Below are 54,689 nucleotides of genomic sequence, written 5' to 3' on the forward strand. Positions count from 1 at the left end.
TGGCCATCGCCCTCGCCAACCTCATGGGCTGGACCAACATCGCCGCCGCCAACGACCACTACCGGGCACACCCCACCCACGCACTTCAACTACTCGATCTCACTACCTGAGAACGCATTAGCCCTGATCGCGTACCCCTGACCACAGCCGCGTCACGGCCACCGCTGCTTGACAGGAAGAGCATAGGGCGAGTCGCATGAAGGGTAGTTCTTCATTAGCCTCGGGCTTTCATCAGACGCCGGGCGAGAGTGACCGTTTAGACAAGAAAAGTGCCCCCGAGCTGGGAGGATAGGGCTTGTCGAGAGTCCTGTCCGCACCAGTCCGAAAGCACTTTTCACGTGAAGACTACAGGTCGCCATGCCAAGCTCGCGGTGTCTTGTGACGGCGCGGGGATCGTCGGCCAGGCCGGCGGGGTGCTGCTGACCGAGACCCTCCGGGCCACCGGGCTCGACCGGGCGCTTTCCGCTGAGTTGGAGCGGTGGCGCAAGCCGCGGGCGATCCATGATCCGGGCAAGGTCGTCGCGGACCTGGCGGTGATGTTGGCGCTGGGCGGGGACTGCTTGTCCGACATCGCGGTCCTGCGGTCCGAGCCGGAGCTGTTCGGGCCGGTGCCGTCCGATCCGACGGTATCGCGGCTGTTCACCGCCCTCGCGGCTGCGGGCCCGCAAGCGTTGCGGGCTATCCGCAAGGCCCGCTCGTCCGCCCGCGCCCGGGCCTGAGAACTGGCCGGCGAGCACGCCCCCGGGACGGGCGGGGGCCTGATCCCGGTGGATCTGGACGCCACGATCGTGCTCGCGCACTCCGACAAGCAGCACGCGGCCCCGACGTGGAAGCGCACCTTCGGCCATCACCCGATGACCGCGTTCATCGACCACGGTCCGGGCGGGACCGGGGAGGCCGCCGCGCTGCTGCTGCGGCCGGGCAACGCCGGGTCCAACACCGCCGCCGACCACATCACCGCAGGCCGCCTGGCCCTCAACCAGATCCCGACCCGCCTGCACAAACAGGTCATCATCCGGACCGATGCCGGTGGCGGCACCCACGAGTTCCTGGACTGGGTCGCCGCCCGCCGGGTCAAGTACTCGATCGGGTTCAACCTCACCGACGACATCTGCGCCGCGATCCTCGCCCTGCCCGAACACGTGTGGCAGTGCGCCTACGACGCCGACCGGCAGGCACGGCCGGGTGCGTGGGTGGCCGAGCTGACCGGCATGCTCGACCTGACCGGCTGGCCCAAGGGCATGCGGGTCATCGTCCGCCGCGAACGCCCCCACCCCGGCGCGCAACTGCGGTTCACCGACATCGACGGGCACCGCTTCACCTGCTTTGTCACCGGTACCCACCGCGGGCAGCTCGCCGACTTGGAGCTTCGCCACCGCCGCCGCGCCCGCTGCGAGGACCGCATCCGCTGCGCCAAGGACACCGGCCTGCGCAACCTGCCCCTGCACGGCGCAGCGGCCAACCAGGTCTGGCTCGAACTCGTCGCGCTGGCCGCGGACCTGACCGCCTGGGCCCAGATGCTCGCCTTCGCTGATCATCCGGCCCGCTGCTGGGAACCCAAACGCCTGCGTCTGCGGGTCTTCTCGGCCGCCGCACGCCTGGCACGGGGCGGCAGACGGCTCCGGCTCCGGCTGGCCCGCCACTGGCCCTGGAGCGGTCTGATCGCCTCGGCGATCGGGCGCCTGCAGATGCTCCCGGCACCCTGACCAGCACCAACCGTCCCACCAATACCAGGAAGGAGAACATCCGGGCCCGTGGAACCCCGCCCACCCGACGCGACAGTCGGGCCCCACGGCTGACCCGCCACCGAAAGCCAAGAGTCGGTTGGGTCGCTCCGCGACCCAACCGACCTCACGAAAAATCGAGGTTAGCGACACGGGGGTCCATATGAGATCGAGGATGGGCGGGATGGATCAGTCGCAGGAACGGTCGTTGTCGGCCTACCAGCGAGGATGGCGGCACATGCTTGTCGACGTGGAGATCCCTGGTTGGGATGAGCAGTTCCTGAGCAGCTTTGATCCTGAGGTGATGGCCGATCTCTACGCAAAGGCTGGGCTGTCATCGGTCATGTTTTCGTGCAAGAACCTCAGCGGTCTGTGTTTCTGGCCGACCGAGGTGGGTCCAATGCATCCTCGGGTGGCAGGCCGCGACATCATCGGGGAGACGGCTGAGGCGTTGCGCGCCCGGGGGATCGCCAGTTGCGCCTACTACAGCGTGATCTTCGATAACTGGGCGTTCGAGCAGGACCCGGGGTGGCGCTTCGAGCCAGTCCAGGGCTGGCGGCGGCAGGGGTCGGCGTGGGATCGCCATGGCGTTTGCTGTCCGAACAGCCCGGGTTACCGTGAGTACGTCGGCGCGCAGATCGATGATCTGTATGGGCGCTACGAGTTCGAATGCGCGTTCTGCGACATGACGTTTTGGCCCGATGTGTGCGGGTGCCGTCACTGTCGTGCACGGTATCGCACGGAGGTCGGTGCCGAGTTCCCGGACACGATCGATTGGACGTCGGTTGAATGGTGCACGTTTCAGGCGGCGCGTGAGCGGTGGATCGATGAGTTCACGGGGTTTGTGAGCGAGAGGATGCGCCGTGCCCAGCCGGGTATCGCCGTGTATCACAACTTTTCGCTGGCGCCGGCGCACTGGAGGCTGGGGATCCCGTTCAGCATCACCGATCATTGCGACTTTCTGGGCGGGGACCACTACGGCGACGAGGTCGAGCAGTTGGTGGTGACCAAGCTCCGGAATACGTTGTCGTGGTCCCGGCCTGTCGATTACATGAGCTTCGTGACGGCTGACGCTGGTGAGCACGTGCGCCTTAAGACCGCCGAGTACATGCGCGCGCAGGTCTTGTCGGCGGCTGCCGAGTCTTCCGCTTTCATGTTCCTCGACGCGGTCGATCCCGTGGGAACGGTGAATGCCAGGAGCTACGACCTTGTTGGCACCGCGTTCGAGTCCATGGCCGAGTTCGAGCCTTTCCTGGGTGGTGAGCCCATCGAGGACGTCGCCGTGTACTACTCGGGTGACTCGAAGATGGACTTCGCCGAGAACGGGCATTCGCTGAGCGACCCCGCGCCGATGCGGGACGACTACCCCCATCGGCATGCCGTCCGGGGCGCCTGCAGGATGCTGCAGCGTGCGCACATCCCGTTCGGGGTGATCACACGCCGGCAACTGGCGGATCTCGGCCGGTACCGCGTCCTCGTGCTTGCTGATATCGCGCGGATAGACGAATCAGAGGTAGATGCCATTCGGGAATATGTCCGGCGGGGCGGAAGAGTCTATGCGAGCCGGTACACCTCGCTGGTCGAGACACGTGGCCTGCGGCACGAGGACTTCATGCTCGCCGACATGTTCGGGGCTCACCTCGACCGTGAGGAAGCCGGTGTCGTCGCCTACGCCAAGCCCGCGACGGCCGAGTTCCGCGCATGGGCGGATCCCCAGGCCTACCTCAGCGTTGACCCGGCGCCGGGTGCGCTGAACGGCGGCATCCTACGACTGCGCGCCGACGACGACGCTCACGTCCTCGCCACGCTTTCGCTGCCGTACGCACATCCACATGTGGGCGACGTCTCGGATCGCAACTGGGCCTCCATGCACTCATCACCACCCTGGGAGGACACACCTCTGCCAGTCATCCTCGAACGGCAATTCGGCCTGGGCAGAGTGATCTACAGCGCGTTCAACATCGAGCGGGACGAAGCCGATGTCAACGACCGGACCTTCGCCGGCCTCATCCGCAGGCTACGCGGCGAGCAGTGGACGCTCCAGTGCGAAACCCACCCCGCCATCACGGTGTCGGCCTTCCGGCATCCAGGTGACAACGCTATCCGCGTCTCGCTGCTCAACACGCCTCCGGCACTTGTGGCGGACGCTACGCTCCGCCTGCGGGCACCCGAGGGCAAGCGCTTCACCGAACTCGAGCAAGTCCCCCAGCGGAGCAAAGTTCCCTTCAGTACCGAGCCGGACGGGACCCTCGAGTGCACGATCAAAAGCCTCCCCGAGCTCACCATGCTCCTCGCCCACTGCACGTAACGTGGGCGTCGCGCCAGAAGCGCTGGATCGGGTTGTCGTTGCGCATCGCGTTCCCGCCGGACCGGACGACGATCTCGTTCATCGCCTGCACCGCCCGCCAGGCGTCGCGGACCTGGGTGCGGCGGCCGGCGGCGCGCTCGGCGAACGTGGGCACGTGCCCTGCGGCGACCATGTCGTAGGTGCGCGAGCAGTTGTCCAGCAGCGCCGCCCGGGACGCCTTCCCGTTGAGTGAGAGTCCTGACCGGCGCCGGGTTCACCTCTTCTCCGCCAGCAGCGAGACGGCGCGTTCGGCCAAGCCGGGGTCGGCCGCAGCGAGCTTTCCGAGGAGACCGTCCGCGTCGGGGGACGAGAGGGTGGCACACCAGGCGCCTTCCTCCCGCGTGATCGTCCACCCGGGGAACAGGTGCCGGATCAGCAGCAGCGTCACGGCGTCGTCCATACGGCCGCCGCTACCGATCCAGAAGGAAACGGTCGATGACCTGCGCGGCGTACTTGACGTCGCCGCACCCGCACAGGAACCCGCCGCGTCCGCGCGCGGCCTCGTGGAACCCCCACTGGCCGCCCGGCAGGGCCAGGACGTTGAGGACGGTCACCGGACCGGCGGGTCAGTAGATCCGCAGCAGCGGCGTACCGGCGGGCATCCACTCCGGGCAGCACATCGCCCAGCGCCATCCGTGCCGCTCCAGCGCCACGGCGAGCAGACCCAGGTAGCGGACGGCCGTTTCCCGGCCCCGCAACGTGCGCCATCGCAGGTAGCGGACGCCGATCACCCGGCGGATCCGGCGTCCCGTCAGCGAACCGCCGCCCACGTGACCTTCCCTCCTCAGCGAGCGGACGCACGCCCCAGTCGTCGACGAGTTCGGTCATGAGCAGCAGCCCCCGCCCGGAGGTGGCGCCCCCGTCCTCCGGCCGGACGACCGGCTGCTCAGGACCGGCGTCCTGCACCTCCACGACGACCCGCCCATCCCGCTCTTCGCGGAACACGCGTACGACGATCTCCCCCTCACCGTGCAGAAAACTGTTCGTGACCAATTCGCAGATGATCAGGCGCCCGAGGTAATCGTCCTCGATCCCCCATTCGGCGAAGCACTCGGCGAGAAAACGCCGCGCCAACCGGGGCGCCTCGCTGTCCGGTTTGAGGAAAACCGTTGGGATTTCTGGGGCTTCTGTGGCTGTGGACACTGAAATCACCTCGGAGGACTTCGTGGGTTTCTGTGGTCGAGCATCCTCCGCAAGGTCATGCTGGGACACGCAAAGCACATGGTCACGAGCATCGCGGTGACTTCACGTGTATTCCCGGTCATCCCCGGTCAGCCACTGGAGGTGGATATGCCTCAACGTCCAAAGCGCCTGACGCCCTCGCGCGGTCCGATGGACCTTTTCGGTTCCGAAGTACGGCGCTACCGAACGCTCGCGGGCCTGTCCCTCGCCCAACTCGGCGAACAGATCCCCTATGCCCCGTCCACCATCGGCGACATCGAACGCGGCCAGTCCGGCTGCGACCGCGGCTTCGCCGAAGACTGCGACCGGGTACTCGACACCCGCGAAGCCCTGGCCCACCTCCACGACGGCCTGTTCGACGGACGCTCAGCAGCGTTCCCCGAATACTTCGCCCAATGGCCCGAGCACGAGAGCGGGGCGGAGGTCCTGCGGTCCTATCAGACGATGCTCGTGGACGGCCTGCTCCAGACTCCCGCCTATGCGGACGTGCTGCTGTACGGCGACCAGACGAAGGTTCAGGGCCGCCTGGACCGGCAAGCGATTCTCACTCGCGAGGAACCCATACCGCCCAGGCTCGTGTGCCTGCTTCCGGAAACGGTGCTGTGGCATCGGGTCGGAACCGCGGAGACCATGCGAGAGCAACTGCTCCAACTCGCAGACGCGATCTCGCCGCTGGTGTCCGTCCAGATCATCCCGGACGGCGCCCCGCACTCCGGCCACGCCGGTTCGTTCACCATCGCCCGCCTGCCGGGCGGTGAGCTGATCGCATACTGTGAGGGCGAACCACACGGAAGGGTCGTAGACGGTCGTTCCGAGATCGAACGACTCAACGAACGGTTCATGGACCTTTCGACCTACGCGCTCCCGACCGACCAGTCGGCGGCGTTGATCAGGCAGACGGCGGAGGAACGATGGAAGAGCTGAAGACCACTTGGAGGAAGGCCAGCCATTCCGGCAACGACGGCGGCCACTGCGTCGAGTTGGCCGACCTCGGCGACGCGGTAGGAATCCGCGACTCCAAGAACCCGAACGGCCCGAAACTGCTGCTCCCCCGCGACGACTTCGCAGCCCTGGTCGCCTCCCTCAAGCACTGACAGTCACCGCGAGCCGGTCGGCCCCCACGCTCCTGCGGATGGTGGCGCACGCCGCATGGCCTACCCGAGCCGCCGTGTCCGATCGGCTCGGTGACCGGTGTCGGTAACTCGTCAAGGCGACATCGTTCCCTTCGCCAGGTCCTGCGAGGCGAGGGGAGCAGCCGAGTCTGACCTACCAGGTAAAGACCATGTGGCTGTCGTGCTTGACGATATGGAGTCCGGCGGGGAGGTGCTCGTCGGGTGTGTCGGCGGGATGGATGGTGATGTGGGGCTGGGCGTCCGGGGCGGCGCGCCAGTCGCGGGTGTGCTGAGTGATGCGTTCGGCGAGTTCGGCGCCGCGTGGGCCGTGGCCGATGGCTCCGATCTCCCAGCGTGATGGGGGGCCGTCGGTGGCGCGGCGGGAGGTGAGGTAGGCGAGTGAGTCGTGCTCGGCGAGCGCGGGGTTGACGGGGGTTGCGGGGGTGGCGCGTCCGCTGTGGACTGCGGTGGCCTCGGCCTTGATCCGGCAGGTGCCGGGTTCGGCGACGCTCATCCGCAGCCAGATGCCCTCCATGGACTGGTCGCCGGGGATGATGATGCCTGACCATGCTTCGGTGCGGGCCTGGTCGAGGACGCCGTGAAGTGCGTTGGTGGTGATCGGCTGGTCCTGGTCGGTGAACAGGGTCACGTCGTCGGCGAGCGTGATGGTGCGGCCGCCGTCGCTGGTGCCGGTCATGGCGATGAAGCCGCACAGCTGCATGGAGCGGGTGGTCAGCTGGGCGGGGCGGATGGGCGTGGCGGGCTCGTGGTCGAGCAGCAGGGATCGGGTGAGTCCCCGCCAGCGCAGCGGGACCACGATCCGGCCTTCGGGGGCGAGTTGGTCCCACCAGGGGGCGGGGATGTCCCAGGCGCCTGCGGTGACGATGATCAGGTCGAATGGTGCTCGGTCGGGGGCGCCTAGTGCGCCATCCCCGGTCAGGACGTGGATGTCGCCGTAGCCGGTTTCGGTGAGGTTGCGGCGGGCTTCGGCGGCGACGTCGGGGAACACGTCAATGGTGGTGACCTGCCCGTGCGGGCCGACGAGTTCGTGTACGAGTGCGGCGTTGTAGCCGGTGCCGGCGCCGATCTCCAGCACGCGCTGGCCGTGTTCAGGCTGGGCTTGTTCCAGCATCATGGCCATGATGGCGGGTTGGCTGGCCGAGCTGAGCGCGGCGCCGGCTTGGTCGCGTTTGGTGACCACGATTTGGTCGGCGTAGGCGTCGGCGATCGACACGCCGGGCAGGAACCGGTGCCGGGGCACGCTGCGGAAGGCGGCTTCGATGCCTGGGGAGCGGATGGCGCCTTGGCTGATCAGGTGATCCACCAGGCGGTCCCGTGCGCTGTCGGGCGCAGGAGTGCCGAGGCTGGTTGCGGTGTTCACCGCTGGGATTCTAGCCCTGGGGGCGTGACGATCACGATGTGGTTGGTTGCGGCGAGTCACGGTGGGTCCTTTGGGTCGTTATCCGGCGGTCAGGAGGCAGGCGTCCCATGGCCACGGCTGTTCGGCGTCCGCGGCTGTGCGGGTCAGCTCGATCCCGGCTGCGCCGTCCAGGAGCCCCACTTGCGCCGCCGGTTGGGGTGTCGGAGCGGCAAGGCGGGTCTTCAGCGCGAGGAGGCGTTCGGTCAGGACGCCTGTGCTGGCGTCGGCGGCAGCGCGGGCGGCGGTGAGCAGGAGCCCGGCCCAGCCGTGGCAGAGGGTGCTGCCGGTCAGTTCCGCGAGGGGTCGAGGGTTGGTGATGCAGCCGAGGATGGCTTGTTCGGCGGCGCGTTGCCGGTGTGGGTCGTCCAGTGCCAGGGCGGCGAGTTGCTGGGCGCGTGCGAGTCCGGGGGTGCCGTAGCACCAGCTCGGTCGTCCCGGGCCTGGTTGGCGTGTGCGTCCGGTGCGGTACTCCTGGGCGGTGATCTGGGCGGGCCACCAGGTGGTGGTGCCGTGGCCTTGCCTCCAGGTGTCCAGCCACCGGCAGATGCGGTCGATGGCTTCGGCGTGGCCGTCGACGGTGACGCCGCGGCGTAGGGCGGTGGCCAGCAGCGCCAGCGGTCCGGTGATGCCGTGCGCCATGCCGAAGTTGGCATGACCACCGGGGAGGGAAGACGACGGCCGGTCAGTGTGGTCGTTTCCGGTCCACCATCCGGGCAGTGCGGCGTCGTGGTGGGGTGGGCGCAGTGGGAGCGTCAGTCGCACCAGGTAATCCAGGACTGCGCGGACGGCTGCGTCGTCGGGATGGCGGCGCAGGAGGTAGCAGCCGATGCCGGTCAGGCCGCTGATCAGGTCGTACTCGGCCAGCGCGGGAAGCTCGGCGCGGTCGATGCGCGCGTGCGCGGCACAGAGTCGATGGGCGGTGAGTTCCTCGATGTTGGTGTCGAGGGTGTGCAGGGCGGTGGTGTAGCCGGGGTGGTCGGCGTAGGCGATGGCGTAGGCCACGGCGGTGACCCCGTGGAACAGGCCGCTGCGGCGATGCGCCGAGATCGGTGCTCGGGTCGCGGCCGCGGCCCATTGGTGCGCGGTGTGCCAGGTTCCTTGTCCGGTGCGGGCGCGGGTGATGTGCAGGAGAGCGATGCCCGGCGCGCCACGTGACAGCGACTGGCCCCATTCGGGCTCGGGGTCGGTTCCGGTCGGGTCGACCAGTCGCACGTCCAGGGGCTCGTCAAGCTCCGAGGCTTGCGAGCAGGGACCCGAGGTAGGCGGTAGCGCAGGGGTGGTCTTCACTGTCGTTCCTTTCGCGCGCGCCAGGTCAGCGCGGCCGCGCGGGCCAGATGGAGGGCTTGGTATTCGGCGGGCCGATGGGGGCCCGTGACGCGGATGTGGTGCATGTGCAGCAGCGACGCCAGCACCTCGTCGACGTCGAAGCCGGGAGGCAACCGATCTCGATAAGCGGTGATGGCGGCGTGACGGGCGTCCCAGAGCGGCACGAGCACGTTGGCGTCGGGCAAGTCCCGGGCGCCAGTGGCCAGGGCGATCGCCTCTGCGCGGACCGCCCGGTCGGGTGGAGTATCGGGCGGGGCGGTGGGGTGCTCGATCAGCCATTGCATGCCGGCTGCGGTGCTGCCGGTGAACGCCGCGGTGATCGCGGTGAAGCCGGCGGCGGCCAGCGCGGCCGGCGCTGCCGCGCCAGGTGGGAGGGCGAGCTGGGCTCCGACGGCGGTGGAGTCGGTAACGAAGACCCGCTCGGCGGCCTCCAGCGCGGGGCCGTGTCCGTACCGGCCGACCTCGGGGTCGTAGGTGTCCAGGATCAACCGCCGGACCATGCCGTGCTCCCGCAGCCGTGCGGCCCAGGCGCCCACGGCCGCAGCACATGTTCCATAGTGCCGGGGACCGGTGGTGCGGACCCGTATCCGCAGGTGGTCGGGGTCGGTGGCGTCGCGATAACGCAGCCACCACACCGCTGAGGCGGTGCCCAAACCGTCCTCGGCGCGCCCACCGGGACCGCTATGCCCGGCCTGGCCGTCCGGTTGGTTCAGATCGGGTTCGCTCAGGTCGTCCAGGAGCACGGGTAGATGCTCGGCGAGGATGCGGGAGTGCAGGCCGGGGGGCGCGTACAGCTTGGCTGACAGCCACCGTGTGTCCGAAGCGCCCGGGAGCTGCCCGGCCGTGTTGGTGACCGGCACCGGGCGGTGGCGTTCCAGCGGGCAAGGGACCGGTGGGCGGGTGGACAGCATCGGGACCACGACCTGGTGGGCGTGGCCGTCCAACCAGCGATCTCCGGCGGGGTCGGGCGCTTCCACCAGGACGACGTGCCCGGCCCGGTCAAGGCGGTCCCGCAGGATTGCGGCATGGGCGGGTTCGGTCAGGTCGAGCCGCAGCGCGCGGTCGTCCTCGTGTAGTTCCACAGCCGCCGGGGTCCGCCATCGCCGCCGCCAGCGCCGGAACGCGGTGTCGAAGGCCGCCCAGTCGGCGCCGTGGGCGGGCACGTCGTCGATGGTCAGGCGCCAGCGCGCGGGCGACAGTACGCAGCGGCCGTAGCGGACGCGCGGGAGATAGGGCAGTTCGGCGGCCGTCCCCCAGTCGAACTCGGTGTAGCGGGCGGCGCGACCGCGGGCCATCGCGATCAGGAAGCGGGCCAGCGTCGGCGGCTGCTTGTCCAGCCGCAGCGCGTGGAAGACGTGCGGTTCGACCACACGGTCCAGCCGACGCGACACAAGGTAAAGCTGATCGAAGTCGGCCGTGACCGCCAGGTCCTCCACATCGAGCAGCACCGGTCTCTTACTAGCCGCCTGCTCGCCGCTCGCAGGCGGAGGCCGGTGTTCTCCCAAGGAGATGATGTGCGGTAGGAACAGATCGGTGCGGGCGATGTTGTCGGCGTGCGGGTAGATCATCGGGGCCGACACCTGCGCGGGCACCGCGCCCGCAACGGTGGTGGGCACCTGCGCGAAGACCTCGGCCAGCGGGGAGCCCGCGCTGGTGAACCGGCCGGTCATCGTCCCGACAGCGCGGGCCGGGCTGACGGTGAGGGTGTAGTCGCCGCGATCGAGCGCGGCAGGGCTGGTGGCGTGGACGCGGGCGCTCAGTTCCGTGTGCGGAGGTATCCGTACCTGGCCGATGTCGGCGCCCAGAGCCGCCACGGTCTCCTCGTTCAGCACGATCTCCCCGGCCTGGTCGATGATCGCGCGGTGGACCAGCGCCAGCAGCCCGGCGTCCCGGCCGGCGGGCCGGTTCTCGGCCTCCACGCCGGGCTCGGGCTCGGGCAGTACCGCCCCCGGGTAGCCACCGGGATAGCCCAGGCCCGCGCCGGGGTCGACGAGCTCAGGAAGCGCCACAAGCGTGCCGGTGCCGTACCGGTCCAGGAAGGCCGCATGGTATTCGCGCCACGCCGCGTGGCCGCCGGGCTGAGCAGTCAGGCGCATCAGCACTGAGGCGGCCTCCGCCATGTCCTCGGCGACCACCTCGGGGAGCTGAACCCGGCAGTCCAGGCGCAAGTCCGTTACGACGGGGCTACGCCCAGCCGTAGCGAGCAGACGCATCTTCGGTTCCAAACCCACGCGCCTGCCGTCCCAATCCTCCTCCCGCGCACGGCACTGGTCACCATGCCGGTCACCGTGGTCGCCGGGCGCGCGGATGCCGTCGGCGAGCATCGCCTGGACGACGCGCAGCTCGGCGACGGTTTCCGAGACCGCCGCGATCTCAGCTGCGTTCACCCGCTGCAGCTGCGCGAGCAGATGACCGAGCGGGTCCGGGGCGGTGCCTGGTGCCCGCAGCGCCGACACCAGGAACCGCTGCCTCACCAGTTCGGTGAGCATCGCGTTGATCGTGGCGGCGGCCACGCCCGGGAACTGCGCGGCCAGGCACGCCGCCATGTCGGCGAACACCATCGGGGTCCGGGTGGCAGCCTCCGCTGCCCGCACTGCCGGGGTGCGGCGGATCTCCACTCGCCCTGAGCCGGACGGCACGGTCAGCCAGCCACCGTGAGGCTGGCGCAGGGTGCTGATGGTCACCGGGAGTCGCTCCAGCAGCGGCGCACACTGCTCCAATCCGGTGATGACCTCATTGAGCCACTCGGCATCAGCGCGGACCCTCACCCGATGCCGACCGCCCCATCCGACGTCGGCCGCTGCGGTGAACTCGACGTCTGCGACCCCGGCGAACAGCCCGAACGGTGTCGGCCGGGACGTCTCGCGCAGCACGTACCGCACCACCGACACCACCGCGCGGCGCATGTCCTTGACCGGCACCGGTTCGCCCGCGCAGATCGCCTCAACGCGCCGCGCCAAGGACCGGCTGGCGGTCCGGATCGCCGCGGCGGTGGGCCCTTGCCACACATGTTGCAGCCAGGCCCGCCATCCGCCCGGGTCGGGGTCCCCAACCAGATCGGGCCACGCAGAGGGTGCGGAGCCGGCCGGAGAGCTGGCCGCGCGCAGCAACCCACAAGGGGCAGGCCGGTAGAGCCGGTGAGAGTTCATCGTTCCTCCGTTTGGCTGGTCATCGCCCGAACGGCAATCGCGGTGGCGGCCGGAGACGGACGGCAGCACGGGGCCGCGGCCCGCCTCCGGCCGATGTCGGTTGGCTAGGCCGCGCTGTTGCAGGAGCTGGCGCACGAGGGCGGGCAGCCGTTGGAGGTGTCGCACGCCTTCTGCGCAGCGGGCCGCAACGCGTCGTCCTCGATGACGCGCACGTCCAGGACGAAGTCGTCCTCGCTGCTGGTGGGGGCTTGGGTGATGTCGGCGACGCTCATGATCGCCTCTCCCTTCTGGCTGGTTCTGCGGGGCCGGGGACGGCCTCGCTCCGGTTGCCTCCACGGTCGGCCGCGACCGACGAGAGCATCAATGTCGCCGTTGTGGGCGAATCATTGCCGCGACCATTGCCGGTCACGGCAATGATTCATGCGATAGCGCCGGGTTACGCTCACCTTCCTGGTGTCGCGCCGGAAGGCAGGGCGTTGCCGCACACGATCAGCCGGGCCCGCCGCAAGGAACTCGCCGCGCAGGCCCGCACCATCCGCTCCCAAGGCCAGCGTTCCGGCTGGCCGGTCGAAAAGATCGCCGCGCACATCCGCGGCCGACTGCCCCAGGTCCTGCCGCTGGAGGCCTGGCGATGGGCCTACGGCTGGTCCCGCGCCGACGTGATCGGCGCTATCGCGGATCTGTACCTTGCCGACGGGCTCGGTGTCCCCGCGGTGAACCCGGCGATGCTGTGCCGCTGGGAGCACGGCGCGTTCCCACCCGGCCCCGAGTACGGCATCGCCCTGTGCCGCATCTACAACGCCACCCCCGCCCAACTCGGGTTACCGACATGGGCGAGCCCTCCAGCGGGCAACCACCGCCGGGGGTACGGTGCGTGGCAGAAACGACCGCAGCGACCACGGAATGGGGCTCTCATGGCGGCTGGCGACAACGGACTCGCAGCACTGCGCGAGAGCGTCGAACTCGCCAGGGAAGTGGAGGGACCCGCGGGCGGCCAGCAGACCCGTGACAACCTCGCCGCCGCACTCGCCCACTACGACCTGCGCTACTCGCAGTACCCACCGGCCGTGCTGTCGCAAGAGGTGCACCGTTGCCGCACCCTGGTCAACGACCTGCTCCACCAACCTCAGCCCGAGACCTCCCGGCGTGAACTACGCCGCATCGCCGGATGGCTGTCCGCCGCGGTCGGAAACCTCGCGTTCCACCTCGGCGACCAAGCCGCGGCCGACGTTCACCTGGCCACGGCCGCCCGACTTGGCACCGACGTCGGAGACCGCTGGCTGCAGTGCTGGACCACCGGCGCCCGCGCCATGATCGCCTACTACGGCAACCGGCACGCCGCCGCGATCGAGCTGGCCCAGCATGCCTACGAGCAGGCAGAGTCACCACTACGACAGGCACAGATCCTCGCCTGGGGACTGCTGCGCCCCACCGCCGCACTCGGCCCCCATACCCGCACCGAGATCGCGCGACTCTCCGGCCAAGCCCAAGACGCCATGGACGCCGCCCCAGACGACGACGTGCCAGGCCGGTTCGGATTCGACCGCGCAGAGTTGGCGATGCACCAAGCCGAAGCCGCCCTCGTGGCAAGCGACCCGGCCCAGGCCACCCGGTACGCCGGCAACTCCCTCCAGCACATCCCACACGGCCGCCCCGGATGGGCCGCCGCCACCCTCGTCTTCGCCCGCGCCGAAGCCGCCCAAGGCCGAGCCGACGACGCCGCATCACTCGCCATGACCGTGCTGGACACCATGCCCCAAGAAGCTCTGCGCGCCACCACACGTGACCGCCTGACCGCACTGCAGAACGAACTACACCGCCGCCCCGGCACACCCAGCCACGGAGTCATGGAGCTCTACGCCCGTACAGAAGCCCTCCCACCACTAGCCCCAACCGGCCATGCCAGCAACGAACCCAACGGACACTGAACCCGGATCGACCCGTCTGCCCCTGGCTTGTGGCCCTCGCATCAATCCCGAAGACCACCCGGCGGCGGGCGAACCCCCAATGCGCCAGCCGACCCCGCAACCGGGACACCCCGGACGCCCTTTGTGTCCGGCGCACGTGCCCGGGGGGCACGCCGGTCCTCGGTTAGCTGGCCTGGAATGCGTCCTGGACTTCGTCGAGGCGTTCGCTCCACCATTCCAGCAGCCGTTCACCCGACACCCACAGGGCATCAGGCCCGTGATCAGCCTTGTCGTAGTGCCACTGCAACTGCCAGAAGTCGGTCATCCGCTTCCACCACAACCGCTGGACCGCGTCCCCCAGCGCCTCATCCGAAATGGCGATGATCGTCCGGTACCCGGCGACGAAGGCCGAGACATTGTGTAGATCAAGGCGTCCCCCATCAGTGGTGAACTGCACCTGCGCCGTTCTCACGACCTCCTCGGCGTATGGGCGAACCGCCAGACGATCCCAGTCCAAAACCGCAGTGACTTCCCCGGCGCGCCAGAGCAGGTTGAGCGGCTGGAGGTCTCCGTGCGTCCAACCCGCAGGCCCAACGGGAACCTCGTCCGCAGGCCGCCGCCCGGCGTGGGCGTCGATCAGAACCTTCCTGCGCCTCAGGCGGCGACGGGCATCGACGTCGAACGGTGCGTCCTCGTCCAGAGCCGTGATCACGTCGAGGAACCGGTCAGCCTCTTCCAATGCGGCCTCCGGCGTCGTAACCTTCGCTCTCGAAGCTTCCTCGGGTCGGTCCAAGCCGGCCCTTGGCGAAGCGAGCGCCATGTGGATACGGCCGACCAGCACTCCTAATCCGTGCGCCTCGCCCTGGTCCAACGATGTACCTGACCGGTGCGCGCCTTCCGCCCACTCCAGAACGCAGTAGCCACGTCCGTCGATCTCCGCGACCGGGTCGGTTCCGACCAGTCGCGGAGCGCAGACCGGCAACCCTTCAGCGCTGAGAATGCCCAGTACGCTGAGGCTTCTACGCGCTTTCGGCAGCGTCACATCGACGATCTGCTTGAGAGCGAAGCCCCCTCGGTCCGTCTCCAGCCGCCAGTTCGGGTTCATCATCCCCTCGGCGATGAAACCCACATGCCGGACCTTGCCGAGTTCGAACCGTTCCGCGATCCCCGCCAGCTCACTCTCGCCGATCCGGGCCCGAGCGGGTTGCGTCACCGCAGAGGTCTCCTCAGTCACCCTCAAAAGGCTATGTCACCGCCGCTCGTCCATGCGCAGGTACAGGCCGTCGGGGTCCGGGCGGCGGGACGATCGTCAAACTGTGCTCCGGGTCGGCCACCAGCGACCCGCCGGGGCCGCCCGGCGAAGGCGGCTGGGGCGTGGCGTACTCGGCGTCCAAGGCGGCATTCGGGCGGCTCGCCGGCGCGATCAGCGCCGAGTACCTGGGACGCGGCGTCCGCGCCTTCAACCTCGACCCCGGCTTCGTGGTCACCGAGGCGGGCGCGGCGCGAGGCGGCCTCGCCTCCCTCCAGGACGAGGGGTACGAGCCGAAGATCGTCAGAGGTCCAGCAGCGACGTCTGCTGTGACTCGCCCTGATCGGGACGGTCGGGGGTGAGGGGCAGTCCGGCGATGCGGCGTAGTTCGCCGTAGGTAGGTGTGTTCGCGGTGGGGAGATCGTTGATGAGGGTGGTGAGGAGGAGTGCGGCTCCTGCGGTGTCCCAGAGTGCGCGGTGCGGCCGACTACCTGGAGCCAGGGCGCTGACCTTGCCAGCGAGGTCGTAGCGGTCCAGGAGGACGGTCAGCGCGTTGCGTTTCTGGGCGGGGCGGAGGTGGCGGGCCAGCTGCAGGGTGTCGATCATGCCTGCTGGCTGGATATCGGGGCATCGGCGGTGCAGGAGACGCCAGTCGACGCCGACGTTGTGGCCGACGATGATCCGTCCGGCAAGCCGGTCGGCCAGCTCGGGCGCGACCTCGTCCAAGGCGGGTGCGCCGGCGAGGACCTCGTTGGTTAGGCCGGGTGAGATCCAGGGCCTGCGTGGGACGGGCCGTCCGGGGTTGATCAGGGTGCTGTATGCGTCGGTGAGAGACGGGCGACCGCCGATGATGGGGATGACTGCGATCTCGAGGATCGCCTCGTCGCGGTCCTGGGCGCCGGTGCCCTCCAGATCGAGTGCGACCAGTGGAGCGTCCTTCCAGGACGTGCTGATCATCTCAGTCACCCGTCTCCCGGCCGTTCTCGTCTGGGGTCAGTCGTCCTCATCAAACCGTGTAGCGGTGACGAACTGCTGGCGAAGCACCGTCATCTGGTCGTGTTCCTGCTCGGGGACCTGGTGGCCGGTGAGTGACCGGCCGTGGGCGTGCAGGAAGTGCGGCTGGTCGAGTTCCCAGATCTGGACGAGAAGAACAACCCGCGCGGCAGCGGTCTTGTCCCCTACTTCTCCCCTACTTCGCCGTCCCCGACCTCGACACCGCCCTGAACACCCTTCTGGCCGCCGGATGCACCCGCCGCCGCGGCTCCTACACACCCGACGACGGCACCGGACATCGCATCGCTCAGATCGTGGACCCGTTCGGCAACATCATCGGACTCGACGGCCCCTGACCCCGTCCCCTCCCCTGTGGAGGTGACCGTGCGGCATTGGCCCCTCGCCCAACCGCGGTTGCGTCCCGCAGAGCGTCCGTTTTGTGTGTCACCACAGCCCGCTGTCAGCATGAGGCCATGCGCCACCCTCTTGACACGCTGGACTGGCCGATTTCCACCGAGCGGCTGCTGCTGCGCCGGGCTGCCCCCGACGACGTGGACGCGACCTGGGCCTTCCGGCGGCTGCCGGAGACGCACGAATGGATCACGGCCGCCACACAGACCTACGACGGCTACCGCGAGCGTTTCCTCCGCGAGGAGCGGCTCGCAGACCTGCTCATCGTCGAACTGGACGGCCGGGTGATCGGCGACCTGACACTAATGGTCCAGGACAGTTGGGCTCAGGAAGAGGTCGCCGACCAGGCGGCAGGCGTCCAAGGCGAGCTCGGGTGGACGCTCGATCCCTCCTACGGCGGCAAGGGCTACGCCACCGAAGCGGTACGCGCCCTCATCGACATCTCCTTCAAGAGTCTCGGCCTGCGCCGCCTGCACGCGGACTGCTTCTACGACAACGAATCCTCGTGGCGGCTGATGGAGCGGGTCGGCATGCGCCGCGAACAGCACACGGTGAGAGACTCACTCCACCGCACCAAGGGATGGCTCGACGGTCTCTCATACGCGCTCCTGGCCGAGGAATGGCCCGCCCACGAGTGATTACGGCGGAGACGCTTGGGAGCCTTCGCCGGGACAACGGCCTTCCCGCTGAGTGAGAGTCACGCGGTGGCCCGGAAGGCCGGTGTCACCATCGTGAGATGACTGCAACGAGACCGGTCGCGCTGGTAACGGGGGCGAGCCGGGGTATCGGCCGGCGGACGGCGCTCGCGCTGGCCGCCGCCGGGCACGATGTCGCGTTCACCGCGCGGACCGTCGGGGAGGGTGAGGGACGGATACCGCCGCGGCACGGCGCGGGCACTGCGATACCCGTCCCCGGAAGCCTGGACAGGACGCGGGCGGAGATCCAGGCGCTGGGGGCGCGTGCACTGCCCGTCCAGATGGATCTGCTGGACCGGGCGAGCGTGCGGGGCGCCGCGCAGACCGTGCTGGACGCCTGGGGGCGGGTCGATGTCCTGGTCAACAACGCGGTGGCGCACATCGGGGGCGCCCACGAGCGGTTCCTCGATCTGGACGTGGACGTCGCCGAGCGGACGGTCACCGCCAACTACCTGAACCAGATCGTCCTGCTCCAGGCCGTCCTCCCGGCCATGCTGGACCAGGGAGGCGGGACGATCGTGAACCTGTGCTCGGGGTCGGCGACCAGCGACCCACCCGCGCCGCCCGGTGAGGGCGGCTGGGGCGTGGCGTACTCGGCGTCCAAGGCGGCGTTCGGGCGGCTCGCGGGAGCGGTCAACGCCGAGTACCGGGAACGCGGGGTCCGCGCCTTCAACCTCGACCCCGGCTTCGTCGTCACCGAGGCGGGCGCGGCCCGCGGCGGCCTCGACGCCCTCAAGGGCAAGGGCTTCGAGCCGACGCCCGAGGAGGCCCCGGCGGCCGCCGTGGTCTGGCTGGCCACCGACGCGGCCGCGGAGACGTTCCTCGGCCGCGTCGTCTGGACCCCGAAGCTCGTCGCCGACCGGGCGCTCCTGCGCTGAGCCGCTCTCAGATCATCGAGCGCATCGGGCCCTGCGGGGGCTCGATGTCCAGGTCCGTCAGGGCGCTCACGTGGTAGACGGAGCCTGGGACGTGGATGGCGTGGGCCAGGCCGACGTGGGCGTCGCGCCAGAAGCGCTGGATCGGGTTGTCGTTGCGCATCGCGTTCCCGCCGGAGCGGACGACGATCTCGTTCATCGCCTGCACCGCCCGCCACGCCGCGCGGACCTGGGTGCGGCGGCCGGCGGCGCGCTCGGCGAACGTCGGCACGTGCCCGGCGGCGACCATGTCGTAGGTGCGCGAGCAGTTGTCCAGCAGCGCGGTCCGGGACGTCTTGATCTCCTCGGCGGCCTCGCTGATCGCGTACAGCACGTACGGGTCGTCCTTGATCTTCGTGCCGGTGATCTGGACGCGGTTGCGCTGGTAGGCCATGTGGTGGTGCAGCGCGCCCTCGGCGATGCCGATCACGGCGGCGCTGATGCCGAGCGGGAACACGCAGGAGAACGGCATCAGGTAGGACGGGTTGGTCAGCCCCGCCTCGCGGGCCGCGGACCCGTCCACGACCTTGGAGTACTCCAGCGTCCGGTAGGTGGGGACGAACGCGTCCTTGACGATGATGTCCTTGCTTCCGGTGCCCTTGAGCCCGGCGACGTCCCAGGAGTCCTCGACGATCTCGTAGTCGGAGCGCGGCAGGATGAGGTGCAGTGACTGCGGCGGCATCACCATCTTGCCCTCGTCGTCGCCGAGCATCCCGCCGAGGAAGATCCAGTCGCAGTGGTCGGTGCCGGACGAGAACTGCCAGCGGCCGTTGAAGACGTAGCCGCCGTCCACCGGGCGGGCGATGCCCATGGGCGCGTAGGGGGACGCGATCCAGGTGTCGGGGTCGTCGCCCCACACCTCCTCGCGGACCTTCGGGTCGGCGTAGGCCATCTCCCACGGGTGGACGCCGACGATGCCGGCGATCCAGCCGGTGGAGCCGTCGAGGGCGGCGACGCCCATGACGGTCTCGGCGAACTCGCGGGGGTGTACCTCCAGGCCGCCGTGCGCCTCCGGCTGCAGCAGCCGGATCGTGCCCGACTCGCGCAGCGCCTGCGCGGCCTTGTCGTCGAGCTTGCCGAGGGCCTCGTTGGCGGGGCCGAGTTCGCGGATCTGCTCGGCCCGCTCCATGATCGTGTCCAGCACGCGGTTCGCCATCGCCTGTCTCCCGTAGGTGTCTTCAGCCGTCGTAGGTGATCTTCAGCCGGTCGGTGACCGGCCTCGCCTGACAGGCGAGGATGAGGCCGTCGGCGAGATCCTGCTCGTCGAGGACCGAGTTGGCGTCCAGGGTGACCTCGCCCTCCAGCTTCACGCAGGCGCAGGCCGAGCAGTTCCCCTCCCGGCAGGAGAACGGCGCGTCCACCCCCGCGCGCAGGAGCGCGTCGAGGAGCCGTTCGGACTTGGGCCAGGGCACCGTCTGGGTCTCGCCGTCCAGCTCGACCTCGATCTCGCCCTCGTCCCCGCCGGTCTCGGACGCGTCGGCGGGCTCGGGTTCCTCGAACGGGTCGCCTTCCAGCGAGAAGAAGCGTTCGACTTGCACCCGCATGCCGAGGCCGGTGAACGTCTCGGTGACCATGTCCATGAAGATCTCCGGGCCGCACACGAACGCCTGCCGTCCGGTGTATGGGGCGGCCAGAGACCGGACGGTGGCGGGCGTCGGAAGCCCCTGCACCGTTTCCAGGATGTGGACGACCGTGAGCCGGCCGGGGTGCTTCTCGGTGAGCGCCTTCAGCTCGTCCGCGAAGATGACCGACCGCTCGTCCCGGTTGGCGTAGAGGAGGGCGACCTTCCCGCTGCCGCCCGCCAGGCACGACTTGAGGATCGACATGACCGGGGTGATGCCGCTGCCGCCCGCCACGAGCAGCAGGTCGTCGTCCAGCGAGGACGGGGTGAACGTCCCGGCGGGACGCAGGACCTCCAGGACGTCGCCCGCCGTGACGTTGTCGCAGACCCAGTTGGACCCGAGACCGCCGTCCACCCGCTTGACCGTGACCTTCAGCCGGTCGTCGGTGAGCGGCGAACTGGACAGCGAGTAGCAGCGCGCCGCCCAGCCGTCCCCGGCCGGGACCCGGATCGTCAGGAACTGCCCGGGACGGTAGGAGAACCGGCCCCGGTCGCCCTCGGCGGGTTCGAGGACGAGCGAGTGCGCGTCGGCCGTCTCGTGGACGACCTCCACCACCCGCGCCTTGAGTGCCGTCATGACCGTTCCGCGGCCTTCCCGCCCGTGTTCTTCTCAGCCGTGTTCTTCTCAGCCGTGTCCTCCGCCGTCTCTCCGGGGGAGGCCGCCGCGTGGCGGGCCGCGATGTAGCCGAACACGATGGACGGGCCGATCGTCGCGCCCGGTCCCGCGTACTCGTTGCCCATCACCGACGCCGAGGAGTTGCCCGTCACGTACAGGCCCTCGATGACCGAGCCGTCCTCGCGCAGGACGCGGGCGTGCTCGTCGGACACCAGCCCGCCCTTGGTGCCGAGGTCGCCGACCTCCAGCCGGAACGCGTAGTACGGCGCGGTCTCGATGACGTCCAGGTTCGGGTTCTTCAGGTTCGGGTCGCCGTAGTAGCGGTCGTAGGCGGAGTCGCCGCGGCCGAAGTCCGGGTCCTTGCCCGCGCGGGCGTACCCGTTGAACTTCTCGACGGTCTCCGACAGCGCGTCCGCCGGGACGCCGATCTTCTCCGCCAGCGCCGCGAGCGTGTCCGCCTTGAACACGATGCCCGCGTCGAAGAACTCCTTCGGGATCGTCGCGCCCGGCAGGATCTGCGCGAACGGGTAGCGGGCGCGGGCCTTGGCGTCCATCACGAACCACGCCGGGACGTGGCCGCCTTCGAGCTGGTCGTGGACGAAGTTGACGTACGGCGCGGCCTCGTTGGTGAACCGGGTCCCGTCCTTGGACACGATGACCTGGCGCGGGATGGCGCGCTCGGACACCAGCGGGATCGTCGCGCCCGCCGGGTGCCGGACGGCGGGCATCCACCAGGCGTCGTCCATCAGGTCCACCGCCGCGCCGAGGGTCTCGCCCGCGCTGATGCCGTCGCCCGTGTTCTCCCGGGCGCCCATCGCGAAGTCGGCCTTGCCGCCCTCCGGCAGGTGCTTGTCGCGCATCTCCTGGTTGTGGTCGAAGCCGCCGGTCGCCAGGAGGACGCCCTTGCGGGCGCGGATGCGGAGCACCGTCCCGTCGCGCTGCGTCGCCACGATCCCGGTGACGCGGCCGTCCTCGCCGGTGACGAGTTCGGTCAGGGCGGTCTTCAGCCAGAGCGGGACGCCGGCGTCCTTCAGCGCCATCCGCAGCCGGGCGACGAGCGCCCGCCCGCCGGTCGACATGTGCCGGCGGCGGATCACGTTGGACGACACGCGCCACGCCGCGACCAGCGACGCGCGCCGGCCCGCCCAGGTGCGCTTGGCCATCGCGAGGTCGTGGTAGTCCTTGGCCGTCACCCACAGGCCGAGGGGGCCCTTCATGTTGTTCGGCCGCTGGTACTGCTCGTCGTCGCCGAGCTTGCGGGTGTCGAACGGCTTGGCCTCGATGGACCGGCCGAGCGGGCGGCCGCCCTCAAGCTCGGGGTGGTAGTCGGCGTAGCCCTTCGTCCAGAAGAACTGCATCCACTTGCTCTTGCCGATCAGTTCCATCGCGGCGGGGCCGTTGTCGACGAACGCGTCGAGCCGCGCCGCCGGGACGCGTCCCTCGGTCAGGAGGTCCAGGTAGCGGCGGATCGACTCGCGGCTGTCGTCGTGGCCGCGCGCCTTGAGCGTCGGGTTGTTCGGGACCCAGATCCCGCCGCCGGACAGCGCGGTGGACCCGCCGAACCGCTTGCCCTTGTCGACGATCAGCGTCCGCATCCCGGCGTCGTGCGCGGCCAGCGCCGCGGCCATCCCGCCGCCGCCGCTGCCCACGATCACCAGGTCGTACTCGTGGTCCCACTCCGGGTTCGCGGTCATCACTCGCCGTCCTTCCGGGTCAGGAACGCCAGCACGGCGCTCTCCCAGGCGGACTTCTGCTCGATCATCACCCAGTGCCCGCAGTTGGGGAAGATGTTCACCTGGACGTCGGGGATCGTCCGCATCGGCACCAGGACCATGTCGACGGGGCTGACCCGGTCGTCGCGTCCCCAGGTGATCAGCGTCTTGGTCTTGAGCTTGTGCAGCATCGCCCAGTACGGCGGCTCGTCGGACTGCGCCATCGCCTTGCCGCGCGCCGCCATCGCCTTCGACCCGTACATGCGGCGGGCGCTGGCGAGGGTGTCGGGGTCGGTGGCCTGCTCCCACCGCTCCTCGATCATCTCCTCGGTGACCAACCGCGGGTTGAAGACCATCGAGCGTAGCCACCGGACCAGGCGCTCGCGGGACGGGTCGTCGGTGAACTCCATCAGGAGCTTGATGCCCTCGCCGGGCGACGGGCTGAAGATGCTCTGGCCCATCCCGCCGATCGTGACGAGGCGCCGGACGCGTTCGGGGTGCTTCAGCGCCACCTGGGTGCCGACGATGCCGCCCATCGAGTTGCCGATCACGTCGACCTGGCCGAGGTCCAGGGCGTCCAGGAACCGGACGACCGAGCCGCCGGCCGCCATCATCGGGTGCTCGTCGGTCGGGTCGCTGACCCCGAACCCGGGGAACTCCAGCACCAGGCACCGGAAGCGCTCGGCGAACCGGGCGAGGTTGCCGCGGAAGTTCCGCCAGCCCGTCACCCCCGGACCCGACCCGTGCAGCATCAGCAGCGGCGGGCCCTGCCCTGCCTCGTGGTAGCGCAGGACGCCCTGGTCGGTGGCGAGCTCGCGCAACGTCGACTCGTAGGTCAGCTCCGCAGGCATGATCTCCCAGTCCTTCGACGGTGGCTTGACGGGAACGTAATCGGCACGGCGGCAAGGTCACCCGGCGGATCCCGATCAGCGGGACGCGCGTCTCATCGCCCGCCGCACGGGCCGCTCGGGCGCCCGCTTCCACTCATCGGGATCGGCGCGGGCCGTCCCGACCGGGTCATGCCTACGTTTCCGGCAGACAGGACCACTCGCCCGGTAGCGGGTCCTCGTCACTTAGTGGATTTTGTTAGTCGGACATTGTGTTCTGAACAGTGTGGACGACAGGACGCGGATGACAGGACCGTGTCCCGCACCGACCCCCAAGGGGAGCAGATGCCAGCCGAGCCAGCGCTCACCGACACCGGTCTCACGCCCGCCGCGGCCTCCGACGCCTCCGCGCCGGAGCCGGCGGAGTTCCGGAAGGCCATGGCGGAGTTCGCCACGGGCGTCACCGTGGTCACCGCCCTCGACGGCGGCGAGCCGGTCGGCTTCGCCTGCCAGTCGTTCACGTCGGTGTCCCTTGAGCCGCCGCTGATTCTGTTCTGCGCGGACACGCGCGGCCGGTCGTGGCCGCGGATCCGCGCGGCGGGACGGTTCTGCGTGAACGTGCTGGGCGAGGAGCAGCGCGACATCTGCGAACGGTTCGGGTCGAGCCGGGGCGCCAAGTTCGACGGTTTGGAGTGGGAGGCGTCCGAGTGGGGTGCCCCGGCGCTCCCGGACGTGCTGCTGGCCGTCCACTGCGTCGTCCACGACGTGCACGAGGCCGGCGACCACGACGTGGTGATCGGGCGGGTCCTGGCGGTCGAGCGGCACGAGGTGCGCGACGGCCAGTGGCGGCGGCCGATGGTGTTCTTCCGCAGCCGGTTCGGTGTCGGCGAGCCGGACGCGCCCATCGCCCCGGACCCGTGGGGCCTCGGCGACCGCTGGGGCTGGGGCTGACCCCCGCTCCCCCGCGTCATGCCGGACCACCGCATCTTGCCGGACCCCCGCGTCATGCCGGGCGCCGCGTCATGCCGGGCCGCCGGGTCACGGTCACATCCAGTCGCCGCGGCCGTCCACGGCGAGCAGTCGGTTCATCGTCTCCGCCGACCAGGTCGTCTCCCGGCTCGCCCGTGCGGCGCCCCGCCGGGCGACCCCGCCCGCGCGCTGCCCACCGGAAGCCTGCCCACCGGACCGCTGCCCGCCCGAACGCTGCCCGCCCTGCGCCGAGCCGGGGAAGAGGACCTGCGACGCCTCGCGGGCGGCGGTGACCACCAGCGGCGCGACGTTCTCCAGCGGGGTGCGGATGTCGCCGACCAGGGAGATGCCGGCGACCGGCCCGTCGGTGCCCCGGATCGCGGCCGCCACGCAGGCGATGCCGGGATAGGACTCGCCGCGCTCGAACGCCAGCCCGCGGCGCTGCCGGACGCGGTGCAGCTCCTGGTGGAGGGTGCCGAGCTCACCGATGGTGCGGCTGGTGAACCGGCTGATGCCGCTGCCGAGCATCGCGTCCACCTGCTCGGGCTCCAGCCACGCCAGCATCGCCTTGCCGAGCGCGGTGCAGTGCGCCGGGGCCCGGCCGCCGACCCGCGACGGGACCGACGAGGCGAGCCGCCCGCCGAGCTTGTCCAGGTAGAACACCTCGGCGCCGTCCAGGACGGCGAGGTGGGCGACGAGCCCGGTGGTGATCTGCAGTTCGTGGAGCAGCGGCGCCGCCGCCTCGCGGATCTTGCCGTGCCCGCCGTCCTGCCCGCCGAGGCCGAGGGCGCGCTGGCCGAGGCCGTAGCCGAACGAATGGTGCGCGAGCCAGCGCTGCCCGACGAGCTGGTCGAGGATGCGGTGCGCGGTGGACCGCGGCAGCCCGGTGCGCCGGGCGACGTCCTCCAGGGTCAGCCGGGCGGTCGGGCCGCTGAAGGCGTCCAGGATCAGCGTCATCCGCTCGATCATCGACGGCGGCGACTCGCGGCGCGCGGTCGTCCCGGACGCGGCTGCCATGGGCTCCGGCGTCGCTGCCTCCGGCGTCATCACCTCGGTCATCGCACCTCCCAGAACGGGACTGAAATGAATTCTTGTTATCCCGAATGTAGCAACCGCTTGGTCCCATGGGAAGAGGGCGAGTAACTCCAGGTCAGCATGGAGCACCCGCGCCCCTCTCCGCCCCTCGGACCACGGCACCGATCGTGATAGAACGTTTTCCTGTCGAGGAGGGGAGCCAGCCGATGCACGTCGGCATCGTCACGCCGGTGGTGGCGCAGCCGCCGCCCGGCCACGCCGCCTGGGAGCGGGACGCGGGGATCGAGGAGATCGGCCGGATCGCCGAGACGGCCGACCGGCTCGGCTACCACCACGCGACCTGCAGCGAGCACGTCGCCGTCCCGGCCGAGGCGGCCGAGCAGCGCGGCGGCGTCTACTGGGACCCGCTCGCCACGTTCGGGTACATCGCCGCGCGGACGTCGCGCATCCGGCTCGCCACCCAGGTCCTCGTGCTCGGCTACCACCACCCGCTCGCCATCGCCAAGCGGTACGGGACGCTCGACCGCGTCAGCGGCGGCCGCCTCACGCTCGGCCTCGGCGTCGGCAGCCTGGAGGAGGAGTTCGACCTCCTCGGCGCCCCGTTCGCGGGCCGCGGCGCCCGCGCCGACGACGCCCTCGCCGCGCTCCGCGCGTCCCTGTCCCGGCGCGAGCCCGAGTACCACGGCCCGCACTACGACTTCTCCGGCCTGGTCGTGGAGCCGCACGCCGTCCAGAGGCACGTGCCGCTGTGGATCGGCGGCCGGACGGCCCGCTCGCTGCGCCGCGCGCTGACCGCCGACGGCTGGGTCCCGTTCGGCCTCCCCCTCGGCACGATCGGCGAGATGCTGGCCGCCGCCGACCTCCCGGCGGGCTTCGACGTGGTCCTGGGGCCGTCCCGTCCGCTGGACCCGATCGGCGACCCCGGCCGCGCCGGAACGGCGCTGATCCGCCTGCGCGAGGCGGGCGCCACCATCGCGGGCGTCCGGCTGGCGTCCTCGTCCCCCGGCCACTACTGCGAGCAGCTCGCCGCGCTGCGCGAGCTGGCCGGCCCCTGCGGGCTGACCTTCGAGGAGAAGCTGTGACCCCTGAAGATTCCCGGCTGGACGCCCTGGAGGCACGGCTTCGCGCCCTGGAGGACGAGAGGGACATCACCCGGCTGATCCTCTCCTACGGCCCCCTCGTGGACAGCGGATGCGCCGGCGACGTCGCCGCCCTCTGGACCGAGGACGGCGTCTACGACGTGGACGAGATCCTGATGACCGGCCAGGCCGAGATCGAGGCCATGGTTCGCTCCGCCCCCCACCAGCGCTGGATCGCCGGCGGCTGCGCCCACGTCGTCGGCCCCCCGCACGTCACCGTCGACGGCGACGAGGCCACCGCGGTCGGCTACACCCTCATGATCGTCAACACCCCGGACGGCTTCGCCCTGCGCCGCGCCACCGCCAACCACTGGCGCCTGCGCCGCACCCCCGCCGGCTGGCGGGCCGTGAACCGCACGAACTGCGTCCTGGACGGCCGCGAGGAGTCCCCCGACCTCCTCGCCTCCCACTTCCCCACCGCCACCCGCCACCGCCCCTGACCACCGGCCATGGCGGCGCCGGACTCGGAGCCCGGCCGTATTTGCCAACGGAAGAGCAACAACTTAAAGTCACCGATAAGATACTTACTGTGGCCTGACTCTCAGGTTGGCGTGGTATTATCGAACGCGTGTTCGATCTTCCAGGGGAGGGGCTGAACGTGAGCCACAGGCCTACACTGGTCGTTGTGACGGCTCCTGCGCCACTTCGCGGCCCGGCTGCGGCCATCGCCTACCTTCTGGCGTCCGCCCGGACCAACGGCATGCGCGTGAACCGCACGAAGCTCACCAAACTGCTCTACTTGGCGGACCTGCGCGCCGTCGACCGAGGACTCCCGCCCGGTTCCGGCGTGGACTGGAGGTGGCGGCACTACGGGCCGCACAGCCTCCGGCTCAAGGAGGTCGAACGCGACCTGCGGGAGGCGGGCCACGTTCAGGTAGAAGAGACCGTTGACCCTTTTACCGGCTACTGCGAGTACGCCATCCATCTGATGGACGCTCCCCAGACCGTCATCGACACCGAGTTCACCCAGATCGTGGACGGTGTCCTTGCGGAATTCGGGGACTTGTCCGCGAGTCAGCTCCGCGACCTCACGTACCAGACGGCTCCAATGCAAGAAGCCGTCAAGCGAGGAAAGCGGGAGGTGCGGCTCGACCTCTCCGGAGGGGCGCCCTACCCGGACCTGGGCCCCGGAATGGCGCGCTTGCGCGACTGGGCGTCCCGCAACCCTCTTCCCGAGGACGAGCCTGGCGGGGTCGACGATCTCGTGGAGGAGATGGAAGACCTTACCGAGCATCGCGCCGCCGCGACCCGATGGCTCTTGGAGGAGTAGTGGCGGGTCCCTATGTGGCCGGCGGCATCTATCTCGTCCCGGACAAGTCACTGCGCCTCATTCCCGAAGAGAGCAGGGACGTCCACGACGAACGCCGCCCTGTGGTCGTGGTGACCGGCGGCGAGTCGAACGGTGACCCCGAGTGGCCCTTCATCCTCGCCTGCCCGATCTCCGGCTCAACGAAGCGGCGCACTCGCTTTGACGTTCAGCTCTCAAGAGGGCAGGGCGGGGCCACCAAGAAATGCTGGATTCGCATTCCCGCCGTCCAGCCCCTCATGAAATCGGCCCTGGAAGACCGTACCGGGGTCCTGGACGAGGAAATCCTGACTCAGGTCCAAGGGCGGCTCGCTCAGTACCTCGGGCTCCTCGGCTGAACGGCGTTCCCTGTCGGACGGGGTGTCAGCGGAAGCGGTCGGTGTTGAGGAGGTCGCCGGTGCCGAGGCCGACGCTCCAGATCGACTGGGTTCCGCCCATCTGCTCCAGGTCGAAGACCTGGTTGTTGGCGCCCGGACGCGGTATAGCGGTCCAGGTGGCGCCGTCGTAGTGCAGGTACCGGCCGCCGCGGTTCTCCTGCAGCCAGACGCCGCCCCGGCCGTCGGACGCGATGTCGCCCAGGAACCCGATGTCGTCGGCGAACGTGCCCATGCCCCCATGGTCAGGAGGCACGGTCTTGGTGACGCTCTCGCCGTCCCAGTGGACGAGTTCAGGCGGCGGGAACAGCGGGCCTCTCGGCAGCGTCCAGAACCAGACGTCGTCCGCCGACACCGCGACGATCTGCAGGATCCAGCTGGCCGACTCGTACGGCCACGCCATCTGCTGCCACGTCTCGCCGTCGTAGTGCCACAGGCCCGCCGCGCCGCCCGCCCACACGTCCCGCGGGGTACGCGCGGCGATCGCGTTGAACGGGAAGCCGAACGGCACGGTCAGCCCCTGGTCGGCCCACTCGCCGTCCTCGTACCTGAACACTCCGCCGCCAACGGGGTCGTAGTTGCCGACCGACCAGGCCGAACCGCTGGAGTCGATGGACACCGCCATGGGCGTGTCCGCGGGGTGGGGGACGGCCGTCCACGCGCGCCCGTTCCAGTGCAGCGATTTGGCGGTGGTGTCGCCCTGGCCGACCGCCCAGACGTCGGCGGGGTGGCGCGCGTCGACGTCCACCAGCTCGATCGCCGTGCCTTCGGGGACTGCCTGGGGCCGCCAGGCGCCGCCCCTCCAGCGCAGCATGAGGGGTTCGGAGTAGCCCGCCTGGGTGCCGACCGCCCAGGCGTTCCCCCGGTTCGGTGCGGTGACGCCGTACAGCCTCGGGCTCTGCAACCCGGTGACCTCGATGGATCTCCATTCACCGGGTGGCGCGTCGGCGAGCGCGGGGGCGGGGCTCACCAGCAGGGCGGCGGCCGCGACCGGTACGGCGGCACGAGCTCGCAGGAGTTTCACGGGGGGCTCTTCTCACGAGGCGACCTGACGTTCTGCGCCAGTGTTTAGTGGCGAGGTAGCCGTGTAAAGACGCCCGTTCCCGGGTGGCCGGATGCGGCTAGATCATGATGCCCATGTTGCTGAGGATCCTGGACGCCAAGGCCCGGTCGCCGGTGATGTCGACGGTGACGGCGTCGGGGGTGCAGCGGCCGGTGGTCAGGCGGACGTAGGTCTCCCAGTCCATGGCCAGTTCGGTGGTCGAGGTGGCGGGGTCGGTCCAGCGGCCGCGGCCGTCCTCGTCGACGTGGACGCCCACGTAGAGGTCGAGCGGGTCGGAGGTCCTGAACGCCACGGTCTGACCGGGCTCGGCCTTCGCGCGGCGGGCGACGATGATGGGCAGGCCCTTGCTCAGCAGCTCCCAGAAGCATTGCGCGGCCGGTGCGTCCAGGTTGCCGGGACGGCCGACCGCTCGGCGGATGTCCTGCTCGTGCGTCCAGCAGTCCATCGCGCGGAACTTCACGAGGTGGGCGTAGGTGCCCTCGTTGCCGTCCGGCAGCGTGACGGCGAGGTCGGGGTCGATGCCGGGCAGCTGGGCCAGGCGGCGTTCGAGGACGTCCGCCAGTTCCGCCGCCACGGCCGGCCCCGGCACGGGGCGGCGCGCGTGCACCGCCTTCTCCATCGCCCGGCCGAAGTCATTGCGGATGTGGTCGAAGTCGGGCACATCGATGTCGGGCGCGGGGTCACCGAGCAACTCGAGTTCGACTCCGACGAGGTGCGAGAGCTGGTCCTTGACCGTCCAGCCGGGGCATTCGGTCGGACGCTCCCAGTCGGCGTCGTCGAACTCCCCGGCGAGGGCGAGGGTCGACCGGACGGTCTGCTCGTAGGCGGCGGTGGTGGCGCGCATCGGCTCGTTCATTTCGGCCCCTTCCATCGGGCCTCAGAGCTTAGGCGCACCCCCGCGCGGGCCTCCCCGCGGGGCCTATTGACACAGCGCCAGCAGTGCTGGCGGGACGTCAGGGATGTTCGGCGCGGACGTGCTGGACGAGCGAGGAGAGTTCGAGGTGGGGCTGGTGGCAGCGGTCGCAGGCCCAGATGCCGCTGGGCACCGTGAAGCCGTGGACGGCGGCGTCGTCGCGCGCGCACAGCAGGTAGTAGGTCAGGACGAGGCGCCGCCACGTCCGCCGGACCGCCGATGACATTCCCGCTACCCCTCGGAGCCGTTCGTCAAGGATCGGTCCAGGATAGGGCAACGGGAATGTCAAGCCGACACGCCGAAGATCACTGTCCGCTCTTCACGCCGGGCTGGCCCTGCGCGTACTCGATCGGCCGGGTCGCCTTGCGGCCCGGGACGTTGGCGGCGGCGCGGTACTTGCCGAGGGGCAGGATCGTCCGTCCGAAGCTGCCCTCGAACATCATCGCGGCGGCCGTGTACAGGGCCAGCACCGCGGACGCGACGAACAGCCAGCCGCCGATGTTCAGCGACCAGGTGGACGGCGCGAACCATCCCGCCGCGGTGAAGCCGGCGCCCACCGCGAGCGTCGCCAGCACCCCCGTGAGGGCCAGGTTCTCGCCGAGCGCGGTGATCGCGCCCAGTGCGGTGATCACCGCGAGGGCGACCCACCAGAACGCGAAGCCCGGATTGGCGACCCCGGCCAGCGGGATCAGCTCCAGCGGGAACACGCCGATGCTGATCAGCATGAACAGCAGGCCGAACGCCAGCCAGAACGAGCCCCACATGCCGTGCATCGCGGTCGCGAGGCCGTCCCGCGCGCGGTAGGACCAGATCGCGGCCACGAACTGCGCGACCCCGCCGAACATCAGCGCGAACGGCCACAGGATCAGCGGTGTCTCCGGGGAGCCGTACCACTCGGCCTGCCAGGCGCCGACCATCATGGTCGCGCCGGCGAACCCGAAGAGCCCCAGGATGGACGGCGCCGCGATCGGGTTCAGGACGACGCGCGTCCTGTCCTCCCACAGGGCGTGCTCGCCGGGTTCGCGGCCGTCCCTTCCGGGCGCCGCGGTGGCGACTCCTTCGCCGGATGCCGTGCCCGTTCGCTCGACGGGCTCTGGCGGAGCGGCACGCCCTCTACGCCTTGCCATGAGATCCCCCTTTGGAATCGGAGAGAGCCGTATAGGCCCCCTAACCCGCCGTTTCTACGGCCAAACGGCTGCGGAGACCCCCGCCTCGCACACCGCATCCGTCCTTTGTGCACGGATCGCCAGGGCATGGCCCTTCACTTTCGGGTGCTTGGTGGTTTCATGAAGGTCCATGAGGCCCCAACCGATCTTCGTCGAGCCCGGTGCGCCGCCTCCCGCGGACGGCAGCCCGTTCGTGGTCCTGGCGAGCGGACGGCAGCGGGTGGCCGCCCGCCTGATCGATCTCGTGACCCTGGTGCTGGCGGTGACGGCTCCGCAACTCCTGCTGACGGGTGCGGTCGTCGGTGCGGACAGCCTGTCCTCGTTCGATCTGGTGGGCGTCGCCACGGTGACGATCATGCTGACCATGGTGTGGCTATGGATGTTCCTGCGGATCGTCCGGCTGGTGATGTGGGGCTGCACGGTCGGCCAGCGCATCGCCGGGATCCGCGTGGTCGGGCTGGACCACCTCCGGTATCCGGGCTGGAAGCAGGCGTTCAAACGCTGGATGCCCACCTGGGGCGGGCGCGGCACCCCCGCGATGACTCCGTGGGGAGACGTCGCCGCCTACCAGAAGGACCGGCGGACTCGCGGTTGCCTGCACGACCGGGCCGCCGGGACCGTGGTGATCCAGGCCGCGAAGGACGAGCCGGTGCGCCGCGCCGCGCTCGCGCTGATGCTTCCGGTCGCCGTCCTGGCGCTCGTGCTCGGGTTCCTCGCAGCCGGCTGACGGTCTCAGGCCCGGGGGCGGCAGTGGATCTGCAGGCCGGGCGTCGTGCTCCAGCCGATCAGGGTGAACAGCCTGTCGATGTGGGACGACACCGAGTGCAGGACGAGCATCCGGTCGCGGACGTGCAGGTCCCGGGCGGCGAGGGTGAAGGTGCGCAGGCCGGCGACGTCAACGAAGTCCACGGCGGCCAGGTCGACGTGGACGTCGCCGGGCACGCGGTCCTGGGCGGCGCCGAGGGCGCGCTTCACCTCGCGGGCGTTGGAGACGTCGATCTCGCCGGTCATCCGCAGCCACGGCGAGGACGACGCGGCGGTGACGCGCAGGAGCGCGGTGTCGTGCTCGACGAGGTCGTAGCGCGGGTCCGCCCGCCGCCCTGACTCGAGGCCGTCCTCACCGCCGGTGATGCGCCAGACCGTCATCCGCTCCTCGCCTTGGGCCTGGGGCGCCGCTACCGGAGGCGGGCCCGTATATGCCAGGCTCTCATCTGTCGGCACCTTCTGAACCCCATCGGGCGGGAAATCCATCATCGGGAGCCATTTCATGGACGAGAAGGCGATCCTGCAACATATCAACGAGTTCATCGAAGAAGAGCACACGCTGCGCAGGGCCCATGAGCGCGCGGAGACGAGCGACGCCGACGCGCAGCAGCGCCTGCGGCAGCTGGAGGTCGCGCTCGATCAGTGCTGGGACCTGCTCCGCCAGCGCCGGGCCCGCATCGCGGCGGGACAGAACCCGGACGAGGCCGAACTCCGTCCGCCCGCCGAGGTAGAGAACTACCGGCAGTAGCCCCTCACGGGGCCGGTCGTGTCAGAGGTCCGGGAGGAGCTTCGCCGGGGTGATGGGCAGGGCGCGGATGCGGATGCCGGTCGCGTGGTGGACGGCGTTGCCGACGGCCGCGGCGGCGCCGACGATGCCGATCTCGCCGATGCCCTTGGAGCCCATCGGGTTCAGGTGCGGGTCGGACTCCTCCAGCCACGTCGCCTCGACGTCGCGGACGTCGGCGCAGGCCGGGACGTGGTACTGGGCGAGGTCGCGGTTGAGGTAGTCGCCGAACTCCTCGTCCATGACGCTCTCCTCCAGCAGCGCCATCCCGATCCCCATCGTCATGCCGCCGATGAACTGGGAGCGGGCGGCCATGGGGTTGATGATGCGCCCGGCCGCGAAGACGCCGAGCATCCGGCGGACCCGGATCTCGCCGGTGTCGGCGTCCACCTCGACCTCGGCGAACTGCGCGCCGAACGCGTGGCGGGCGTACTCGTCCCGTCCCTTGAGCTCCTCGGCCGTGTCGGCGGACGCCTCAAGCCCCTCCGGCGGCACGGCGCCGTTCAGCTTTCCGCGCAGCGCTTCGCAGGCGCGGACCACGGCCGTCCCCCAGCTCGCGGTGCCGGACGACCCGCCCGCGACGGTCGCCTTGGGGAACGAGCTGTCGCCGATCTCGACGTTCACGTTGCGGAGGTCCTCCTTGAGCGTCTCGGCGGCGATCAGGGTGAGGGCGGTGCGGGCGCCGGTGCCGATGTCGGCGGCGGCGATCCGGACGGTGAACGTCCCGTCGGGTTCGGCGCGGGCCGTCGCCTGGTTCGGGGACATGTAGGCGGGATAGGTGCTCGCGGCGACGCCCATGCCGATGCGCTTGCGGCCCTCCCAGCGGATGCCGGGCATGGGGTCGCGCCCGCCCCAGCCGAAGCGGTCGGCGCCCTCCCGGAGGCACGCGACGAGGTTGCGGGAGCTGAACGGCAGGCCGCTCTCCGGGTCGCGGTCGGTGTCGTTGCGGATACGTAGCTCGATGGGGTCGATGCCGGTGGCGACGGCGAGTTCGTCCATGGCCGATTCGAGCGCGTACATGCCGGGCGTCTCGCCTGGGGCGCGCATCCACGACGGTGTGGGGACGTCCAGACGGACCAGGCGGTGCGACGTGCGGCGGTTAGGCGCCCGGTACATGACGCGGGTGGGCGTCGCGGTCTGCTCGGCGAACTCCTGGACGGTGGACGTCTGCTCGACCACGTCGTGGAGGATCGCGTTCAGGTGCCCTTCGGCGTCCGCGCCGAGCTTGAGCCGCTGGATCGTCGGCGTCCGGTAGCCGGTGGTCGCGAACATCTGCTGCCGGGGCACGGCGAACTTGACGGGACGTCCCGTGGCGCGCGAGGCCATGGCCGCCAGGACGACGCTCGGCCTCGGCGACCCCTTGGAGCCGAACCCGCCGCCGACGTGCGGCGCCACGACCCGCACCTGCGCCTTGCCGAGACCGAAGACGCGGGCGATCGTGGACTGGACGGTCGAGGAGCCCTGGGTCGAGTCGTAGAGCGTGAGGGTTCCGTCCTCGCTCCAGTCGGCGAGCGTGGTGTGCGGCTCCATCGGATTGTTGTGCTCGGCGGGGGTCGTGTAGGTGACGTCCACGCGCACGGCCGAGTCGTCGAACGCCGTGTCCGGTTCGCCTTGCCCGGTGTCCGGAGGGAACACGGGATTCACCTTGTCGGGCTTGTAGCGCCCCGGATGGTCGGTGCGCAGCCGTACATCAGGTGACTCTTGCGCGTACTCGACCTGGACGAGGCGGGCCGCTTCCCGGGCGGTTTCGAGCGTCTCGCCGACGACCGCGGCGATGAACTGGCCACGGTAGGAAACCGTCCGAGACTGGAACAGTGCCAGCTCACCTTGTGCGTCGCCATCGAGTCGGGGGGCGTCGTCGCAAGACAGGACGGCGAGCACACCGGGCAGCCGCAGCGCCGCCTCGGTGTCGACGGACGTGACCTCGCCGCGCCCGACGCTCGCCTGGACGGCGGCCGCATACGCGACGTTCCCGACGGGGTACTCGAACGCGTAGCGCGCCTCCCCCGTGACCTTGGCGCGGCTCTCCAGGCGTTCGGTCATGACGTGCCCTCCCACAGCTCCGTCAGCGTCCGTACGATCAGGTTGCGCGCCAGCGGCACCTTGTAGGCGTTGTCGCGCAGCGGCTCGGCGGCCTCCAGTTCGGCCTCGGCGGCGCGCAGGAACGACTCCCGCGTCGGGGGTGCCCCGCGCAGGGACTCCTCGGCCCTGCGGGCACGCCACGGCTTGTGGGCGACTCCGCCCAGCGCGAGCCTGACGTCCCGGACACCGTCTCCGTCCGCGTCCAGCGCCGCCGCTATCGAGACCAGCGCGAACGCGAACGACGCGCGTTCCCTGACCTTCCGGTAGCGGGACGGGATGCCGAGCGCCGGAACCTCGACCGCCGTGACGAGGTCCCCTGATTCGAGGACGGTGTCCCGTTCCGGTTCGTTGTCGGGGAGCCGGTGGAACTCGTCGATGGGGATGGTCTTCGCACCGTCGCGGCCTTGGACCCGGACCGACGCGTCAAGGGCCGCCAGAGCCACCGCCATGTCGGACGGGTGGGTCGCGACGCACGACTCCGAATGGCCGATGACCGCCAGGTTGTGGTGCTCGCCTTCCCGCGCGGGGCATCCGCTGCCCGGACGTCGCTTGTTGCACGGCTTGGACGCGTCCTGGAAGTAGGAACAGCGCGTGCGTTGCAGGAGGTTGCCGCCGACGGTCGCCAGGTTGCGGATCTGGCCGGACGCCCCGGCGAGGACGGCCTGCGCCAGCATGGGATGGCCTTCACGCACCGTCCGGTCAGCGGCAAGGGCGCTGTTGCTCACGGCCGCGCCGATGACGAGCCCGCCGTCCGGGTTCAACTGGATCCGGTCATACGGGAGGTGCGCGACGTCCACGACCTTGGCCGGCTCTTCGACGCCGAGCCGCATCAGGTCCACGAGGTTGGTGCCGCCGCCGAGGTAGAGGGTCTCGCCGTCGTGTCGCGCCAGCGCGTCCTCGGCGCTCGTGGCGCGCTCATACGCGAACGGCCTCACGCTTCCACCCCCTCCGTGCGCCGTGCCTGTTCCTTCTCGGACGCGTCTCTGAGCGCGGCGACGATGCCCGTGTAGGCGCCGCACCGGCACAGGTTGCCGCTCATCCGTTCACGGATCTCGTCGTCGTCCAGGACGGGGTCGGAGCCAAGGTCCTCGGTCACCGCGCTGGGCCAGCCTTGCCCGGCTTCGTCCAGCATCCCCGTCGCAGAGCAGAGCTGACCGGGAGTGCAGTACCCGCATTGGAAGGCGTCCTTCTCGATGAAGGCCTCCTGGACGGGGCTGAGCCGCCCGTCCTGCGCCAGCCCTTCGACCGTGACGATCTCGGCTCCGTCATGGGCGACGGCCAGCGCGAGGCACCCGTTCGCGCGGCGCCCGCCGAGGAGGATGGTGCACGCGCCGCACTGCCCGTGGTCGCAGCCCTTCTTCGAGCCCGTCAGCCCGAGGTCCTCGCGCAGGACGTCCAGCAGGGACGCGCGGGTGTCGACGCTGAGCCGGTGCTCCGTCCCGTTCACGACAAGGGTGATCTCGGCGTTGACCGGGGTGGCTTCTGTGTACATGCCCCGCCCCTACCCCGGATCTCCGGAGTGAGTCAGGGGCACACGCCTGTGTCACGGCGGGCGTCAGCGGCGGCGGGGACGCAGCCGGTGCAGGCGGAACCAGGCGGCCACGACGAAGACCACCAGCAGCGCGGCCGCGACGCCCATGTCCATCGCCCACGTTCCCACCGCCGGCTTCCACAGCGGGTCGGGGGCGCCGGCGGGCGGCGAGATCGTCCCGAGGTCGATGGTGGCGCCCGCCGCGCCCATCCCCCACCGCGACGGCGACAGCCACGCGATCTGCTCCAGCCCCGGCTTCCCGTTGAGCCGCACCAGCGCGCCCGACAGCACCAGCTGCGCCATCGACAGCACGATCAGCAGCGGCAGCGTCTTCTCCGACGTGGAGACGACCGCCGACACCAGCAGCCCGAGCGCCATCGACACGACGCCGAGCAGCGCCATCGACAGCATCAGCTCCGGCAGGACGGCGGTGAACGTCCCGGACGCCGGGAGCTTCACCCCGATCGTGCCGATCAGGACCAGCACGACCGCCTGCAACGCCGTGATCACGCCGAGGACCAGCAGCTTCGACATCAGGTAGACGCCGGCCGACAGGCCCGCCGCCCGTTCCCGCCGGTAGATCGTCCGCTCCTTGACCAGTTCCCGGACGGCGTTGCCCGTCCCGGCGAAGCACGCGGCGAACGCCATCACCATCAGCTTGGACGCGGCGTCCGGATTGCTGCCCGGCGCGCCGGCCAGGCCCTTCGGGGCGGGGATCGCGGCGATCAGCCCGCCGAGGATCAGCGGCATCACCCCGAGCAGCACCAGGTAGCTGCGGTCGGACGCGATCACCGCGAGGTACCGCCGGCACAGGGTGCTCAGCTGCGCGAACCGGGACTGCCGCGCGGGCGGCGGTTCCGGCGCGGCGGCTCCGACCGGCCGCCCCTCCCCGTTCGCGGCGCCCGCGACGTACCGGGCATGGCGCGGCGAGTCGCGGAACTCGGCGGCCCAGTCCCGGTCGGGCTCGCGCTCGAACGCCTGGAAGACCTCCGCCCACGTCCGCTTCCCGAAGTGGTCCAGTCCCTCGCCCGGCGGCCCGTAGTACGCGAGGCGCCCGCCCGGGACCAGGACGAGCAGCCGGTCGCAGGTGTCGAGGTTGGCGACGCTGTGGGTGACGACGATGACCGTCCGGCCGTCGTGCGCCAGCTCGCCCAGCATCTCCATGACCGTCTTGTCCAGGCCCGGGTCCAGACCGGACGTCGGCTCGTCGAGGAACAGCAGCGACGGCTTGGTCAGCAGCTCCAGCGCGACGCTGACCCGCTTGCGCTGGCCGCCCGACAGCCGGTCGATGCGCGTCCCGGCGTGCGGGGTGAGGCCCAGCTCGTCCAGGACCTCGTCGACGCGCTCCTCGCGCTCGCCCTTGCGCGTGTCGCCCGGGAACCGCAGCTCCGCCGCGAACAGCAGCGCCTGCCGCGTCCCGAGCTGGGTGTGCAGGATGTCCTCCTGCGGGACGAGCCCGATGCGGTGCCTCAGCTCGTCGTAGCCGGTGTACAGGTCGCGCCCGTCGTAGCGGACGGTGCCCTCGGTCGCCGGGCTCATCCCGGTGACCGCCCCGAGCAGCGTCGACTTGCCCGCGCCGCTCGGACCGATGACGCCGACGAGGGAGCGTTCCGGGATGGGGAAGCCGACCCCGTCCAGGATCACCTTGCCCTCGGGCGTCCGGACGGTGAGGTCCTCCACCGAGACCGACACGTCCCCGGTGTCGACGAACTCGCGCAGCTCGTCCCCGGCCAGCCGGAACGTGGCGTGGCCGATGCCGATCAGGTCGTTCTCGGTGATCTCGGCGGAGTCGACGCGGGCGCCGTTGACGTAGGTGCCGTTGTGGCTGCCGAGGTCGACGATGCGGTGCCGTCCCGGGGCGAGCGTGCGCAGCTCGGCGTGATGCCGCGACACGGCCAGGTCGGACACGACCACGTCGTTGCCGGTGGACCGCCCGATCCGCAGCGTGCGCACCGCGACCGGGATGACCTGGCTGGGATTCCGGTCCACGCCGGGCCGGGGGTGCGCCTGCGGATGAGCCTGCGAGGGTGCCTGCGGGGGGACCACGGGCCGTTGCCGCTGCTGGGGCACAGCACCGCCCGGCGTGGACGTTCCGCCGCCGGAGCAGGCCAGCGCCTCACCGCTGGACGAGTGGCCGAGGCGGAACGTCAGATCGCCCTGGATCGTGACGCGCTCGATGCGGCGGCCGTCGAGGAACGTGCCGTTGCTGCTGCCCAGGTCCTCGATCTGCCAGCCGCCCGGCCCCGCGCGCAGCACGGCGTGCGACCACGACACGCGCGGGTCGGGCACGACGATGTCGGAGCCGGGGTCGCGCCCGATGCGGTACGCCCGTCCGGCGCGCAGCCGGTGGACCCGGTCCCGCGTCCGGACGACGAGGGGGGTGGCCCGCGATTCGGCGGAGGGACCGGCCGTCATGAACCGGAGTGTAATTCCTGGCGTCGATATTGACAGGACCCCATGCCGAGAATTGAGTGAATGCCATGGCGAACCCGCCCGGTTCGGCCGCCGTCACCCGTGTCGAACGCCTGCCGGGACGGCGGAGAAAGCGCTGGCCGCTCGTGGCCATTTCCTTGACCTTACTCCTGTTGATGCTGGTCGCACTGGTGGATCGGGGCGGTGCGGCGTTCGCGGAACGGCGGATGGCGACGGAGATCAGAAAGGAGGGATTCCCCGTCGATCCAGAAGTGACGATCAAGGGGATCCCGTTCCTGACGCAGGCGGTATCGCGCGATTTCCGGGATGTGCGGCTCAAGGCGAGCGATATCCGCCGGGGCGCATTGCGCATCACCGCCCTCGATGTGCGGGCCCGCGGCGTCCACCTCGATCCCGGCTACCGGAGCGGCGTCCTCGGGACGGTCGACGGCACCGCGTTCATCGGCTTCGGCGACCTGGCCAAGGCGGGCGGCAACCCCGCCCTCGAACTGACGCAGGGCACCGGCGACCAGGTGAACGCGAAGATCGATCTCGGCCTCACGCAGGCGACCGCCGCCGCGAGCGTCACCAAGGAGGGTGACGGGATCCGGGTGCGGGCCCTGTCGCTTCAGGGACTCCCGCTGAACGCGCTCGGCGGCGCGCTCGACTTCACCGTCCCGGTGCGCGGGCTGCCGCTGGGGCTGGCCTTCCAGAGCCTGGCCGTCACGTCCGACGGCGTGGAGTTGCGCGTCACGGGGAAGGACGTCCGCTTCGACGACCGTTAGCGGCGACTCCGCCGACCGGCCTCAGCCGTCGTCGGCCCTCAGTCGTCGTCGTCGGAGTTGGTGAGGATCTCCACGACCTGGCGGGCCGTATCGGTGGGCAGCGGCGCCGGCAGCCCCTTCCACTTGCGGGACGCGGCCATCGCCGCGGCGCCGGCCCCGCCCCCGTACACGGCGGCGGCGACGAACGACGCGATCTCCGGCGGCAGCTTCTTCTCCAGCAGCAGCACGTTCGCCCGGTAGGTCGCGGCCGTCGCGAGCACCCCGAAGGCCCCGGCGACGGCGCCGAGCCGCAGCGCCGGGATGCGCTGCCGCGCCTTGTCCAGCATCTCCTGATGCGCGGCGTCGACCACCCGCCGGGCGAGCAAGAGGTTCTGCTCCAGCGGGTCGTCGACCTCAGCGGGTTCACGCGACTCCGTCATGACCTCGGCTTACCCGTGGCGATGCGAAGGAACCGGGAGAGCAAAATGTCACCGTCGGTAACTTGGCGAGTGCTGTAGGTTGCGGACCGGACATCCGACAGAGCCGGACACCCGGCAGAGAGGCCGGTCGATGCAACCGTTCGAGCTGCCCGACTTCTACGTCCCGTACCCCGCCCGGCTGAACCCGCACCTGCCGGGCGCGCGGACGCACACGATGGCATGGGCCCGCGAGATGAAGATGCTGGACGACGACCGGGATCCCGGCACCCCAGACATCTGGGACGAGCAGGCGCTGGAGTCGATGGACTACGCGCTCCTGTGCGCCTACACCCACCCCGACTGCGACGGACCGGAACTCGACCTCATCACCGACTGGTACGTCTGGGTGTTCTACTTCGACGACCATTTCCTGGAGGTCTTCAAGAAGCCGCAGGACCAGCCCGGCGCCCGGACGTACCTCGACCGGCTGCCGCTGTTCATGTCGCTCGACCCGCCCGAACCCGTGAACGCCGTCGAGCGGGGGCTCGCGGACCTGTGGGCGCGGACCGTCCCGTCGAAGTCGGACGCCTGGCGGGCCCGCTTCTCCGACAGCACGGTGAACCTGCTCCGCGAGTCGCTGTGGGAACTGTCCAACATCAGCACCGGACGCATCCCGAACCCGGTCGAGTACATCGAGATGCGCCGCAAGGTCGGCGGCGCCCCCTGGTCGGCCGACCTGGCCGAGCACGCGGCGGGCGTCGAGATACCCGAGCGCGTCGTCGGGACGCGGCCGATGCGCGTCCTCAAGGACACCTTCTCGGACGGCGTGCACCTGCGGAACGACATCTTCTCCTACCAGCGCGAGACCGAGTCCGAGGGCGAGGTCAACAACTCGGTCCTGGTGATGGAGCGCTTCCTGGACGTGGCGCCCCAGGTCGCCGCCGACACCGTCAACGACCTGCTGACCTCACGGCTACGCCAGTTCGAGAACACCGCCCTCACCGAGCTGCCGCAGATATTCGAGGACCACGCCCTGGACCCCGGTGAACGGGCGAGCGTGGCCGCCTACGTGAAGGCCCTCCAGGACTGGCAGTCCGGCGGCCACGAATGGCACATGCGTTCCAGCCGCTACATGAACAAGAAGTCGCTCGGCATGTCGGCCGCCCGGATTCCCGCCCTGCTGAGATCTGCCCGGATCAGCCTGCCGCACGTCCCGTTCCAGAAGGTCGGGCCGACGCCGCTGCCGGAGTTCGACATCCCGTACCCGCCCCGCGTCAACCCGCACCGCGAGAGCGCCGGCCGCAACGTCGTCGCCTGGGCCCGCGAGATGGGCATGTTCTCGCCGCACCCCCGGCTGCCCGTCCCGGTCTGGACCGAAGAGACCCTCACCGGCATGGGCCTGGAGATCTGCGCCGCGTCCCTCGACCCGGACGCCGGCCCGGAGGCCCTCGACCTCGCGACCCAGTGGCTCGCCTGCGGCACCTACGGCGACGACTTCTTCCCCGCCGTCTTCAACCGCGACCGCGACATGGCCGGCGCGAAACTGTTCAACGCCCGCGCCGCGGAGTTCATGCCGCTGGACTGCGGCGCCACTCCCGTCCCGGAGAACCCCTTCGAAGCCGCCCTGGCCGACGTCTGGCACCGCACCGCCTCCCCCATGGACGGCGACGGCCGCCGCGAGTTCCGCGCCGCCGTCGAGCACATGGTCGAAAGCTGGCTCTGGGAGCTGAACAACCACCTCCAGTCCCGGATCCCCGACCCCGTCGACTACCTGGAGATGCGCCGCCACACGTTCGGCTCCGAGATGACGATGAGCCTCTCCCGGATCGAGCACTCCCACGAGATCCCCGCGCACGTCTTCCGGACCCGCACCCTCCGGGAGATCGACGTCTCCGCGATGGACGTCGCCTGCCTCCTGAACGACTGCTTCTCCTACCAGAAGGAGATCGAGTACGAAGGCGAGCTGAACAACGGGGTCCTGGCCATCGAGAACTTCTTCGGCTGCGGCCGGGACGAGGCCCTCCCCATCGTCAACGACCTCATCACCTCGCGCCGCCGCCAGTTCGAGTACCTGGCCACCGAGGAACTCCCGGCCCTGTCCGACGAACTGGACCTGGACGACACCGCCCGCACGGCCCTGGCGGCCTACATCGACGAACTCCGCGACTGGATGGCCGGCATCCTCAAGTGGCACCGCGAGACCGACCGCTACGACGAACGCGATCCGCTCCCGGGCGTCCCGAAACCCACCGGCCCGGGCACCTCGGCGTTCTACCTGTTCGCCCGCTCAGGCCGGTGACCGCTCCCCGTCCGGCGCGGGACGGGGGGCGGGGATCATCAGGGTGTGGCGCTCGTCCTGGCTGAGCCGCCGGAACACGCGGCTCCGCGCCCGCTCGACGAGCGCCGCGCCGTCGGTCACCGCCTCCCAGATCCGCACCGTCCGATCGTGGGAGGCGGTGGCCAGCCTCGTCCCGTCGGGCGACCAGGCGACGTCCCACACCTCGTCGGTGTGGACGGCCGCCACGCACAGCTCCCGTCCGGTCAGGTGGTCCCACAGCCGGACGGTCCCGTCGGCGGACGCGGTCGCGACCACCCGGGCGTCCGGCGACCACACGATCGTCCCGACCCAGCCGTCGTGCCCGGTCAGGACGGCCACCTCGACGCCCTGCGCGATGTCCCAGACCTTGACCTCGCGATCCTTCGACAGGGCCGCGAGGTATCCGCCGTCCGGCGACCAGGCCATGGCCCGGACGGCGCTCTGCGGCACGTTCAGCAGCATGACCTGCAGACCCGTCCGCGCCTCCCAGACCCGGACTGTCCCGTCGTGCGACGCGCTGGCGAGCCGCTCACCGTCCGGCGACCAGACGACGTCGCGCACGGTGTCCTCATGCCCGCGCAGCACGAGCGGCTCCGCGTCCTCAGGCCCGTGCACCCGGACCGTGCGGTCGTCGGACGCCGAGGCGAGGCGTTCACCATCGGGCGACCAGGCCACGGCCCGCACCCAGTCGCCGTGCCCGCGCAGCACGCTCTCCTCGGCGCCGCCGGCGGTCCAGATCCGCACCGTGCGGTCGCGGGACGCGGTCGCCACCCGCTCCCCGCCGGGCGACCAGGCGACGTCCCACACCTCGTCGGTGTGCCCCCGCAGGACCAGGGGCCCGCCGTCGGCCCAGATCCGCGCCGTGCCGTCGTAGGACGCGGAGACGAGCCGCCCGCCTGCGGACCAGTCGACCGCCGCGACCGCACCGGCGTGCCCGCGCAGCACGCTGAGCTCCGCGGCGCACTCGGTGTCCCAGAACCGGACGGTCTGGTCGTCGGAGCCGCTGGCCAGCCGCACCCCGTCCGGTGAGAAGGCCACCGAGCGGACGGCGTCGCGGTGCCCGCGGAACACGCCGAGCTCGGCACCGTCCCCCGCCGACCAGAGCCGGATCGTCCGGTCGTGGGACGCGGTGACGAGCCGACCGCCGTCCCGCGACCAGGCGGCGGACCACACCAGGTCGGCGTGCCCGCGCATCACCGCCTCCGACGCACCGGTCGAGGCGTGCCACACCCGCGCCGTGCGGTCATAGGACGCGCTCGCCAGCCGGGTGCCGTCCGGTGACCAGGCGACCATCCGGACGGTGTTCTCGTGGCCGCGCCAGGCCGACAGCTCGCGGCCGGTCGCCGCGTCCCAGACGCGGATCGTCCGGTCGTCGGAGCCGCTCGCGATCCGGTTGCCGTCCGGCGACCAGGCCACATGCCTGACCCAGCCCTCGTGGCCGCGCAGCGTCGTGGACGTCCCGTCCGGCACGTCCCATATCCGGATGTCTCCGTCACGGGACGCGGAAACCACGCGCGTGCCGTCCGGTGACCAGTCGACCGACCACACCATGTCGCCGTGCCCGCGCAGCAACGCGACCCGCGCACGGGACGCGACGTCCCAGACCCGGACCGTTCCGTCGTCCGAAGCGGAGGCCAACCGCGAACCGTCAGGTGACCACGCCACCGACGAGACGGTCTTCTCGTGCCCCTGCAGCACGGCCACCTCGGTCCCACCGTCCTCCAGCCTCCACACCCGGACGGTGTGGTCCGAGGACGCGGTCGCCAGCAGCGAACCGTCGGGCGACCACGCCACCGCCCACACCCGGTCCTCGTGGCCGCGAAGGACGCCCCGCATCCGGGACACCGCGAACCCGGCCGACAGCGCCCGCCTGGCGAGCGGCGTCGGCGCGCACTCCTCGTGCGCCGCCAGGGCCAGCAGCAGGCTGTGCTCGGGATCGGTCTGGAACGAGGTGAGCGCCTGCCTCGCGATCGAGTCGGCGAGCCTTTGCATCGCCACACCGTCCGACCGGTGGGAGATCTCGACGAACTCGACGGCCAGCGGCTCGATGGCGGCCAGCCCTTCCGCCTCGGCGATCCACTTGCGCGCCCCGGAAAGCCGCTCGCCGCGCAGCAGATAGGCTTCCTGCCGCCCGTAGCGGTCCCACTCGGCGGCCCACTGCTCGAGGTCGGCGATCCGGCGCAGCACCTCGGCGTGCAGCGCGATCGTCTGCCGCAGCGGCGCCCACGCGGAGAACAGCGCCTCGTGCGAGACCTCGAACACCGACTCGTCGCCGTCCCGCCCGCTGGTGCACAGCCGCTCCCGGACGAAGGCGTCCACGACCAGCCGCCCCGGCTCATCGAGTTCGCTGCCCGGCACCCGCCGCCGCGTCGGCCGCCCCTCGGTGAACTTGACGAACTTCAGCAGCGTCGGCAGGACGGGCGGGGAGGGCTCCAGCGCCTCCAGCTCCCCCATCAGCCGGTCGGCCCGCCGCGTCAGCGCGCCGTCGACGCCGCCCGTCCGGCGGTAGTCCTCCAGCGTGATCGTGCCGTTTCGCCCGACGTGCAGGTAGAGCTCGTGCAGCAGGTAGGCGAGCAGCGGCAGCGCCGTCCCGTCCCGGGTGTCCTCGGCCATCTGCGCGACCAGCTCGGGCGGCTCGAACGTGATCCCGGCCCGCTCCGCGGGCTCCCGTATCACCGTCCGCAACGCGGCCCGGTCGAGCGCCGTCACCGTGAACGGATGCCGGAACATGTCGGCGCATTCACCGCTCAGGAACGTGGTCAGGAACTCGGCCCGGAACACGAAGACGACCCACAACTTGTGGTCGGCCTCCACCACGTCCCGGAGCATCCCGAGGAAGGCGTCGCGTTCACCGTCTCCGGTCAGCGTCAGGAGTTCCTCGGCCTGATCGACGACGACCAGCACGGAGCGATTCCGCCGCCCGATCCGGAGCGCGTCCACCCGCCGCCGGAGTTCTCCGGGCTCCCGCCGCAGCTCTTCCGCGATCTCCTCGGCATCAGCACCAAGCGCATCGGCAAGGCAAAAGGCCAGACACCGGAACGGATCGTCCTCCGGGGTCATCGACGGAACCACGACCCACCGCCGCTGCTGCACCAGCCTCGGCAGCAGCCCCGCATGGATCAGCGACGACTTGCCCACTCCGGACGGCCCCGTCACCGCGATCGACCGCGGCTCACTCCCCGGCCGAAGCCGCTCGACCAGCTCCTGGATCTCACCGTCCCGCCCGAAGAAGACCCCGTCGTCGTCCTCGGTGAACGCGTCCAGCCCCGGATACGGCGACCGGTCGCCCTTCCACCCCGGCCGCGCGAGATTCCGCCGCTCCTGCCCCTTCTCCCACGCCAGCACGAGCGGAATCAGCAGCATGCACACCACGATGACCGGAAGCGCCCACTCCTGGACGACATGCGTCGTCTGCGGCGAGACCTGCAAGGCGAGCCCCAGCAACGCCACCAGCAGGATCATCAGATATCCCGGAAAAACCGGCCCCTGCCGCCGCCGCATACCCCGACCTCCGAGTCACCAAGCCCATCCAATGCTACGTCCACACGCTTCAGATGATCACCGCATCCGGCCCCCGCCAGAGGCCGGCCAGGCGGAAGTGCAAGAAGTTGCATCTAGAATGCAGCAAAGTACACTTCAACGCATGGCTGCTGAGCCCAGAAAGCGCAAAGCCAGGGCGGCACGCGACCATGGCGAGGCAAGGGCCCAGACTCTCGGGTTCTCTGTCCAGGCCGAGGATCGGCCCGTCCTCGATGAGCTCGTCGACTACTTCGGCGACGGGAACAGGTCGGCGTACCTGCGCGCCACCTACCGGGTCATGAAGTCGATCATGCTTGCGGAGCAGATGCGCGACCTCCAGGCCTATGGGCAGCAACGCACCGCGGAACTCGGGATCGAGCCCGCCGACGTGCCCGAGCGGATCCGGGAGTTCCTCAAAGGCGAGGACGGCACCTGACCATGCCGGCACCCGTGGTCTATGACATCAACGTGCTCGTGACGGCCGCGGCGACCGGCAACAGCCCGTTCCGATCGTGGCCGTCGCCACCACCGACGTCCGGAAACTCCTCCGCCGACTGTCTGGGCGTCGCAAATGACGCCGTGGAGTTCTCCCTGTGGCTGTCCCCGCACATCCTGCGGAACATCGAGCGGATCCTCGTGGACCTGTTCAAGTGGGAGGAAGGCCAGGCAGGCGCGTACTTGACCGCGCTCGTCGCCATCGCCGAGCACAGCGAGGGTGACGTGGTCGACCCGCCGCGCACGGTGCATGACTGTCCCGACCACGAGGACAACTTGTTTCTCGACCTCGCCACCGAGGTGGGGGCACTGCTGGTCGTCAGCAACGACGCCGACCTGATCTCCATGTCGCCGTGGCGAGGAACCCCCATCGTCACGCCGGACATCTTCCGCCAAAAGGTGGAAGGAATGCGCCGCCACGCCCGCCGCCGCCAATGACCCACCATCAGAGGCTCGCTGTCTACCTGTCCACCCGCCCAATCCGCTGACCGCTCCCCTCCAGAGGACAGGCAGTGCTCGCCGCCTCGCTTTGTGAACGCGCAGTGGCCGTCCCTGCCCAGCAGCACGATTGAATGGTCAGAGACGTGGGTCCGGGCCCTCGGTGATCCCCCAAGTCTCCGCGAGTAGGCCGTTGTCGATGCGGAAGATCTCGATCAGCATGGGCTGCGTGCCGCCGTCCGGGGCTGCCATACCCTCGACGGACGAGCGGATGGCGACCTTGTCGCCGTCGACCAGAATGTCGTCGGCGACGACGCGCATGGCTGGGAACTGGGCGACGGCCTGGCGCCAGGCGTCCTTGCCCGCCTCGAACCCGGTGGCGCCGAGCGGGTGGTTGGCGAAGTCGGGGGTGAACAGGTCGGCTGCCTGGTCGAACTGCCGGGTGTTGAAGCACTCCTGCATCCGCAGCACCAGAGCGCTTGCTTCCTCACGTGTGGTCATCGCAGTGGTCTCCTCCTGACTGGGGGTCCGGTCATGGTGAACAGCGCGGGGCGATAACCGGGGCGACGCCCCGGTACTGCTGGAGAGCATACGGGGCGGCGCCCCGGTTATGCTAGGACGCGATGTCCAGCCGACCGCGTGAGCGCGCTGCAGCCAAGTCCGCAATGGCTCCCGGAAATGACCGGGAGCTGCGAGCCGATGCGCGCCGCAACCGTGAGCGGGTGCTGCGGACCGCACAGCAGCTGTTCGCAACCGAGGGCCTTGGCATCTCGCTCGACGAGATCGCTCGCCGCGCAGGTGTTGGTCCCGGCACCGTCCACCGGCACTTCCCCACCAAGCAGGCGCTGTTTCTTGCTGTCGCGATCGATCAGCTCAGGCAACTGGTTGCGGAGGGGGAGGCCCTCACCGGCACCGATGATCCGGCCGCCCTGTTCACACTGCTGTCGTCGATGATGGCTTCGGGCGCGGAGAACGCAGCGGTGAAAAGCGCGCTCGCGGCCGCCGAATTCGACTTGCGCAGCGCCGACCCGCGCGTCGCCGCAGACCTCACGCGTCAGGTCGCGGGCCTGCTCGATCGCGCGCATTCCGCCGGCGTCGTGCGTCGCGACGTCGCTGTCGATGAGGTGATGGCACTCGTTGCCGGTGCCTTCGCCGCGATCCGCCACGCCGACGCAGAGACCAACCGCGAACGCTCAGCGCACATCGCTCAGATCATCATCGACGGGCTACGGCCCCAGCCGCGTTAGCACAATCCGCGGGCATGTCGCCTCGGTTTGGGGCTCACGGGTGGACCTCGACCGGGCCGAAGTCTCCGCTGGTAGGCCGGACGGCCGTCTTCGTGCTGCCGGTGATCAGCCTTGATGCGCGCCGTGGCTCGCCACCCGGCGATCACCTCGTCAATGGACGAATCCAGGTCGAGTTCCGCCGCGTCCGAGAGAGCCTCGACCAGCTCCACGGTGAACGCGCACACCTCCTCGGTACTGAGGTGGCACGCCCACGGAAACACCTCCGGCACGCCAAGTAGCAAATCACGGGCACCTGCGTCGCGCTCCCAAGAGCAGGAAAGATCCGGGAGGCGGTTGCCAGCGTCTCATCGTGCTGCCTCGGTGGGGCCGAGGTCGGCCGGGCGGGCGGGGCCGTGGGCTTGCTCGTGGCGAGCCCTCATCACTTGCTCTTGGCGCGCCCTCATCAGTCGTGCGTTCGCGGATGTCATGGCGGGCTCTTTCCTGCGGTTGCTTGTGCTCGTGTACCGGTCGCGCGTGCTTTGAGGAGGTCTGCCACGTCGTTGAGGCCCATCTCGATGCGTCCGTGAACGCGCGGGTTGAGGAGCACTGTGCCGTCGAAGTCGCCCGACGATGCGAAGACCGAGACGGGGACGGTCAGTGCCTGGAAGAAGGCGAAAAGCGGCCGGAGCGCGTGTTCCAGGACGAGCGCGTGGTGCTCGCCTCCGCCGGTCGCGGCCAGCAGGACGGGCTTGTTGGCAAGCGCGTACTGCTCGACGAGGTCGAAGAAGTGCTTGAAGACGCCGGTGTAGGAGCCGCGGAATACGGGTGTCGCGGCGATCAGGAAGTCGGCGTTCTCGGCCAGCTTCAGGGCGGCTTCCACATCCGTCGTGACGTCGTCGCGCTCGCGCGCATCGGTGAGACCCGGACCGAGGTCGTAGACGTCGATCCGGGACGTTTCGACCGGGAGTATCCCCGCCAGCATGTCCAGGACGACGTCGACGAGGCCCATCGTCTTGGACTGCCGGCTCGGGCTACCGTTCACGACCACCACGCGCAGCGCCGCGTTGTTCGCGGGCGGGGCCGTTTCGGCGGCCAGTGAGTAGATGGCGCCGGTCATGCCGCCACCCCCGCACGTGCGACCTCGCGGCGCACGACCGGTGCGACCTCGGTGCCGAGCCGCTCGATGGCCTCCAGGTGCTCCTTCTGCGGCATCCCGCCGAACCCCATCTGGATGATGGCCCGGTTCAGGCCGTACAACTCGTGGTAGGTCAGCAGCTTGTCGATGACCTCCTGCGAGCTGCCCACCAGCAGACCGGCCCTCGGCGAGGCCTGCCCGTCGAACGTCATCCGGGGCAGAGGGAATCCCTGCCCCCGCTGGTGGTTGTTCTCCGCCATCCCCTTCGCGAAATAGGGGTACATGACGTCTCGCGCACTCTGGCTCGTTCGTCCGACGTACCCGTGGGTGTTGATGCTGATCGGCAATGCGGCCGCGTCGTGGCCCGCTTCCTCGGCGGACGCGCGGTAAAGCTCGACGGTCTGCTCGTGGAACGTGATCGGGCCCAGCAGCAGCGCCAACGCCATCGGAAGACCCAGCTTGCCCGTGCTGATCGCCGACGCCGGCGATCCGCCGACCCCGACCCAGATCGGCAGGCCGTCGCCGTCCGCGCGGGGAGCGATGTCGGCGTCGACGAGCGGGGCCCGCAGGCGCCCTTGCCAGGTGACCGGGTTCCGCTCGCGGATCTTGAGCAGCAGATCGAGCTTCTCCCGGAAGAGGTCCGCGTAGTCGCTCAGGTCGTATCCGAACAGCGGGAAGGACTCGGTGTAGGAGCCGCGTCCCGCGATGATCTCCGCGCGGCCTCGCGACAGCAGGTCGATCGTCGCGAACTGTTCCCAGACGCGCACGGGGTCTTCGGAGCCGAGCACGGTGACCGAGCTCGTCAGCCGGATACGTTCGGTCGCCTCGGCCGCGGCGGCCAGCAGGATGGCGGGAGCCGATCCCACGAAGTCGGAGCGGTGGTGCTCGCCGACGCCGAACACGTCGAGCCCCACCTCGTCGGCGACCTTCGCCTGCTCGATCGTCTCGCGAACGCGCTGCCGCGGCGACGGCAGTTCGCCTGTCTTGGGATCCTCCGTGACCTCACCGAAGGTCATGATCCCGATCTCGAACGCCATCTCGGTCCCCTCCTTGCCTCAGCGGAGCCGAGGGCCGTGTGTCCTCAGCTCGTACGTAGCGAAACAACTTGCCTGCGCAGATAAATATTCCGGTTACGTTGTGGATCGTGAGCCGGATACTGTTCCGCCATGGCGGACGAACCCCTGCGAGACCTGGAACAAGAGGCTTGGGAAGGGTTCCTGCGGACTCATGAACGTCTCTGGCGCGAGATGGAGGCGAGGCTCGCCTCGTTGACCGTTTGCATGGCCGAGTACAGCGTGCTGGCCCTGCTCGGCTCCGCGGGCGCTGCTTCGCAGGGTGTGGCGTCAGCACCACGATGATCTCCGCACGCTGTTCTTCGACCGGCTGGACGACGACGACCTCCAACGGCTCGCCGACATCTGGGGCCGTCTCGCCCCTTCCTCCGAACCCGGCTGATCTCACTCCCACACCGCCGCCGGGCCACATCTCGATATGACGCGCTCTTGAGCCTCGGAAGGCCGATCACCCGGCAGAGGGAGTGGGATCACTCTGACTGCCGAGGTGCCGCGGCCGCGGTCGATGCGAAGGTCACCGCATGAGCGGTTCGGGACGTGTTGGACGAGTGATGAACGGGCCCTGGCGCTCCTGGTGGCGGCAATGGCCGCGATGGGTGGTCCGGGCGACGATGGTGTGGGCGCTGGCGTACGCCGCCTTCGGGCTTGCGTGCGCGTTCAGCGGGACCTCGCTGCTCTACCGCGGTGACGATGCCGGGCCCCCCGCGCTGGGCTTGGCGGTGGCGGGGGTGGGTGCGCTGGCGATGCTGGCCTGTGCAGCGGTGGTGCGGTACGGGCTGCGGCCTGCGCCGAGGGTGTTGCTGTGGGTGGTCTGCGGGCTGGCGGGGATCGCCGCGTTCGGCTTGCTGATGGACATCATCACGCTGATGTTCGGCCAAGGGCTGGACAGCCGGGCGGCTGCCGTGAACCACGCGCTGGCGGCGACCGGGGTGCTCCTACTGGCGGCCACCGCCCGGTCCGACCGCTGCCCGTCCCGCGTACCGGCCCCGTCCACCAACGCCGGCGGCCCGGTGCCCGCAGCCGCCTCCCGGCCGGTGCACCTCGCCGCCTGCGCCGGTACGGCTGCCTTTCTTCCGTACATGGCGATGAAGCTGATCTGGGCGTCCGGCGGCACCTTCGCCGGGATGACCGGCGAGGAGATGCTCGCGATCTCCAAGCGCAACGGCGCCTCGGGGATCTGGCTCATCCTGGAGTCCTGGGGGCTCGACGGCACCGCATTGCTGGCCGCGCTCGGCGTCTTCCTGCTCTGGGGGCTGGTCCGCCCGTGGGGCCAGGTCTTCCCGCGCTGGACGCTGTTGCTGCGCGGCCGCCGCGTGCCGCGCTGGCTCCCTCTGACCCCGGCCCTGATCGGCGCCGCCACTCTCGCTCCCTACGGGGTGGTCGGGATCGGCTATTGCGCTCTGGCCACGGTCGGCGCGGTGTCGATGGGGCGCGGAGACTTCCACACCGCGGGTGACGCGCTGGTGGTCGGCTGGATCGGCTTGGCCGCGTTCGCGGTGTATGGGGCCGCGCTGACCGTCGCCGCCCGCTCGTACTGGCTTCGGACCCGCGTCGGGGTGCCCATCAGAGGTCGTACGCGCCCCGCCTGATCCGCGACACCAGGGCGGACCACACGTCCCGGTCCAAGGCCAGGACGCCGCCCTCCGGGTTCTTCGAGTCCCGGACGAGATGTTGGGATCCGAGGGTGCCGGTTTCCACACAGCCGTTGCCGCCGTCGCTGTAGCTGCTCTTGCGAAAGACGACCCGTCCAAGATCCATGCTGGCCATCTCGCTCCTCCGTGCGCTGGTCATCGGAGATCGAACTCCCCCCGCGTGATCTGCACCATCAGAGCGGCCCACAGGTCCCGGTCCAAGGCCAGGACGCCACCGTCTGGATCCTTGGAGTCGCGCACGGCGTTCGCACCGTAAACCCGGCCGACCTCCACGCATTCACCACCCGAGCTGCCGCTGTGAGAACTCTTGCGCCAAGAAACGCGATTCAAGGCGGCTTCTTCCGTCACGAGACCTCGTCTCCTTGTCATGCCAGCTCTGAGGCTGCGTTCTCGATCAGGGCGATCGACTCGAGCGGAGGCGTTGGAGTGGCCATCAGAGGTCGTACGCGCCCCGCTTGATCCGCGACATCAGGGCAGTCCACACACCCCGGTCCAAGGCCAGGACGCCGCCCTCCGGGTTCTTCGAGTCCCGGACGAGTTGGCGCGAGTCGAGCACGCAGGTCTCAACGCAACCGTTGGCGCCCTCGCTGTGGCTGCTCTTGCGGAAAACGGCCCTGCCGAGGGGGAGGCTGGACACTTTGTCCCTCCATGTATTCATTGTCGCGCTAGTCGTTCGAGCATAGCCAGTGACTCCTCGGGGCTCAGCGCCATGGCCGCCATCTGCTCGAACGCCAGCGAATACGTATGCACCTCCTTCTCGTCCTCGATGTACAGGGCGCTGGTCATGTTCTCGACGTACACGACGTTCGGGGTGAAACGCTGGGGGAAGCCCATGACGGCGAAGCTGCCGACTACGCCAGGGTGGCCGCCTGCGGCAACCGGCATGATCTGGAACATCACGTTGGGTAGGTCGGTCAGTTCGATGATGCGGCGGTACTGAGCACGCATCACCTCGGGGCCGCCGATGACGCGCCCAAGCGCCGTCTCGTCCAGGATCGTCCAGAGTCGTGCCGGCTCCTCGCGTTCCATCCACGCCTTCTGCCGCGCCATCCGAGCCGCGACGCGGCGCTCCACCTCTGACATGGGAGAGAACCGCATCAAGATCGATTTGGCCACGTGGTGCGTGTACTCGCCGGTCTGCATCAGACCGTGCACCGCGCCGGAACTTTGGGTCTGGGCGCGGACCGTCCCGGCGCCGCAGCTCGTCGTGTCCGTCTTCGACTGCGCGCGGACGTCGCTGCCCCGCACGTCCGAGGCCGGGCTGCTCTGCGAGCGCGGGAAGGGGCTGGAACTCGTCCGCGAAGTCACCGCCGACTGGGGTGGTGCGCCGACGCGGTCCCGCGTCGGCACCGGAGCCGTTCCCGGCAAAGCGGTCTGGTTCGCGCTGCCTCTCCCCCGGAACTGGCCCGGCCTGGGTTACAAGGTGCACCCGGGGACGGCCGCGCAGTGCCTCCTGCTCAACGTCACGCGGCGCGGCTTCGAAGGGACACGCAGCACAGGTGCGGACGGCATCTCCGTCGTGATGCTCCCCGGCCTCAACGTCTGGGTCCACCCCGAGCACTTCTGCTGGCGGTCCGGCCCGCGCCGCTACCTGCGACGTCCCCTCATCGACCTCCAGGAGACCACCGAACACGTCGTCCGCTACCTCGACAGCCTCGACGCTCCCCACTCGATCATGCTTGTGGAATAGGTGCTCCGCTAAGCGGAAGGTTCCATTCTTGACGCGCTCCCCGGCATGAATGCCGGGGATTCGGCCTGTGCCGCGCCGTTGCCGGTGCGGTCACTTCCGTGGCTTCCTGCTTCACCGGGCTGTGCCCCAGACGAGCCGGGGTCTTAGCTGCCCTCCACAGGCGTTTAAAGGTCTCCGCCTCCCCCGACGCCCGGGGGTTTCCGTCCGGCGGCGACCAGAGGCATCACCCGGAGGCGATGCGGCGTCCCTCGTTCAGGATGTTGCGGGCGGCGTTGACGTCGCGGTCGTGCCCGGCCCCGCACTCGGTGCAGGTCCAGGCGCGGACGTGCAGGGGTTTGGGGCCGTCGCGGTGCCCGCACCCCGAGCACAGCTGCGAGGACGGGAACGCGCGGCCCACCCGCGCGAACGTCCGCCCATACCTGGCCGTCTTGTACTCCAGCATCGCGGTGAACGCCGACCAGCCCGCGTCGTGCACCGACTTGGCCAGGCGGGTGCGCGCCAGTCCCTTCACGTTCAGCGTCTCCACGTAGACCGCTTGGTTGTCGCGGGCCAGTTCGGTGGAGAGCCGGTGGTGGAAGTCGCGGCGCGCATCGGCGACCTTCGCGTGCGCGCGGGCCACGTTCAGGCGTGCCTTGTCGCGGTTGTTCGAGCCCTTCTGCTTGCGCGACAGCGCCTGCTGGGCTCTGCGGAGCTTCTTGGCGGCGCGGCGCAGGAACCGCGGAGAATCGATCTTCCGGCCGTCCGAGAGGACCGCGAAGCAGTCCAGCCCCAGGTCGATGCCCACACCATCCCCGGCGCCGGCGCCGGGGAGCGGGCCGCCGGTCTCGACCACGAACGAGCAGAAGTACCGGCCCGCCGCGTCCTTGATCACCGTCACCGTGGCCGGGACCGACGGCAGCGCCCGCGACCACTTCACTTTCACCTCGCCGATCTTGGGCAGTGCGAGTTTGCCGCCTTCGGTGATCGACCAGCGGGCGTTGGCGGTGAACCGGATCGCTTGGCGCCGGTCCTTGCGGGACTTGAACCGCGGCGCCCCCACCCGGGGGCGTTTGCCCGCCAGGCCGTCGAAGAACGCCCGGTAGGCGGCCTCCAGATCCCGCAGCGACTGCTGCAGAACCACCGATGACACCTCGCCCAGCCAGCACCGCCCGGGCGTCTTCTTCGCCGCCGTCATGGCCGCCGACAGCTCGGCCGCCTTCGGGAACGGCAGCCCCGCC

General features: G+C 70.2%; 56 protein-coding genes and 1 pseudogene (1 of these 57 running past the window's edge). 23 read left to right on the forward strand and 34 right to left on the reverse strand.

All coding sequences use genetic code 11. The features are described 5' to 3' along the window. The first annotated feature begins 338 nt into the window (after positions 1–338). Positions 339–1,706, forward strand: a pseudogene (locus E1285_RS03900) (IS1380 family transposase). A 202-nt stretch (positions 1,707–1,908) separates the two neighbouring features. Continuing rightward, positions 1,909–4,032: an alpha-amylase family protein gene (locus E1285_RS03905; protein WP_165966440.1), complete on the forward strand. Its 2,124-nt coding sequence runs from the start codon at positions 1,909–1,911 to the stop codon at positions 4,030–4,032. On the opposite strand, the gene E1285_RS03910 is transcribed toward E1285_RS03905, so the two are convergent. From E1285_RS03910 to E1285_RS47110, 4 genes are all read right to left on the reverse strand, one after another. Next, positions 4,004–4,204: a hypothetical protein gene (locus tag E1285_RS03910; RefSeq protein ID WP_243722535.1), complete on the reverse strand. Its 201-nt coding sequence runs from the start codon at positions 4,202–4,204 to the stop codon at positions 4,004–4,006. The genes E1285_RS03905 and E1285_RS03910 overlap by 29 nt on opposite strands. 81 nt (positions 4,205–4,285) lie before the next feature. Further along, the gene (locus E1285_RS03915) at positions 4,286–4,471 is read right to left on the reverse strand and encodes a hypothetical protein (protein ID WP_132148100.1); all 186 of its coding nucleotides are present in this window, start codon (positions 4,469–4,471) and stop codon (positions 4,286–4,288) included. Between the two features lie 10 nt (positions 4,472–4,481). Continuing rightward, positions 4,482–4,625 (reverse strand): hypothetical protein, encoded by a 144-nt coding sequence (locus tag E1285_RS47105; RefSeq protein WP_243722536.1) that lies wholly within the window; start codon positions 4,623–4,625, stop codon positions 4,482–4,484. Between the two features lie 12 nt (positions 4,626–4,637). Next, positions 4,638–4,841, reverse strand: a complete 204-nt coding sequence (locus tag E1285_RS47110) for a hypothetical protein (protein ID WP_243722537.1) — start codon at positions 4,839–4,841, stop codon at positions 4,638–4,640. 562 nt (positions 4,842–5,403) lie between these two features. On the opposite strand from E1285_RS47110, the gene E1285_RS03925 reads away from it, so the two are divergent. Further along, positions 5,404–6,177 (forward strand): helix-turn-helix transcriptional regulator, encoded by a 774-nt coding sequence (locus E1285_RS03925; protein ID WP_165966441.1) that lies wholly within the window; start codon positions 5,404–5,406, stop codon positions 6,175–6,177. Continuing rightward, on the forward strand, positions 6,165–6,347 hold the full coding sequence (locus E1285_RS03930; RefSeq protein ID WP_132148104.1) for a DUF397 domain-containing protein: 183 nt from the start codon (positions 6,165–6,167) through the stop codon (positions 6,345–6,347). Before E1285_RS03925 ends, E1285_RS03930 begins: the two co-directional genes overlap by 13 nt. Before the next feature lie 172 nt (positions 6,348–6,519). Here the strand turns inward: E1285_RS03930 and fxlM are convergent, their stop codons facing one another. The 4 genes from fxlM to E1285_RS03950 form a co-directional block, all read right to left on the reverse strand. Next, on the reverse strand, positions 6,520–7,746 hold the full coding sequence (gene fxlM / locus E1285_RS03935) for a methyltransferase, FxLD system (protein ID WP_165966442.1): 1,227 nt from the start codon (positions 7,744–7,746) through the stop codon (positions 6,520–6,522). 78 nt (positions 7,747–7,824) lie between these two features. Beyond that, entirely contained in the window at positions 7,825–8,997 is a 1,173-nt protein-coding gene (locus tag E1285_RS03940; RefSeq protein ID WP_207946380.1) for a lanthionine synthetase C family protein, read from the reverse strand. A gap of 71 nt (positions 8,998–9,068) precedes the next feature. Beyond that, the gene (locus E1285_RS03945) at positions 9,069–12,260 is read right to left on the reverse strand and encodes a lantibiotic dehydratase (protein ID WP_132148108.1); all 3,192 of its coding nucleotides are present in this window, start codon (positions 12,258–12,260) and stop codon (positions 9,069–9,071) included. A 104-nt stretch (positions 12,261–12,364) separates the two neighbouring features. After that, complete coding sequence (locus tag E1285_RS03950; protein WP_132148110.1) at positions 12,365–12,532, reverse strand: FxLD family lanthipeptide; 168 nt, start codon at positions 12,530–12,532, stop codon at positions 12,365–12,367. A gap of 204 nt (positions 12,533–12,736) precedes the next feature. Here E1285_RS03950 and E1285_RS03955 point away from each other — a divergent pair, with 204 nt between their 5' ends. Next, positions 12,737–14,188 carry an XRE family transcriptional regulator gene (locus E1285_RS03955; protein WP_132148112.1) on the forward strand — a complete coding sequence of 484 codons (1,452 nt, stop codon included), beginning with the start codon at positions 12,737–12,739 and terminating at the stop codon, positions 14,186–14,188. Between the two features lie 163 nt (positions 14,189–14,351). Here E1285_RS03955 and E1285_RS03960 read toward each other — a convergent pair whose 3' ends face one another. Further along, entirely contained in the window at positions 14,352–15,401 is a 1,050-nt protein-coding gene (locus tag E1285_RS03960; protein WP_207946381.1) for a phosphotransferase, read from the reverse strand. Between the two features lie 140 nt (positions 15,402–15,541). On the opposite strand from E1285_RS03960, the gene E1285_RS03965 reads away from it, so the two are divergent. Next, complete coding sequence (locus E1285_RS03965; protein WP_207946382.1) at positions 15,542–15,778, forward strand: hypothetical protein; 237 nt, start codon at positions 15,542–15,544, stop codon at positions 15,776–15,778. Here the strand turns inward: E1285_RS03965 and E1285_RS03970 are convergent. Then, a complete protein-coding gene (locus E1285_RS03970; protein WP_132148228.1) occupies positions 15,720–16,373 on the reverse strand; it encodes a 3'-5' exonuclease in 654 nt (217 codons plus the stop codon). The genes E1285_RS03965 and E1285_RS03970 overlap by 59 nt on opposite strands. Before the next feature lie 141 nt (positions 16,374–16,514). Between E1285_RS03970 and E1285_RS48065 the strand changes: the two genes are divergently transcribed. From E1285_RS48065 to E1285_RS03980, 3 genes are all read left to right on the forward strand, one after another. Then, entirely contained in the window at positions 16,515–16,640 is a 126-nt protein-coding gene (locus tag E1285_RS48065; RefSeq protein ID WP_279509508.1) for a hypothetical protein, read from the forward strand. A gap of 242 nt (positions 16,641–16,882) precedes the next feature. Beyond that, positions 16,883–17,458, forward strand: coding sequence for a GNAT family N-acetyltransferase (locus E1285_RS03975; RefSeq protein WP_132148114.1), 576 nt, complete (start codon positions 16,883–16,885; stop codon positions 17,456–17,458). Between the two features lie 98 nt (positions 17,459–17,556). Further along, entirely contained in the window at positions 17,557–18,393 is an 837-nt protein-coding gene (locus tag E1285_RS03980) for an SDR family oxidoreductase (protein ID WP_132148116.1), read from the forward strand. Between the two features lie 7 nt (positions 18,394–18,400). Here the strand turns inward: E1285_RS03980 and E1285_RS03985 are convergent, their stop codons facing one another. The 4 genes from E1285_RS03985 to E1285_RS04000 are packed head-to-tail and all read right to left on the reverse strand — an operon-like array spanning position 18,401 to position 23,229. Further along, positions 18,401–19,585 (reverse strand): acyl-CoA dehydrogenase family protein, encoded by a 1,185-nt coding sequence (locus E1285_RS03985; RefSeq protein ID WP_132148118.1) that lies wholly within the window; start codon positions 19,583–19,585, stop codon positions 18,401–18,403. Between the two features lie 22 nt (positions 19,586–19,607). Then, positions 19,608–20,627: a ferredoxin--NADP reductase gene (locus E1285_RS03990; protein WP_132148120.1), complete on the reverse strand. Its 1,020-nt coding sequence runs from the start codon at positions 20,625–20,627 to the stop codon at positions 19,608–19,610. After that, entirely contained in the window at positions 20,624–22,360 is a 1,737-nt protein-coding gene (locus E1285_RS03995; RefSeq protein WP_132148122.1) for an FAD-binding protein, read from the reverse strand. The genes E1285_RS03990 and E1285_RS03995 overlap by 4 nt, the downstream gene beginning before the upstream one ends. Continuing rightward, positions 22,360–23,229 carry an alpha/beta fold hydrolase gene (locus E1285_RS04000; protein WP_132148124.1) on the reverse strand — a complete coding sequence of 290 codons (870 nt, stop codon included), beginning with the start codon at positions 23,227–23,229 and terminating at the stop codon, positions 22,360–22,362. Before E1285_RS04000 ends, E1285_RS03995 begins: the two co-directional genes overlap by 1 nt. Positions 23,230–23,550: 321 nt before the next feature. Between E1285_RS04000 and E1285_RS04005 the strand changes: the two genes are divergently transcribed. Then, on the forward strand, positions 23,551–24,156 hold the full coding sequence (locus E1285_RS04005) for a flavin reductase family protein (protein WP_132148126.1): 606 nt from the start codon (positions 23,551–23,553) through the stop codon (positions 24,154–24,156). 93 nt (positions 24,157–24,249) lie between these two features. Here E1285_RS04005 and E1285_RS04010 read toward each other — a convergent pair whose 3' ends face one another. Continuing rightward, positions 24,250–25,233 carry an IclR family transcriptional regulator gene (locus E1285_RS04010; RefSeq protein ID WP_165966444.1) on the reverse strand — a complete coding sequence of 328 codons (984 nt, stop codon included), beginning with the start codon at positions 25,231–25,233 and terminating at the stop codon, positions 24,250–24,252. Positions 25,234–25,415: 182 nt separating this feature from the next. Between E1285_RS04010 and E1285_RS04015 the strand changes: the two genes are divergently transcribed. From E1285_RS04015 to E1285_RS04030, 4 genes are all read left to right on the forward strand, one after another. Continuing rightward, complete coding sequence (locus E1285_RS04015; RefSeq protein ID WP_132148128.1) at positions 25,416–26,291, forward strand: TIGR03619 family F420-dependent LLM class oxidoreductase; 876 nt, start codon at positions 25,416–25,418, stop codon at positions 26,289–26,291. Continuing rightward, positions 26,288–26,788: a nuclear transport factor 2 family protein gene (locus E1285_RS04020; protein WP_132148130.1), complete on the forward strand. Its 501-nt coding sequence runs from the start codon at positions 26,288–26,290 to the stop codon at positions 26,786–26,788. Before E1285_RS04015 ends, E1285_RS04020 begins: the two co-directional genes overlap by 4 nt. 185 nt (positions 26,789–26,973) lie before the next feature. Next, positions 26,974–27,618, forward strand: a complete 645-nt coding sequence (locus E1285_RS04025) for a Panacea domain-containing protein (protein ID WP_132148132.1) — start codon at positions 26,974–26,976, stop codon at positions 27,616–27,618. After that, positions 27,618–27,992 (forward strand): type II toxin-antitoxin system PemK/MazF family toxin, encoded by a 375-nt coding sequence (locus tag E1285_RS04030; RefSeq protein WP_165966445.1) that lies wholly within the window; start codon positions 27,618–27,620, stop codon positions 27,990–27,992. The genes E1285_RS04025 and E1285_RS04030 overlap by 1 nt, the downstream gene beginning before the upstream one ends. A 25-nt stretch (positions 27,993–28,017) precedes the next feature. On the opposite strand, the gene E1285_RS04035 is transcribed toward E1285_RS04030, so the two are convergent. The 4 genes from E1285_RS04035 to E1285_RS04050 form a co-directional block, all read right to left on the reverse strand. Next, positions 28,018–29,052 carry a hypothetical protein gene (locus tag E1285_RS04035; RefSeq protein ID WP_132148136.1) on the reverse strand — a complete coding sequence of 345 codons (1,035 nt, stop codon included), beginning with the start codon at positions 29,050–29,052 and terminating at the stop codon, positions 28,018–28,020. A gap of 97 nt (positions 29,053–29,149) precedes the next feature. After that, positions 29,150–29,947, reverse strand: a complete 798-nt coding sequence (locus tag E1285_RS04040; RefSeq protein WP_165966446.1) for a maleylpyruvate isomerase family mycothiol-dependent enzyme — start codon at positions 29,945–29,947, stop codon at positions 29,150–29,152. 97 nt (positions 29,948–30,044) lie between these two features. Next, positions 30,045–30,230 (reverse strand): hypothetical protein, encoded by a 186-nt coding sequence (locus tag E1285_RS04045; RefSeq protein ID WP_132148140.1) that lies wholly within the window; start codon positions 30,228–30,230, stop codon positions 30,045–30,047. A 79-nt stretch (positions 30,231–30,309) separates the two neighbouring features. Next, positions 30,310–31,131 (reverse strand): GPR1/FUN34/YaaH family transporter, encoded by an 822-nt coding sequence (locus E1285_RS04050; protein WP_132148142.1) that lies wholly within the window; start codon positions 31,129–31,131, stop codon positions 30,310–30,312. Positions 31,132–31,300: 169 nt separating this feature from the next. On the opposite strand from E1285_RS04050, the gene E1285_RS04055 reads away from it, so the two are divergent. Further along, positions 31,301–31,897 carry an RDD family protein gene (locus E1285_RS04055; protein ID WP_132148144.1) on the forward strand — a complete coding sequence of 199 codons (597 nt, stop codon included), beginning with the start codon at positions 31,301–31,303 and terminating at the stop codon, positions 31,895–31,897. 5 nt (positions 31,898–31,902) lie between these two features. Here the strand turns inward: E1285_RS04055 and E1285_RS04060 are convergent, their stop codons facing one another. Continuing rightward, positions 31,903–32,316 carry an STAS domain-containing protein gene (locus E1285_RS04060; protein ID WP_165966447.1) on the reverse strand — a complete coding sequence of 138 codons (414 nt, stop codon included), beginning with the start codon at positions 32,314–32,316 and terminating at the stop codon, positions 31,903–31,905. A 121-nt stretch (positions 32,317–32,437) separates the two neighbouring features. Between E1285_RS04060 and E1285_RS04065 the strand changes: the two genes are divergently transcribed. After that, positions 32,438–32,683: a DUF2630 family protein gene (locus E1285_RS04065; protein ID WP_132148148.1), complete on the forward strand. Its 246-nt coding sequence runs from the start codon at positions 32,438–32,440 to the stop codon at positions 32,681–32,683. Positions 32,684–32,704: 21 nt separating this feature from the next. On the opposite strand, the gene E1285_RS04070 is transcribed toward E1285_RS04065, so the two are convergent. The 4 genes from E1285_RS04070 to E1285_RS04085 form a co-directional block, all read right to left on the reverse strand. Beyond that, positions 32,705–34,762, reverse strand: coding sequence for a xanthine dehydrogenase family protein molybdopterin-binding subunit (locus tag E1285_RS04070; protein WP_132148150.1), 2,058 nt, complete (start codon positions 34,760–34,762; stop codon positions 32,705–32,707). Beyond that, complete coding sequence (locus tag E1285_RS04075) at positions 34,759–35,736, reverse strand: xanthine dehydrogenase family protein subunit M (protein WP_132148152.1); 978 nt, start codon at positions 35,734–35,736, stop codon at positions 34,759–34,761. Before E1285_RS04075 ends, E1285_RS04070 begins: the two co-directional genes overlap by 4 nt. Further along, complete coding sequence (locus tag E1285_RS04080; RefSeq protein ID WP_132148154.1) at positions 35,733–36,293, reverse strand: 2Fe-2S iron-sulfur cluster-binding protein; 561 nt, start codon at positions 36,291–36,293, stop codon at positions 35,733–35,735. Before E1285_RS04080 ends, E1285_RS04075 begins: the two co-directional genes overlap by 4 nt. 63 nt (positions 36,294–36,356) lie before the next feature. Beyond that, complete coding sequence (locus E1285_RS04085; protein WP_132148156.1) at positions 36,357–38,747, reverse strand: FHA domain-containing protein; 2,391 nt, start codon at positions 38,745–38,747, stop codon at positions 36,357–36,359. Between the two features lie 173 nt (positions 38,748–38,920). On the opposite strand from E1285_RS04085, the gene E1285_RS04090 reads away from it, so the two are divergent. After that, a complete protein-coding gene (locus E1285_RS04090) occupies positions 38,921–39,529 on the forward strand; it encodes a DUF2993 domain-containing protein (protein WP_165966448.1) in 609 nt (202 codons plus the stop codon). Positions 39,530–39,567: 38 nt separating this feature from the next. Here the strand turns inward: E1285_RS04090 and E1285_RS04095 are convergent, their stop codons facing one another. Beyond that, entirely contained in the window at positions 39,568–39,948 is a 381-nt protein-coding gene (locus E1285_RS04095; protein ID WP_132148160.1) for a phage holin family protein, read from the reverse strand. Positions 39,949–40,078: 130 nt separating this feature from the next. Here E1285_RS04095 and E1285_RS04100 point away from each other — a divergent pair, with 130 nt between their 5' ends. Continuing rightward, on the forward strand, positions 40,079–42,226 hold the full coding sequence (locus E1285_RS04100; RefSeq protein ID WP_132148162.1) for a germacradienol/geosmin synthase: 2,148 nt from the start codon (positions 40,079–40,081) through the stop codon (positions 42,224–42,226). On the opposite strand, the gene E1285_RS04105 is transcribed toward E1285_RS04100, so the two are convergent. Beyond that, on the reverse strand, positions 42,215–45,706 hold the full coding sequence (locus E1285_RS04105; RefSeq protein ID WP_165966449.1) for a WD40 repeat domain-containing protein: 3,492 nt from the start codon (positions 45,704–45,706) through the stop codon (positions 42,215–42,217). The genes E1285_RS04100 and E1285_RS04105 overlap by 12 nt on opposite strands. A gap of 181 nt (positions 45,707–45,887) precedes the next feature. Here E1285_RS04105 and E1285_RS04110 point away from each other — a divergent pair, with 181 nt between their 5' ends. Next, positions 45,888–46,199 (forward strand): hypothetical protein, encoded by a 312-nt coding sequence (locus E1285_RS04110; protein WP_132148166.1) that lies wholly within the window; start codon positions 45,888–45,890, stop codon positions 46,197–46,199. 2 nt (positions 46,200–46,201) lie between these two features. Then, positions 46,202–46,696, forward strand: coding sequence for a PIN domain-containing protein (locus tag E1285_RS04115; protein ID WP_132148168.1), 495 nt, complete (start codon positions 46,202–46,204; stop codon positions 46,694–46,696). A gap of 138 nt (positions 46,697–46,834) precedes the next feature. Here the strand turns inward: E1285_RS04115 and E1285_RS04120 are convergent, their stop codons facing one another. After that, a complete protein-coding gene (locus tag E1285_RS04120) occupies positions 46,835–47,197 on the reverse strand; it encodes a nuclear transport factor 2 family protein (RefSeq protein WP_132148170.1) in 363 nt (120 codons plus the stop codon). 122 nt (positions 47,198–47,319) lie between these two features. Here E1285_RS04120 and E1285_RS04125 point away from each other — a divergent pair, with 122 nt between their 5' ends. Continuing rightward, the gene (locus tag E1285_RS04125; RefSeq protein WP_132148172.1) at positions 47,320–47,943 is read left to right on the forward strand and encodes a TetR/AcrR family transcriptional regulator; all 624 of its coding nucleotides are present in this window, start codon (positions 47,320–47,322) and stop codon (positions 47,941–47,943) included. A gap of 463 nt (positions 47,944–48,406) precedes the next feature. Here E1285_RS04125 and E1285_RS04135 read toward each other — a convergent pair whose 3' ends face one another. Both E1285_RS04135 and E1285_RS04140 read right to left on the reverse strand, forming a co-directional pair. Next, on the reverse strand, positions 48,407–49,039 hold the full coding sequence (locus E1285_RS04135) for an NAD(P)H-dependent oxidoreductase (RefSeq protein ID WP_132148174.1): 633 nt from the start codon (positions 49,037–49,039) through the stop codon (positions 48,407–48,409). Next, positions 49,036–50,094, reverse strand: a complete 1,059-nt coding sequence (locus tag E1285_RS04140; RefSeq protein WP_132148176.1) for an LLM class flavin-dependent oxidoreductase — start codon at positions 50,092–50,094, stop codon at positions 49,036–49,038. Before E1285_RS04140 ends, E1285_RS04135 begins: the two co-directional genes overlap by 4 nt. Positions 50,095–50,681: 587 nt before the next feature. On the opposite strand from E1285_RS04140, the gene E1285_RS45310 reads away from it, so the two are divergent. Then, positions 50,682–51,719 carry a hypothetical protein gene (locus E1285_RS45310; RefSeq protein WP_207946383.1) on the forward strand — a complete coding sequence of 346 codons (1,038 nt, stop codon included), beginning with the start codon at positions 50,682–50,684 and terminating at the stop codon, positions 51,717–51,719. Here the strand turns inward: E1285_RS45310 and E1285_RS04150 are convergent. The 4 genes from E1285_RS04150 to E1285_RS04165 form a co-directional block, all read right to left on the reverse strand. Beyond that, positions 51,694–51,921: a DUF397 domain-containing protein gene (locus E1285_RS04150; protein ID WP_243722538.1), complete on the reverse strand. Its 228-nt coding sequence runs from the start codon at positions 51,919–51,921 to the stop codon at positions 51,694–51,696. The two genes, E1285_RS45310 and E1285_RS04150, sit on opposite strands and share 26 nt — an antisense overlap. Then, complete coding sequence (locus tag E1285_RS04155) at positions 51,918–52,130, reverse strand: DUF397 domain-containing protein (protein WP_243722539.1); 213 nt, start codon at positions 52,128–52,130, stop codon at positions 51,918–51,920. The genes E1285_RS04150 and E1285_RS04155 overlap by 4 nt, the downstream gene beginning before the upstream one ends. An 85-nt stretch (positions 52,131–52,215) precedes the next feature. Then, on the reverse strand, positions 52,216–52,419 hold the full coding sequence (locus tag E1285_RS04160; protein ID WP_243722540.1) for a DUF397 domain-containing protein: 204 nt from the start codon (positions 52,417–52,419) through the stop codon (positions 52,216–52,218). Positions 52,420–52,436: 17 nt separating this feature from the next. Then, entirely contained in the window at positions 52,437–52,925 is a 489-nt protein-coding gene (locus E1285_RS04165) for a DUF5753 domain-containing protein (protein ID WP_243722541.1), read from the reverse strand. Between E1285_RS04165 and E1285_RS04170 the strand changes: the two genes are divergently transcribed. Continuing rightward, entirely contained in the window at positions 52,864–53,472 is a 609-nt protein-coding gene (locus tag E1285_RS04170) for a hypothetical protein (RefSeq protein ID WP_132148184.1), read from the forward strand. The genes E1285_RS04165 and E1285_RS04170 overlap by 62 nt on opposite strands. 223 nt (positions 53,473–53,695) lie before the next feature. Here the strand turns inward: E1285_RS04170 and E1285_RS04175 are convergent, their stop codons facing one another. Next, positions 53,696–54,689, reverse strand: the 3' portion of a protein-coding gene (locus E1285_RS04175) for an RNA-guided endonuclease TnpB family protein (protein ID WP_132148186.1). It continues 125 nt past the right edge of the window; the window shows 994 of its 1,119 coding nt (coding positions 126–1,119); its start codon lies beyond the right edge, outside the window — the gene reads right to left on this strand; it ends in the stop codon at positions 53,696–53,698.

It is taken from the genome of Actinomadura sp. 7K507 (assembly GCF_004348425.1).
Classification (GTDB): Bacteria; Actinomycetota; Actinomycetes; order Streptosporangiales; family Streptosporangiaceae; genus Spirillospora.

Excerpts from the sequence above, each read along its gene's own strand:
- E1285_RS03945 (WP_132148108.1), bottom strand. The coding sequence starts at position 12,260 with ATGAACTCTCACCGGCTCTACCGGCCTGCCCCTTGTGGGTTGCTGCGC.
- E1285_RS03905 (WP_165966440.1), top strand. The coding sequence starts at position 1,909 with ATGGATCAGTCGCAGGAACGGTCGTTGTCGGCCTACCAGCGAGGATGG.
- E1285_RS04115 (WP_132148168.1), top strand. The coding sequence starts at position 46,202 with ATGCCGGCACCCGTGGTCTATGACATCAACGTGCTCGTGACGGCCGCG.
- E1285_RS03915 (WP_132148100.1), bottom strand. The coding sequence starts at position 4,471 with ATGGACGACGCCGTGACGCTGCTGCTGATCCGGCACCTGTTCCCCGGG.
- E1285_RS04120 (WP_132148170.1), bottom strand. The coding sequence starts at position 47,197 with ATGACCACACGTGAGGAAGCAAGCGCTCTGGTGCTGCGGATGCAGGAG.
- E1285_RS04060 (WP_165966447.1), bottom strand. The coding sequence starts at position 32,316 with ATGACGGTCTGGCGCATCACCGGCGGTGAGGACGGCCTCGAGTCAGGG.
- E1285_RS04125 (WP_132148172.1), top strand. The coding sequence starts at position 47,320 with ATGTCCAGCCGACCGCGTGAGCGCGCTGCAGCCAAGTCCGCAATGGCT.
- E1285_RS03985 (WP_132148118.1), bottom strand. The coding sequence starts at position 19,585 with ATGGCGAACCGCGTGCTGGACACGATCATGGAGCGGGCCGAGCAGATC.
- E1285_RS04050 (WP_132148142.1), bottom strand. The coding sequence starts at position 31,131 with ATGGCAAGGCGTAGAGGGCGTGCCGCTCCGCCAGAGCCCGTCGAGCGA.
- E1285_RS03925 (WP_165966441.1), top strand. The coding sequence starts at position 5,404 with ATGGACCTTTTCGGTTCCGAAGTACGGCGCTACCGAACGCTCGCGGGC.
- E1285_RS04150 (WP_243722538.1), bottom strand. The coding sequence starts at position 51,921 with ATGACCAGCGCACGGAGGAGCGAGATGGCCAGCATGGATCTTGGACGG.
- E1285_RS45310 (WP_207946383.1), top strand. The coding sequence starts at position 50,682 with ATGAACGGGCCCTGGCGCTCCTGGTGGCGGCAATGGCCGCGATGGGTG.
- E1285_RS04045 (WP_132148140.1), bottom strand. The coding sequence starts at position 30,230 with ATGTCATCGGCGGTCCGGCGGACGTGGCGGCGCCTCGTCCTGACCTAC.
- E1285_RS04105 (WP_165966449.1), bottom strand. The coding sequence starts at position 45,706 with ATGATCCTGCTGGTGGCGTTGCTGGGGCTCGCCTTGCAGGTCTCGCCG.
- E1285_RS03930 (WP_132148104.1), top strand. The coding sequence starts at position 6,165 with ATGGAAGAGCTGAAGACCACTTGGAGGAAGGCCAGCCATTCCGGCAAC.
- E1285_RS03910 (WP_243722535.1), bottom strand. The coding sequence starts at position 4,204 with ATGGTCGCCGCAGGGCACGTGCCCACGTTCGCCGAGCGCGCCGCCGGC.
- E1285_RS04135 (WP_132148174.1), bottom strand. The coding sequence starts at position 49,039 with ATGACCGGCGCCATCTACTCACTGGCCGCCGAAACGGCCCCGCCCGCG.
- E1285_RS04015 (WP_132148128.1), top strand. The coding sequence starts at position 25,416 with ATGCACGTCGGCATCGTCACGCCGGTGGTGGCGCAGCCGCCGCCCGGC.
- E1285_RS04040 (WP_165966446.1), bottom strand. The coding sequence starts at position 29,947 with ATGAACGAGCCGATGCGCGCCACCACCGCCGCCTACGAGCAGACCGTC.
- E1285_RS03980 (WP_132148116.1), top strand. The coding sequence starts at position 17,557 with ATGACTGCAACGAGACCGGTCGCGCTGGTAACGGGGGCGAGCCGGGGT.
- E1285_RS04070 (WP_132148150.1), bottom strand. The coding sequence starts at position 34,762 with ATGACCGAACGCCTGGAGAGCCGCGCCAAGGTCACGGGGGAGGCGCGC.
- E1285_RS03990 (WP_132148120.1), bottom strand. The coding sequence starts at position 20,627 with ATGACGGCACTCAAGGCGCGGGTGGTGGAGGTCGTCCACGAGACGGCC.
- E1285_RS04095 (WP_132148160.1), bottom strand. The coding sequence starts at position 39,948 with ATGACGGAGTCGCGTGAACCCGCTGAGGTCGACGACCCGCTGGAGCAG.
- E1285_RS04165 (WP_243722541.1), bottom strand. The coding sequence starts at position 52,925 with ATGCAGACCGGCGAGTACACGCACCACGTGGCCAAATCGATCTTGATG.
- E1285_RS04065 (WP_132148148.1), top strand. The coding sequence starts at position 32,438 with ATGGACGAGAAGGCGATCCTGCAACATATCAACGAGTTCATCGAAGAA.
- E1285_RS04005 (WP_132148126.1), top strand. The coding sequence starts at position 23,551 with ATGCCAGCCGAGCCAGCGCTCACCGACACCGGTCTCACGCCCGCCGCG.
- E1285_RS04110 (WP_132148166.1), top strand. The coding sequence starts at position 45,888 with ATGGCTGCTGAGCCCAGAAAGCGCAAAGCCAGGGCGGCACGCGACCAT.
- E1285_RS03995 (WP_132148122.1), bottom strand. The coding sequence starts at position 22,360 with ATGACCGCGAACCCGGAGTGGGACCACGAGTACGACCTGGTGATCGTG.
- E1285_RS04100 (WP_132148162.1), top strand. The coding sequence starts at position 40,079 with ATGCAACCGTTCGAGCTGCCCGACTTCTACGTCCCGTACCCCGCCCGG.
- E1285_RS04085 (WP_132148156.1), bottom strand. The coding sequence starts at position 38,747 with ATGACGGCCGGTCCCTCCGCCGAATCGCGGGCCACCCCCCTCGTCGTC.
- E1285_RS04080 (WP_132148154.1), bottom strand. The coding sequence starts at position 36,293 with ATGTACACAGAAGCCACCCCGGTCAACGCCGAGATCACCCTTGTCGTG.
- E1285_RS04010 (WP_165966444.1), bottom strand. The coding sequence starts at position 25,233 with ATGACCGAGGTGATGACGCCGGAGGCAGCGACGCCGGAGCCCATGGCA.
- E1285_RS03975 (WP_132148114.1), top strand. The coding sequence starts at position 16,883 with ATGCGCCACCCTCTTGACACGCTGGACTGGCCGATTTCCACCGAGCGG.
- E1285_RS03950 (WP_132148110.1), bottom strand. The coding sequence starts at position 12,532 with ATGAGCGTCGCCGACATCACCCAAGCCCCCACCAGCAGCGAGGACGAC.
- E1285_RS04000 (WP_132148124.1), bottom strand. The coding sequence starts at position 23,229 with ATGCCTGCGGAGCTGACCTACGAGTCGACGTTGCGCGAGCTCGCCACC.
- E1285_RS04170 (WP_132148184.1), top strand. The coding sequence starts at position 52,864 with ATGGGAGAGAACCGCATCAAGATCGATTTGGCCACGTGGTGCGTGTAC.
- E1285_RS04140 (WP_132148176.1), bottom strand. The coding sequence starts at position 50,094 with ATGGCGTTCGAGATCGGGATCATGACCTTCGGTGAGGTCACGGAGGAT.
- E1285_RS04090 (WP_165966448.1), top strand. The coding sequence starts at position 38,921 with ATGCTGGTCGCACTGGTGGATCGGGGCGGTGCGGCGTTCGCGGAACGG.
- E1285_RS03970 (WP_132148228.1), bottom strand. The coding sequence starts at position 16,373 with ATGATCAGCACGTCCTGGAAGGACGCTCCACTGGTCGCACTCGATCTG.
- E1285_RS04055 (WP_132148144.1), top strand. The coding sequence starts at position 31,301 with ATGAGGCCCCAACCGATCTTCGTCGAGCCCGGTGCGCCGCCTCCCGCG.